At 72.1% G+C, this 56695-nt stretch carries 55 protein-coding genes, 1 rRNA gene and 1 pseudogene (1 of these 57 cut by a window edge); 38 read left to right on the forward strand and 19 right to left on the reverse strand.

From position 1 onward, the window contains the following. The 9 genes from rrf to pstB form a co-directional block, all read left to right on the forward strand. Positions 1-108: ribosomal RNA gene (gene rrf / locus KV557_RS29215) — 5S ribosomal RNA — on the forward strand; the annotation flags it as partial. A gap of 73 nt (positions 109-181) precedes the next feature. Then, the gene (gene mshD / locus KV557_RS29220; RefSeq protein ID WP_218204535.1) at positions 182-1204 is read left to right on the forward strand and encodes a mycothiol synthase; all 1023 of its coding nucleotides are present in this window, start codon (positions 182-184) and stop codon (positions 1202-1204) included. Between the two features lie 283 nt (positions 1205-1487). After that, positions 1488-3665, forward strand: a complete 2178-nt coding sequence (locus tag KV557_RS29225) for an RNA degradosome polyphosphate kinase (RefSeq protein WP_218204536.1) — start codon at positions 1488-1490, stop codon at positions 3663-3665. Positions 3666-3783: 118 nt separating this feature from the next. Beyond that, complete coding sequence (locus tag KV557_RS29230; RefSeq protein ID WP_256178114.1) at positions 3784-4869, forward strand: CHAD domain-containing protein; 1086 nt, start codon at positions 3784-3786, stop codon at positions 4867-4869. Between the two features lie 67 nt (positions 4870-4936). Further along, positions 4937-5398 carry an NUDIX hydrolase gene (locus KV557_RS29235; RefSeq protein ID WP_218204600.1) on the forward strand — a complete coding sequence of 154 codons (462 nt, stop codon included), beginning with the start codon at positions 4937-4939 and terminating at the stop codon, positions 5396-5398. Positions 5399-5624: 226 nt separating this feature from the next. Beyond that, positions 5625-6758, forward strand: a complete 1134-nt coding sequence (pstS, locus tag KV557_RS29240; RefSeq protein ID WP_308130134.1) for a phosphate ABC transporter substrate-binding protein PstS — start codon at positions 5625-5627, stop codon at positions 6756-6758. Positions 6759-6905: 147 nt separating this feature from the next. After that, on the forward strand, positions 6906-7886 hold the full coding sequence (gene pstC / locus KV557_RS29245) for a phosphate ABC transporter permease subunit PstC (RefSeq protein ID WP_218204537.1): 981 nt from the start codon (positions 6906-6908) through the stop codon (positions 7884-7886). Then, the gene (pstA, locus tag KV557_RS29250; RefSeq protein ID WP_218204538.1) at positions 7883-8959 is read left to right on the forward strand and encodes a phosphate ABC transporter permease PstA; all 1077 of its coding nucleotides are present in this window, start codon (positions 7883-7885) and stop codon (positions 8957-8959) included. Before pstC ends, pstA begins: the two co-directional genes overlap by 4 nt. Positions 8960-9001: 42 nt before the next feature. After that, positions 9002-9778 (forward strand): phosphate ABC transporter ATP-binding protein PstB, encoded by a 777-nt coding sequence (gene pstB, locus KV557_RS29255; RefSeq protein ID WP_218204539.1) that lies wholly within the window; start codon positions 9002-9004, stop codon positions 9776-9778. Positions 9779-9883: 105 nt separating this feature from the next. On the opposite strand, the gene KV557_RS29260 is transcribed toward pstB, so the two are convergent. Beyond that, positions 9884-10879: an inorganic phosphate transporter gene (locus KV557_RS29260; RefSeq protein ID WP_218204540.1), complete on the reverse strand. Its 996-nt coding sequence runs from the start codon at positions 10877-10879 to the stop codon at positions 9884-9886. A 5-nt stretch (positions 10880-10884) separates the two neighbouring features. Beyond that, entirely contained in the window at positions 10885-11505 is a 621-nt protein-coding gene (locus tag KV557_RS29265) for a DUF47 domain-containing protein (protein WP_218204541.1), read from the reverse strand. A 360-nt stretch (positions 11506-11865) separates the two neighbouring features. Between KV557_RS29265 and KV557_RS29270 the strand changes: the two genes are divergently transcribed. Then, positions 11866-12252, forward strand: a complete 387-nt coding sequence (locus tag KV557_RS29270; RefSeq protein WP_218204542.1) for a metal-sensitive transcriptional regulator — start codon at positions 11866-11868, stop codon at positions 12250-12252. 35 nt (positions 12253-12287) lie between these two features. On the opposite strand, the gene KV557_RS29275 is transcribed toward KV557_RS29270, so the two are convergent. Together KV557_RS29275 and KV557_RS29280 are read right to left on the reverse strand one after the other, a co-directional pair. Further along, positions 12288-12488 (reverse strand): hypothetical protein, encoded by a 201-nt coding sequence (locus tag KV557_RS29275; protein WP_256178134.1) that lies wholly within the window; start codon positions 12486-12488, stop codon positions 12288-12290. Between the two features lie 196 nt (positions 12489-12684). Then, a complete protein-coding gene (locus tag KV557_RS29280; protein ID WP_218204543.1) occupies positions 12685-13575 on the reverse strand; it encodes a hypothetical protein in 891 nt (296 codons plus the stop codon). A gap of 163 nt (positions 13576-13738) precedes the next feature. Between KV557_RS29280 and KV557_RS29285 the strand changes: the two genes are divergently transcribed. Then, positions 13739-13927 carry a hypothetical protein gene (locus tag KV557_RS29285; protein WP_218204601.1) on the forward strand — a complete coding sequence of 63 codons (189 nt, stop codon included), beginning with the start codon at positions 13739-13741 and terminating at the stop codon, positions 13925-13927. A 12-nt stretch (positions 13928-13939) separates the two neighbouring features. Here the strand turns inward: KV557_RS29285 and KV557_RS29290 are convergent, their stop codons facing one another. After that, the gene (locus KV557_RS29290; RefSeq protein WP_308130135.1) at positions 13940-14647 is read right to left on the reverse strand and encodes a phosphatase PAP2 family protein; all 708 of its coding nucleotides are present in this window, start codon (positions 14645-14647) and stop codon (positions 13940-13942) included. Positions 14648-15045: 398 nt separating this feature from the next. Further along, positions 15046-16047: pseudogene (locus tag KV557_RS29295) on the reverse strand (C40 family peptidase); the annotation flags it as partial. 248 nt (positions 16048-16295) lie between these two features. On the opposite strand from KV557_RS29295, the gene KV557_RS29300 reads away from it, so the two are divergent. From KV557_RS29300 to KV557_RS29325, 6 genes are all read left to right on the forward strand, one after another. Continuing rightward, entirely contained in the window at positions 16296-16646 is a 351-nt protein-coding gene (locus tag KV557_RS29300; RefSeq protein WP_256178116.1) for a hypothetical protein, read from the forward strand. A 164-nt stretch (positions 16647-16810) separates the two neighbouring features. Beyond that, on the forward strand, positions 16811-17626 hold the full coding sequence (locus KV557_RS29305) for a hypothetical protein (protein WP_308130136.1): 816 nt from the start codon (positions 16811-16813) through the stop codon (positions 17624-17626). After that, positions 17616-18899 carry a hypothetical protein gene (locus tag KV557_RS29310; RefSeq protein ID WP_256178117.1) on the forward strand — a complete coding sequence of 428 codons (1284 nt, stop codon included), beginning with the start codon at positions 17616-17618 and terminating at the stop codon, positions 18897-18899. The genes KV557_RS29305 and KV557_RS29310 overlap by 11 nt, the downstream gene beginning before the upstream one ends. A 7-nt stretch (positions 18900-18906) precedes the next feature. Beyond that, positions 18907-20493, forward strand: a complete 1587-nt coding sequence (locus tag KV557_RS29315) for an SCO6880 family protein (RefSeq protein WP_374106685.1) — start codon at positions 18907-18909, stop codon at positions 20491-20493. 48 nt (positions 20494-20541) lie between these two features. Continuing rightward, positions 20542-21891: an ATP-binding protein gene (locus KV557_RS29320; protein WP_218204545.1), complete on the forward strand. Its 1350-nt coding sequence runs from the start codon at positions 20542-20544 to the stop codon at positions 21889-21891. A gap of 212 nt (positions 21892-22103) precedes the next feature. Next, on the forward strand, positions 22104-23903 hold the full coding sequence (locus tag KV557_RS29325) for a bifunctional metallophosphatase/5'-nucleotidase (protein WP_256178118.1): 1800 nt from the start codon (positions 22104-22106) through the stop codon (positions 23901-23903). Positions 23904-23958: 55 nt separating this feature from the next. Here the strand turns inward: KV557_RS29325 and KV557_RS29330 are convergent, their stop codons facing one another. The 5 genes from KV557_RS29330 to KV557_RS29350 form a co-directional block, all read right to left on the reverse strand. Continuing rightward, a complete protein-coding gene (locus KV557_RS29330; protein WP_308130137.1) occupies positions 23959-25449 on the reverse strand; it encodes a sensor histidine kinase in 1491 nt (496 codons plus the stop codon). Beyond that, positions 25446-26216 (reverse strand): response regulator transcription factor, encoded by a 771-nt coding sequence (locus KV557_RS29335; protein WP_218204546.1) that lies wholly within the window; start codon positions 26214-26216, stop codon positions 25446-25448. The genes KV557_RS29330 and KV557_RS29335 overlap by 4 nt, the downstream gene beginning before the upstream one ends. Before the next feature lie 54 nt (positions 26217-26270). Next, positions 26271-27464 (reverse strand): S1C family serine protease, encoded by a 1194-nt coding sequence (locus KV557_RS44195; protein WP_305149027.1) that lies wholly within the window; start codon positions 27462-27464, stop codon positions 26271-26273. A 125-nt stretch (positions 27465-27589) separates the two neighbouring features. Next, positions 27590-28678: a LacI family DNA-binding transcriptional regulator gene (locus tag KV557_RS29345; RefSeq protein WP_218204547.1), complete on the reverse strand. Its 1089-nt coding sequence runs from the start codon at positions 28676-28678 to the stop codon at positions 27590-27592. Positions 28679-28804: 126 nt separating this feature from the next. Beyond that, on the reverse strand, positions 28805-29536 hold the full coding sequence (locus tag KV557_RS29350; protein ID WP_218204548.1) for a response regulator transcription factor: 732 nt from the start codon (positions 29534-29536) through the stop codon (positions 28805-28807). Positions 29537-30272: 736 nt separating this feature from the next. Between KV557_RS29350 and KV557_RS29355 the strand changes: the two genes are divergently transcribed. The 7 genes from KV557_RS29355 (at position 30273) to KV557_RS29380 (ending at position 34740) form a co-directional block, all read left to right on the forward strand. Further along, positions 30273-30566, forward strand: a complete 294-nt coding sequence (locus KV557_RS29355) for a MoaD/ThiS family protein (RefSeq protein WP_218204549.1) — start codon at positions 30273-30275, stop codon at positions 30564-30566. A 5-nt stretch (positions 30567-30571) separates the two neighbouring features. Further along, positions 30572-31828, forward strand: coding sequence for a hypothetical protein (locus KV557_RS29360; RefSeq protein WP_218204550.1), 1257 nt, complete (start codon positions 30572-30574; stop codon positions 31826-31828). Between the two features lie 136 nt (positions 31829-31964). Continuing rightward, positions 31965-32690 carry an LmeA family phospholipid-binding protein gene (locus KV557_RS29365; protein ID WP_218204551.1) on the forward strand — a complete coding sequence of 242 codons (726 nt, stop codon included), beginning with the start codon at positions 31965-31967 and terminating at the stop codon, positions 32688-32690. A gap of 214 nt (positions 32691-32904) precedes the next feature. Beyond that, on the forward strand, positions 32905-32985 hold the full coding sequence (locus KV557_RS44960) for an Ms5788A family Cys-rich leader peptide (RefSeq protein ID WP_350517234.1): 81 nt from the start codon (positions 32905-32907) through the stop codon (positions 32983-32985). Between the two features lie 232 nt (positions 32986-33217). Beyond that, complete coding sequence (locus tag KV557_RS29370; protein ID WP_218204552.1) at positions 33218-34054, forward strand: sulfurtransferase; 837 nt, start codon at positions 33218-33220, stop codon at positions 34052-34054. A gap of 38 nt (positions 34055-34092) precedes the next feature. Then, positions 34093-34383 (forward strand): DUF1416 domain-containing protein, encoded by a 291-nt coding sequence (locus KV557_RS29375; RefSeq protein ID WP_030059605.1) that lies wholly within the window; start codon positions 34093-34095, stop codon positions 34381-34383. A gap of 84 nt (positions 34384-34467) precedes the next feature. Beyond that, entirely contained in the window at positions 34468-34740 is a 273-nt protein-coding gene (locus KV557_RS29380; protein WP_218204553.1) for a DUF3099 domain-containing protein, read from the forward strand. Between the two features lie 30 nt (positions 34741-34770). Here the strand turns inward: KV557_RS29380 and KV557_RS29385 are convergent, their stop codons facing one another. Further along, the gene (locus KV557_RS29385) at positions 34771-35133 is read right to left on the reverse strand and encodes a DsrE family protein (protein WP_218204554.1); all 363 of its coding nucleotides are present in this window, start codon (positions 35131-35133) and stop codon (positions 34771-34773) included. Positions 35134-35467: 334 nt separating this feature from the next. Between KV557_RS29385 and KV557_RS29390 the strand changes: the two genes are divergently transcribed. The 3 genes from KV557_RS29390 to ygfZ all read left to right on the forward strand — a co-directional run bounded on the left by KV557_RS29390 (position 35468) and on the right by ygfZ (position 37615). Beyond that, positions 35468-36052: an FABP family protein gene (locus KV557_RS29390; protein ID WP_218204555.1), complete on the forward strand. Its 585-nt coding sequence runs from the start codon at positions 35468-35470 to the stop codon at positions 36050-36052. Between the two features lie 125 nt (positions 36053-36177). After that, entirely contained in the window at positions 36178-36642 is a 465-nt protein-coding gene (locus KV557_RS29395; protein ID WP_218204556.1) for a Fur family transcriptional regulator, read from the forward strand. Between the two features lie 10 nt (positions 36643-36652). Next, positions 36653-37615 (forward strand): CAF17-like 4Fe-4S cluster assembly/insertion protein YgfZ, encoded by a 963-nt coding sequence (ygfZ, locus tag KV557_RS29400; RefSeq protein WP_218204557.1) that lies wholly within the window; start codon positions 36653-36655, stop codon positions 37613-37615. 12 nt (positions 37616-37627) lie between these two features. Here ygfZ and dtd read toward each other — a convergent pair whose 3' ends face one another. After that, positions 37628-38068 (reverse strand): D-aminoacyl-tRNA deacylase, encoded by a 441-nt coding sequence (gene dtd, locus KV557_RS29405; RefSeq protein WP_218204558.1) that lies wholly within the window; start codon positions 38066-38068, stop codon positions 37628-37630. A 483-nt stretch (positions 38069-38551) separates the two neighbouring features. Here dtd and KV557_RS29410 point away from each other — a divergent pair, with 483 nt between their 5' ends. The 3 genes from KV557_RS29410 (at position 38552) to KV557_RS29420 (ending at position 40497) form a co-directional block, all read left to right on the forward strand. Further along, the gene (locus tag KV557_RS29410) at positions 38552-39133 is read left to right on the forward strand and encodes an RsiG family protein (protein ID WP_218204559.1); all 582 of its coding nucleotides are present in this window, start codon (positions 38552-38554) and stop codon (positions 39131-39133) included. A 73-nt stretch (positions 39134-39206) separates the two neighbouring features. Next, positions 39207-40166, forward strand: a complete 960-nt coding sequence (locus KV557_RS29415) for an asparaginase (RefSeq protein ID WP_218204560.1) — start codon at positions 39207-39209, stop codon at positions 40164-40166. 121 nt (positions 40167-40287) lie between these two features. Further along, positions 40288-40497 (forward strand): dodecin, encoded by a 210-nt coding sequence (locus KV557_RS29420; RefSeq protein WP_218204561.1) that lies wholly within the window; start codon positions 40288-40290, stop codon positions 40495-40497. Positions 40498-40503: 6 nt separating this feature from the next. On the opposite strand, the gene KV557_RS29425 is transcribed toward KV557_RS29420, so the two are convergent. From KV557_RS29425 to KV557_RS29435, 3 genes are read right to left on the reverse strand one after another with little or no spacing between them, the layout of a single operon-like run. Further along, positions 40504-41322, reverse strand: coding sequence for a heme ABC transporter ATP-binding protein (locus tag KV557_RS29425; protein WP_218204562.1), 819 nt, complete (start codon positions 41320-41322; stop codon positions 40504-40506). Beyond that, positions 41319-42356, reverse strand: a complete 1038-nt coding sequence (locus tag KV557_RS29430) for a FecCD family ABC transporter permease (RefSeq protein WP_374106687.1) — start codon at positions 42354-42356, stop codon at positions 41319-41321. Before KV557_RS29430 ends, KV557_RS29425 begins: the two co-directional genes overlap by 4 nt. 29 nt (positions 42357-42385) lie before the next feature. Continuing rightward, on the reverse strand, positions 42386-43414 hold the full coding sequence (locus KV557_RS29435; RefSeq protein WP_218204564.1) for a heme/hemin ABC transporter substrate-binding protein: 1029 nt from the start codon (positions 43412-43414) through the stop codon (positions 42386-42388). A gap of 171 nt (positions 43415-43585) precedes the next feature. On the opposite strand from KV557_RS29435, the gene KV557_RS29440 reads away from it, so the two are divergent. Both KV557_RS29440 and KV557_RS29445 read left to right on the forward strand, forming a co-directional pair. Then, entirely contained in the window at positions 43586-45070 is a 1485-nt protein-coding gene (locus KV557_RS29440; RefSeq protein ID WP_218204565.1) for an HtaA domain-containing protein, read from the forward strand. 55 nt (positions 45071-45125) lie between these two features. Further along, complete coding sequence (locus tag KV557_RS29445; RefSeq protein WP_218204566.1) at positions 45126-46745, forward strand: HtaA domain-containing protein; 1620 nt, start codon at positions 45126-45128, stop codon at positions 46743-46745. Between the two features lie 69 nt (positions 46746-46814). Here KV557_RS29445 and KV557_RS29450 read toward each other — a convergent pair whose 3' ends face one another. Beyond that, entirely contained in the window at positions 46815-47483 is a 669-nt protein-coding gene (locus KV557_RS29450; protein WP_218204567.1) for a biliverdin-producing heme oxygenase, read from the reverse strand. 210 nt (positions 47484-47693) lie between these two features. Beyond that, a complete protein-coding gene (locus KV557_RS29455) occupies positions 47694-48185 on the reverse strand; it encodes an inorganic diphosphatase (protein ID WP_030244505.1) in 492 nt (163 codons plus the stop codon). A 76-nt stretch (positions 48186-48261) separates the two neighbouring features. On the opposite strand from KV557_RS29455, the gene dacB reads away from it, so the two are divergent. The 6 genes from dacB to folE all read left to right on the forward strand — a co-directional run bounded on the left by dacB (position 48262) and on the right by folE (position 56580). Further along, positions 48262-49929 carry a D-alanyl-D-alanine carboxypeptidase/D-alanyl-D-alanine endopeptidase gene (gene dacB, locus KV557_RS44200; RefSeq protein ID WP_218204568.1) on the forward strand — a complete coding sequence of 556 codons (1668 nt, stop codon included), beginning with the start codon at positions 48262-48264 and terminating at the stop codon, positions 49927-49929. Between the two features lie 399 nt (positions 49930-50328). Continuing rightward, the gene (locus KV557_RS29465) at positions 50329-51513 is read left to right on the forward strand and encodes a zinc-dependent metalloprotease (protein WP_218204569.1); all 1185 of its coding nucleotides are present in this window, start codon (positions 50329-50331) and stop codon (positions 51511-51513) included. A gap of 309 nt (positions 51514-51822) precedes the next feature. After that, positions 51823-52950: a tRNA lysidine(34) synthetase TilS gene (tilS, locus tag KV557_RS29470; protein ID WP_218204570.1), complete on the forward strand. Its 1128-nt coding sequence runs from the start codon at positions 51823-51825 to the stop codon at positions 52948-52950. A gap of 69 nt (positions 52951-53019) precedes the next feature. Beyond that, positions 53020-53574, forward strand: coding sequence for a hypoxanthine phosphoribosyltransferase (gene hpt / locus KV557_RS29475; protein ID WP_030059589.1), 555 nt, complete (start codon positions 53020-53022; stop codon positions 53572-53574). A gap of 225 nt (positions 53575-53799) precedes the next feature. Further along, on the forward strand, positions 53800-55854 hold the full coding sequence (gene ftsH / locus KV557_RS29480; RefSeq protein WP_218204571.1) for an ATP-dependent zinc metalloprotease FtsH: 2055 nt from the start codon (positions 53800-53802) through the stop codon (positions 55852-55854). Positions 55855-55974: 120 nt separating this feature from the next. Beyond that, positions 55975-56580, forward strand: a complete 606-nt coding sequence (gene folE / locus KV557_RS29485) for a GTP cyclohydrolase I FolE (protein WP_218204572.1) — start codon at positions 55975-55977, stop codon at positions 56578-56580. Between the two features lie 26 nt (positions 56581-56606). Here folE and KV557_RS29490 read toward each other — a convergent pair whose 3' ends face one another. Continuing rightward, positions 56607-56695, reverse strand: partial view of a ferritin-like domain-containing protein gene (locus KV557_RS29490; RefSeq protein ID WP_218204573.1) — the 3' portion only. The gene runs 700 nt beyond the window's last position; only the last 89 of its 789 coding nucleotides appear in the window; its start codon lies beyond the right edge, outside the window — the gene reads right to left on this strand; it ends in the stop codon at positions 56607-56609.

The following is a 56695-nucleotide window of genomic DNA, read 5'->3' on the forward strand; positions in this document are numbered from 1 at the left end:
CATAGCGTGAGGGAAACGCCCGGTTACATTCCGAACCCGGAAGCTAAGCCTCACAGCGCCGATGGTACTGCAGGGGGGACCCTGTGGGAGAGTAGGACGCCGCCGAACAATCATTCCGAAGAACCCCTGATCCATCACGGATCAGGGGTTCTTTGCATTTCCGGTGACGTATCGTCAAGGCATGGACGATCAGACAGCGGTCATTGCGAACAGCGCGCTCCGGCCCGAGCAGCGCGACGGCGTCCTGCGCGTTCTGGCGGACGCGCAGGACGTCGACGGTCGGGCCGCCGTGTCCGAGCAGGGGCGGCTCCGGCTGCGTTCGGAAACGCCCCGCCCAGGTGTGATCCACTTCGTCGAGGTCGAGCAGGCCGGGCAGACCGCCACCTCCGTCGTCGGCTACGGCCAGCTCGAAGTCCCGCAGAGCGCGCCCACTGAGCCCACCGCCAACCCCGCCGCCGAACTCGTCGTCGCCCCTGCCGCCCGTGGCCGCGGCCTGGCCCGTCCCCTCGTTGACGCGGTGCTCGCGGAGGCCCACCGGGCAGGCCGCGACGCCGTCGACTTCTGGGTGCACGGGGGCCACCCGGCCGCCCGGCACCTGGCCGAGCAGTACGGCGCCGAGCTGGTCCGCGAGCTGCGGCAGATGCGCCGTACCGGGCCGCAGACCGAGGTGGTCCCGTTCCCCGAGGGCGTCGAGCTGCGGACCTTCCGTCCGGGCGAGGACGACGCGGAGTGGCTGCGGCTGAACGCCCTCGCCTTCGCCCACCACCCCGAGCAGGGCGCCTGGACCGAGCAGGACCTGGCCGACCGGCTGGCCGAGCCCTGGTTCGACCCGGCGGGCTTCTTCCTGGCCACGCGCGACGGCAAGGCAGTCGGCTTCCACTGGACCAAGGTGCACCCGGCCACCGCCACCGAGCCGGCGCTCGGCGAGGTGTACGTCGTCGGGGTGGATCCGGCGGAGCAGGGTAGCGGCCTCGGCCGGGCGCTGACCGCGGCGGGCCTGCGTCACCTGACCGGCTCAGGCGCCGGCGAGCGTGGACTGGAGACCGTACTTCTCTACGTCGACGCCGACAATCCGGCCGCCGTGCGGGTATATGAACGACTGGGATTCACCGTTCACGAGGTGGACCTCATGTACCGCGTTCATCACCGGTACCGCGTTCATCACCGGGTGGACCGGACGGATCAGTCGGGCCAGTCGGCCTAGCCGCAGCGGCCGGTCCGGGGCAAGGGGCGGGACGGCAGCGCCCCGGCCCCGACCGACTCAGCTTTCCTCCTGGCCATGCGGTGTTTACCGTGGATTCAATTGCTGCCGCGAAGATCACAGGATGAAGTCCGTAGTGTCTCGCTCCTGCAGCGTCGGCCGACACGCACCGGCCGGTCCTGTACGGACCGCGCCGGGTGGGTGGGCGTTGGCGTTGGGCGAGGACGACGGCCCGCAGAGTCATTCGCGTCCGGACGCCGTCCTGCTGCTGGAGGAGCTGGAGCCCATGAGCATCCCTCGCCCCGTCTCTGCCCCGCTGTCCCCGCCGGCCCGGTTGTCGAGCGCGCTCGGGATACCGCCGGAGCCCCCGGCGGTGGACGAGCAGGACTTCGAGGAGCTTCCGCAGGGCCGGTTCCTGGACCGCGAGCGCAGCTGGCTCGCCTTCAACGAGCGGGTCCTGGCGCTCTCCGAGGACCCGGAGATCCCGCTGCTGGAGCGCGCCAAGTTCCTCGCCATCTTCGCGAGCAACCTGGACGAGTTCTTCATGGTCCGGGTGGCCGGCCTCAAGCGCCGGATCGCGACCGGCGTCGCCCAGCGCAGCGCGTCCGGCCTCCAGCCGCGCGAGGTGCTGGACCTGATCTGGACCCGCTCGCGCGAGCTGATGGCCCGGCACGCCGCCGCCTTCCAGCAGGAGGTCCTGCCGGACCTCGCCGCCGAGGGCGTCGAGGTGGTCCGCTGGCCGGAGCTGGCCGAGAAGGAGCAGGCCCGGCTGCACACCCTGTTCCGGCAGAAGATCTTCCCCGTGCTGACCCCGCTGGCGGTCGACCCGGCGCACCCCTTCCCGTACATATCGGGACTCTCGCTCAACCTGGCCGTGGTGGTGCGCAACCCGGTGTCCGGGCACAAGCACTTCGCCCGTGTGAAGGTCCCGCAGTCGCTCGCCCGCTTCCTGGAGGCCTCGCCGCAGCGCTACGTCCCCCTGGAGGACGTGATGGGCGCGCACCTGGAGGAGCTCTTCCCGGGGATGGAGGTGCTGGCACACCACGCCTTCCGGGTCACCCGCAACGAGGACCTCGAAGTCGAGGAGGACGACACCGAGAACATCCTCAAGGCCCTGGAGAAGGAGCTGATGCGGCGGCGCTTCGGCCCGCCGGTCAGGCTGGAGGTCGAGGAGTCGATCGACCCCTACATCCTGGACCTGCTGGTGCGGGAGCTGAACATCACCGAGGCGGAGGTCTTCCCGCTGCCCGGGCCGCTGGACCTGACCGGCCTGTTCGGGATCGCCGAGCTGGACCGTCCGGAGCTGAAGTACCCGAAGTTCGTCGCCGGTACGGCCCGCGGGCTGACCGACGTCGAGTCGGCCTCCCAGCCGGACATCTTCGCCGCGATGCGCGAGCGGGACGTCCTGCTGCACCACCCGTACGACAGCTTCTCCACCTCGGTGCAGGCCTTCCTGGAGCAGGCCGCGGGCGACCCGGACGTGCTGGCGATCAAGCAGACGCTGTACCGCACCTCGGGCGACTCGCCGATCGTGGACGCGCTGATCGACGCGGCGGAGTCGGGCAAGCAGGTGCTGGTCCTGGTCGAGATCAAGGCGCGCTTCGACGAGCAGGCCAACATCAAGTGGGCCCGCAAGCTGGAGGAGGCCGGCTGCCACGTGGTCTACGGCCTGATCGGTCTGAAGACGCACTGCAAGCTGTCGCTGGTGGTCCGGCAGGAGGGCGACACGCTGCGCCGGTACTCGCACGTCGGCACCGGCAACTACCACCCGAAGACCGCCCGGCTCTACGAGGACCTGGGGCTGCTGACCTCGGACCCGCAGGTCGGCGCGGACCTGTCGGACCTGTTCAACCGGCTGTCCGGCTACTCGCGCCGCGAGTCCTACCGCCGCCTGCTGACCGCCCCGCGCGGCCTGCGCGACGGACTGGTCTCGCGGATCCACAACGAGATCGCCAACCACCGCGCGGGCCGCCCGGCCTACGTGAAGATCAAGGTCAACTCGATCGTCGACGAGGCCGTGATCGACGCGCTGTACCGGGCCTCGCAGGCCGGCGTGCCGGTGGACATCTGGGTCCGCGGGATCTGCGCGATCCGCCCGGGCGTGCCGGGGCTGAGCGAGAACATCCGGGTGCGCAGCATCCTCGGCCGCTTCCTGGAGCACTCCCGGGTCTTCGTGTTCGGCAACAGCGGCGATCCGGAGGTCTGGATCGGCAGCGCCGACATGATGCACCGCAACCTGGACCGCCGGATCGAGGCGCTGATGCGGATCACCGACCCGACGCACCGCGCCGAGCTGTCCGGGCTGATCGACCTCGGGGTGTCCGACGAGACCGAGTCCTGGCGCCTGGGGCAGGACGGCGCGTGGACCCGCCACGCGCAGGACGCCGAGGGCCGCCCGCTGCGGCACCTCCAGGACCTGCTCATCGACTCGCGCCAGCGCCGCCGGGCCGCCACCTCGCGCTGACGCGACCACTGATGCGAGCCGCTGGAGTGCTCGGCCCCCGAGGCTGGTGGGCGGGCGCTCCGGCGGTCGGCCACCAGCCCCGGGGGACGGCCCCGGGGGAACGGGGATCTACCACGCCATGACCGATGCGCCGATGACGGCCCAGGCGGCCTCCACCGCGACCGCCGGGGACATCCTCTCCAGCCATCTCACCGCCCAGGCCGGTGCGTTCCTGCGTGCCCTGCCGCTGGCGGTGGGCGAGGTCGGCGCCAGACCGGGGACGACCGCCGTCCCGGCGGCCGGCACCGCGGACCTGTTGCGGGCCGTCCGGCGGATCGGCGGGCTGCTGCACACCTTCGGCGCCGTCTTCGACCAGGCCTGGGCGCAGGAGTCGCGCACCGAACTGCGCTGGCTGCTCAACCTGCTGGCGCTGGAGCCCGGGTACGTCCGCCGCTCCGCCCGGCTGCTGGGCGCGCTGGACTCGCTGAGCGGCAGCGATCCGGAGGGGACGGGCATGCTGGCCGGGCACGCCGGGGCGCCGAAGGCGCGGGCGCTGCTGGACCGGCAGCTGACTCTGGCCCGGACCAGGGCGCACTCGACGGTGCTCCAGGAGCTGCGGTCGGCCCGGCTGCACGCGCTGGCGGACCGGATGACGCTGCTGGTCGGCGAGGCGCCGCTGCTGGAGTCGGCGGGCGGCCGGGCCGGGGCGGTGCTGGTGCCGCAGGCGGCCGCCGCGTTCACCGCGCTGAGCGCGAGCGCCGCCCAGCTGCCGCTCCAACGCGCCGCCACGCCGTACGGCGGGGACGGCCTGCGCCGGCTGGGCGCCGTGCCGCAGGCCCGCGGTGCGGTGGACGCGGACGCGGCGCTGGCGGCCGACGACGCGCCGTGGGCGCGGATGCGGATCCTGGTGAAGCGGGCCCGCTACGCGCTGGAGGTGTGCGGCCGGCCGTCCGGCGAGCTGGACGAGCTGGACGCGGTGCTGGGCCGGCACCAGGAGGCGGCGGACGCGGCGGTCACCGCGGCCACCGCGGCGCGCACGCCGCGGATCACCCCCGCCACCGCCTACGTGCTGGGCGTGGTGCATGCTGATCAACGACTGGAGGTGGAGGCGGCGCGGTACGCCTTCGGCCGCCGGTGGCCCGACCTCCCGCCAGGCCCGGACGGCTGGCTGGAGATCCCCCCTGCCGAGGGCTGGGGGCATTCCCCCGCACCACGGACGGCATGAGTTGCGCGATCGCCTGAGCACCGGGCAGGCAGAAGCTGGGACCACGCACCGGGCGGAGCATGCCCCGGTGATCCTGGCCGCGGGTGCGGTGCTGTGGCTGCCCGGTCGGCTGAAGAAGAGCGGCCGGCTGGGGCGGCCCAGGATCGCGGTGATCCACCGGCCCAAGTACGACGACTGGAGCCTGCCGAAGGGCAAGCTCGACCCGGGGGAGGGCCTGGCGGAGGCGGCGGTGCGCGAGGTGCGCGAGGAGACCGGCTTCACCTGCGTGCTCGGCCCGGAGCTGCCCGCGCAGCACTATCCCGTCCAGGGCCGTCCGAAGGAGGTCCGCTACTGGGCGGCGGTGCCGACCGCCGGGGCGTTCCGGCCGAACCGGGAGGTGGACCGGCTGGAGTGGCTGCCGGCCGGAAAGGCCCGCGCCCGGCTCACCCATGAGCGCGACCGCTTGCTGGTCGACGCGCTGCTGGCGATTCTGGGGGCGAAGCCGGTGCGGCCAGACGGCGTACCCGCAGTGCAGGAAGGGTGGAAGTGATCTCGCCGCGCCCGTGCCGTGACGCAACCGTTACTACCTGACGTAGTTTCCTGTCATCCGTTCGAGGTTCACTCTCCGTTCACTTACGACCGGCTGTCGTGTCACCTACCCGGCCTAACTTCGGGGGTACCGGAGGGCCGAACGGGCCCCGGACCACAGCAAAACCCGCGCTCCGCCGTGTCCGCACGGCCCGCGCGACGGGCAATGCCACAGAAAGGGACACCCAGTGAAGCTCCAGCGGAACGGCCGCTCCAAGGCCCTCGCCATCGGTGCCATGGCGCTCGTCAGCTCGCTGTCGCTCGCCGCGTGCGGCTCGGACAACAACAACACCACCAGCGCGTCCGGTGGTTCCAGTGGTTCCTCCTCCGCCGCCGCGATCAACTGTGGCAAGCCCGGTGCCCTGATTGCCGCGGGCTCGACCGCCCAGGGCAACGCGATCGACCTGTGGAAGACCACCTTCGGCGCCGCCTGCTCGGGCACCACCGTCAACTACGGTGGCGTGGGCTCCGGCGCGGGTATCCAGCAGTTCACCCAGGGCAAGGTCCAGTTCGCCGGCTCCGACTCGGCCCTGAAGCCGGCCGAGGTCGACGCCACCAAGGCGGTCTGCACCGGCGGCCAGGGCATCGACCTGCCGATGGTCGGCGGCCTGATCTCGCTGGTCTACAACATCGAAGGTGTCGACAACCTGGTCCTGGACGGCCCGACCGCCGCCAAGATCTTCGACTCGCAGATCACCAAGTGGAACGACCCGGCGATCGCCGCCCTGAACCCGGGCGCCAAGCTGCCGGACGCGGACATCCAGTCGTTCCACCGCTCGGACGACTCCGGCACCACCGACAACCTGACCCACTACTTCGCCAAGGCCAGCAGCGGCGCCTGGTCCTACCCGGCCAGCAAGACCTGGGCCGGCAAGGGCGGCCAGTCGGCCAACGGCAGCGCCGGTGTCTCGGCCCAGGTCAAGCAGGTCAAGAACTCGATCGGTTACGTCGAGCTCTCCTACGCCCAGACCAACAGCCTGAAGAGCGCCGCGATCAACACCGGCGCCTCCAAGCCGGTCGCCGCGACCACCGAGAACGCCGCCAACACCTTCGCCAAGGCGAAGATCGCCGGCACCGGCAGCGACCTGGCGCTGAGCCTCGACTACGCGACCAAGGACGAGGGCTCCTACCCGCTGGTCCTGGTCACCTACGAGATCGTCTGCGACAAGGGCAACAAGGCCGACACCCTCGACACCCTGAAGGCCTTCCTGACCTACACTGCCAGCGACTCGGGCCAGAAGGCGATCGGCGAGAAGGGCTACGTCCCGCTCCCCAAGGAGTTGACCGACAAGGTCAACGCCGTCATCCCGACCCTGGCCTGACCCAGCAGGACCACCGGTGGGGCGGCCCCGTGAGCGAGGGGGGCCGGGGCCGTCCCACCGGAACGCATTGACCCAGCAACACGTCCGGGGCACCGCCGCCATGGTGCCGCCCCCTCCGGGGCAGCGCCACCAGACCGGAGTACACCAATGACTTCATCGCCCCCTGCCGCCCCGCGAGGCAGGGTCGGCCGACAGCGTGACAGCCGCGTCGGCGACAAGATCTTCATGAACCTCGCCCGGGGTTCGGGCATCCTGCTGCTGGTCGTGATGGCCGCCATCGCAGGGTTCCTGGCCTGGCGCTCGGGTCTCGCCCTGAGCAAGAACGACGGCCACTTCCTCACCACCTTCGAGTGGGCGCCGGACGCCCCGAAGCCGGTCTTCGGCATCGCCGTCCTCGCGTTCGGCACCATCGTCAGCGCGATCATCGCGATGGCGATCGCCGTCCCGGTGGCCATCGGGATCGCCCTGTTCATCTCGCACTACGCGCCGCGGAAGATCGCCCAGCCGTTCGCCTACCTGGTGGACCTGCTCGCGGCCGTCCCCAGCATCGTCTACGGCCTCTGGGGCGCACTGTTCCTGGTGCCGCACATGGACGGGCTGACCAGCTGGCTCAACCAGTACCTGGGCTGGACGTACATCTTCGACCAGACCAAGACCGGCACCGTCCCGCGCAACCTGTTCACCGTCGGCATCCTGCTGGCGATCATGATCCTGCCGATCATCACCGCGGTCTCCCGCGAGGTGTTCCGCCAGGTGCCGCGGATGCACGAGGAGGCGGCGCTCGCGCTCGGCGCGACCCGCTGGGAGATGATCCGCACCGCGGTGCTGCCGTTCGGCCGGCCCGGCATCATCTCGGCCTCGATGCTCGGCCTCGGCCGCGCGCTCGGCGAGACCATCGCCGTCGCGGTGGTGCTGTCCTCGAACAGCGTCCTCTCGCTGCACATCCTCGACCCGGGAGGCGGCACCTTCGCGCAGAACATCGCGCTGAAGTTCGCCGAGGCCGGGAACAACGGCCGCAACGCCCTGATGGCCTCCGGTCTCGTCCTGTTCGTGATCACCCTGCTGGTGAACGGTGCCGCGCGGCTGATCGTCGCCCGCCGCAAGGAGTACTCGGGGGCTGCCGCATGAGTGCCGCGACCACTACGGTTTCGGCGGACGCCCGTCCGCTGGGCCGCGCGCTGACCGCGAACCGGCTGCCCAAGTGGGCCCCGGCGGCCGTCGCCGCCGGTTCGATCGCCCTCGGCTGCGGCATCGGCGCCGTCGGCGGCCTCGCCAGCCACCTGCAGTGGGGCCTGATCTCGGCCATCCTGTTCGTGGCGATCGGCTACGCGCTCTCGGCCAGGGTCGAGGGCCGCCGTCAGGCCAAGGACCGGCTCGCCACCTCGGTGGTCTGGGTCGCCTTCATCCTCGCCGTCGTGCCGCTGGTCGCGCTGACCTTCTACACGATCCAGCAGGGCGCCGACGTGGTGAACGGGTACTTCCTGAGCCACTCGATGAAGGGTGTCCTCGCCTCCGGCCCCGGCGGCGGTATCTACCACGCGCTGATCGGCACCCTGGAGCAGGTCGGCCTGGCCACCGCGACGGCCGCCCCGGTGGGTCTGCTGACCGCCGTCTACCTGGTCGAGTACGGCCGCGGCCGGCTCGCCAAGACCGTCACCTTCTTCGTCGACGTCATGACGGGTGTCCCGTCGATCGTCGCGGGTCTGTTCATCCTGTCGCTCTGGAACCTCGCCCTCGGCTTCAACTACTCCGGCTTCTCCGGCAGCCTCGCGCTGGCGATCCTGATGATGCCGGTCGTGGTCCGCTCCACCGAGGAGATGCTCAAGCTCGTCCCGAACGAGCTGCGCGAGGCCTCGTACGCGCTCGGCGTGCCGAAGTGGAAGACCATCCTGCGGATCGTCCTCCCCACCGCGATCGGCGGCATCACCACCGGTGTGATGCTCTCCGTCGCCCGCATCACGGGCGAGACCGCCCCGGTCATGATGCTGGTGTTCGGCGCCGACTACATCAACAGCAACCCGTTCGACGGACCGCAGCAGTCCCTGCCGATGTACATCTGGCAGCAGTACTCGGTGGTCAACAACGACTACGGCTACGCCCGCGCCTGGGGTGCCGCGCTGGTGCTGATCGCCTTCGTGATGGGGCTCAACCTCATCGCCCGGGGCATCGCACGCTGGCGCTCGCCCAAGGGCGGACACTGAGCGACCGACTGACGTACTGAGAAGACGAGAGAAGCAACGATCATGGCCAAGCGCATCGACGTCAGCGGACTGTCGGCCTACTACGGCTCCACCAAGGCCATCGAGGACATCTCGATGAGCATCGAACCCCGCTCGGTGACCGCCTTCATCGGCCCCTCCGGCTGCGGCAAGTCCACCTTCCTGCGCACCCTCAACCGGATGCACGAGGTGATCCCGGGCGCCCGCGTCGAGGGCAAGGTGCTCCTGGACGACGAGAACCTGTACGCCTCCAGCGTCGACCCGGTCGCCGTGCGCCGCTCGGTCGGCATGGTCTTCCAGCGCCCGAACCCGTTCCCGACCATGTCGATCTACGACAACGTGGTCGCCGGTCTCAAGCTGGCGGGCGTGCGCAAGAAGGTCGTCCTGGACGAGGTCGTGGAGCGCTCGCTCAAGGGCGCCAACCTCTGGAAGGAGGTCCACAACCGGCTGAACAAGCCCGGGGCCGGCCTCTCCGGCGGTCAGCAGCAGCGCCTGTGCATCGCCCGCGCCATCGCGGTCGAGCCGCAGGTCCTGCTGATGGACGAGCCCTGTTCGGCGCTCGACCCGATCTCCACCCTCGCCATCGAGGACCTGATCGGCGAGCTGAAGTCCCAGTTCACGATCGTCATCGTGACCCACAACATGCAGCAGGCGGCCCGCGTCAGCGACCGCACCGCCTTCTTCAACCTGGCCGGCGTCGGCCAGCCCGGCAGGCTGATCGAGCTGGACGACACCCAGCGGATCTTCTCCAACCCGTCGGTGCAGGCGACCGAGGACTACATCTCCGGCCGCTTCGGCTAGGCCGGCCGCCAGCTGCTCCACGGTGCTGCATGGCGGTGCCGCCGTGGAGCGTGAAAAGGGCCCGCCCCCGAGATGTGGGGGCGGGCCCTGTCACGTCCGGGGGTCTCAGCCCCGGAACAGGTGGACGAACCAGTACACCAGCGCTGCGACGATGGCGGCCGCCGGCATCGTGATGAACCAGCCGAGCACGATGTTCTTCGCGACGCCCCAGCGCACCGCGCGGATCCGCTTGGTGGCCCCCGCGCCCATGATCGCCGCGGTGATCACGTGCGTGGTGGAGATCGGCGCCTTGAAGACGAACGACGTGATGTACATGACCGTCGAGGCGGTGGCCTCGGCCGCGAAGCCCTGCGGCGGGTCCAGCTCGATGATCTTGCGGCCCAGCGTCCGCATGATCCGCCAGCCACCCGCGTAGGTGCCCAGCGAGAGCATGGTGGCGCAGGAGATCTTCACCCACACCGGGATGGCGCCGGTGGTCTGGTGACCCGAGATGGTGAGCGCCATCACGACGATGCCCATGGTCTTCTGCGCGTCCTGCAGACCGTGCGCCAGCGCCATCGCGGCGGCCGAGGCGGTCTGCGCGACCCGGAAGTTCCGCTTGGCGCGGTGCGGGTTGGCCCGGCGGAAGATCCACAGGATCGCCAGCATCACCAGGAAGCCGCCGATCAGGCCGACCACCGGCGAGACGATCATCGGAATGACGATCTTGTCGAGGACGCCGCTCCAGATCACGTCGATGCCGCCGGCCAGCGCCGCGCCCACCATGCCGCCGAACAGCGCGTGCGAGGACGAGGACGGCAGACCGAAGTACCAGGTGACCAGGTTCCACGCGATCGCGCCGATCAGGGCGGCGAACAGGATCGCCATCCCCTGGTTGCCGGTGGGGGTCTCGATGATGCCCTTGGAGACGGTGTTCGCCACGCCGCTGCCGAGGAAGGCACCGGCCAGGTTCATCACCGCGGCCATCGCCAGCGCGGCCCTGGGGGTCAGCGCCCGGGTGGAGACCGAGGTGGCGATCGCGTTCGCCGAGTCGTGGAAGCCGTTGGTGTAGGTGAAGAAGAACGCAACGCCGATGACGGCGATGAGTGCTGCCATGTCCACGAGGGTCAGGACTCCTTGACGGCGATGGTCTCCACCGTGTTGGCGACGTGCTCGAACGCGTCCGCCGCCTCCTCAAGGACGTCCACGATCTGCTTGAGCTTGAGCACCTCGATGGCGTCGTACTGGCCGGAGAACAGGTGGGCGAGCAGCTTGCGGTGGATCTGGTCGGCCTGGTTCTCCAGCCGGTTGACCTCGATCCAGTACTCGGTGAGGTTCGACATGCTGCGCAGGTTCGGCATCGCCGCGGCGGTCAGCTCGGCGGCCCGGGCCAGCACCTCGATCTGCTGCTCGATCCCCTTCGGCAGGGTCTGGATGTCATAGAGGACGACCAGGTCGACGGCCTCCTCCATGAAGTCCATGATGTCGTCCAGCGACGAGGCGAGGCTGTAGATGTCCTCGCGGTCGAAGGGCGTGATGAAGGAGGAGTTCAGCTGGTGGAACACGGCATGGGTGGTGTCGTCCCCGGCGTGCTCGGCGGCGCGCATGCGCTCGACGATCTCCGCGCGGGCCGACACGTCTGATCCCAGCAGTTCCAGCAGGAGCTTCGATCCGACGACGAGGTTCTCCGCGGCCGCGGCGAACATGTCGTAGAAGCTCGTCTCCTTCGGGGTCAGGCTAAAACGCACGGAAATCTCCGATGTGCGGGGTAGGGACTGAACGATGCTAGGTGCAACCAAGCGCAATCGCGCAAACGGGGTGGTGTAGGGGGAGGCGGAACCTCCTCTTCCATTCGGCTGCCGCACCGGCGGACCAGGACCGCACTCCCATGTGCGGACGTGAGCCCCAGTCTGACGGAACCTCGCCCGGATTGTCCCCGTCGTGCGTACACAGGAACGGGGGCGCCGCTCAGACGGGTGAACCCGCCCGGCGGGCCGCCCGGGGCGGGCCCTCGACCGCCGGTCCGGCCGTCGGAACACCACGAAAGGCCCCGGTGTTGGACACTGGTGGCCGACGCAGCCACCAGGCACTCAGACGAAGGCGGGCCGATGACCACGACGCAAGCGCGCACCGAGCCGGGCGACGCGCACGACACCGAGGCGCACGCCGGCCACACCCCCGAGGCCGGCGCAGGTCATCAGGGCGGGCACGGCCCGCACGGGTACAGCGCGCAGAAGGACGCCCACCTCAAGCGGCTGCGCCGGATCGAGGGCCAGATCCGCGGCCTCCAGCGCATGGTCGACGAGGACGTCTACTGCATCGACGTGCTCACCCAGGTGTCGGCCGGCACCAAGGCCCTGCAGTCCTTCGCGCTCTCTTTGCTGGAGGAGCACCTGCGGCACTGCGTCGCGGCGGCGGCAGAGGAGGGCGGCGCCGAGCTCGACGCCAAGGTGGCGGAGGCCACGGCCGCGATCGGCCGACTGCTGCGGAGCTGAGACCGAGGCGCAGCTGAGAGAGCGGCCCGGTGGCCTTACGGCTCCCGTTCGCCGGACCGGTCCGGGTCCGCTCTGCCGGGCTCGGGCCGGTCGAGCAGCACCTCGTCGATCCGTTCGGTCGGCAGCCGGTCGCCGGTGCTGGCCGTCGCGGCGATCATCAGTTCGCCGGCCAGCTCGATCTCGTCGAGGGCCGCGTCGTCGTGGCCGCCGCTGCGGCCGCCTGTGGACGACACCACCTGCACCACCCCTTCAGTGCCTCGCCAGCCCGGGCGGCAGCCACCCGACGTCCAGCCTAGGCACTTCGGAGCCCGTCCACATGGCACGGACGGGCCATCTCGGCGCCGCCGAAACGGGTGACCGCCGCTCCCCGGACGGCCACCCGCTCCGGCCGCGCCCCCACACGCCCCACGCCGGAGCGCTGCCCAGGCCGCCCTACTTCGGGCTCTCCGTGGGCTTCAACGCGAAGATGTCCGAGGCCGGCGGCTCGGCCGCCTCCACCGGCTTGCCGAAGTCCGTCAGCGCGGTGGTCGAGGTCACCTTCACCTGGTCCTTGGCCTCCTTCGAACCGGCCACCCCGGCGAAGGTGAAGATCTCGACCACCTTGTGCAGCCGGCCCTGGTCGTCAAGCCAGGCGTCGTACGGGACCTCCTTGACGGTGAAGGTCTGGGACCCCGTCCGCAGGCCGTCGCCGCCCCGGCCGCCAGTCGCGTCGGCGGCCTTGGCCAGGTCCAGGGTGCCGCGGTAGTGGTGCAGTGCGACGCCGTCGACCGTCTCGGTGCCGACCGCGTCCGCCTTCTGCACCCCGCGCAGCGCGCCCGCGGCGGTGGCCGGGTCGGTGGCGCCGCTGCTGACCAGGTTGCCGTCCGGCAACTGGCGCACGTCCAGCTTGACCCACTTGCCCTCGGGCACCTTGGCGCCGCTGTTCTGCAGGTAGACCGTGCCCGGCAGGACCACCTCGACGATCTTCCCGGTGGTCGCCGCGCCCGGCGGCACGGCGATCTCCAGCCGGCCGATCCGCTTCACGTAGTCGTAGCCGCCGGTGCCGGTGAAGGAGGCCTTCTTCTCGGAGGACTCGGTGACCAGCTCGGTGGCGGTGTGCGCGGAGCCGGTCCGGCCGGTGATGTCGGCGGCGTTGCGCACCGCCGTCAGCGGGTCCGCGGCGAGCTGGTCGTGGACGCTCTGGTCGGACGAGCCGGCCCCGGACCCGCCCGAGCAGCCGGCCAGCCCGGCCAGGGTGGCGGCGAGCAGGGCGGCCCCGGCCGCCGAGCGCAGGTTCGACACCGGCCGGCGTCGTGGCCGGCCGGTGCGCTGCTGGTCGGTCATCTTCATCCTCGCGACAACCCCCTCGGGCCCGACTGCCCTGCCGGACACCACCGGGTGGGCAGAGCTCTTTCCGGGCAAACGAGTTGAGGCGCGAGGGGTTACGGGTGGCGGGGCGCGCGAAGGGCGTCGCGCGCCGCGCGTCCGGCGCGTTACGGTGAACGACGTGCACAGTGAGCTGCCGGCCGCGCCCGGCACCCGGATGCCCGAGCACCGCGTCGCGATCAGCGAGCGCGGTTCCTTCGCCTACGCGACCTGCAGCTGCGGCTGGTACTCCCCGGCCCGCCGCTCGCGCGACCTGGCCCGCCGCGAGGGGGCCGACCACCTCGCCGACAGCGGCGGCGCGCCGGGGTAGGCCTACGGCGTCTTACGCCGCCAGATCGGACTCCGGCGGCTGCTCGTCCGCCCGGACGGCCCGCTCCCGGCCGCGCCGACGGCCGCGCGGCGCGCCACCGCGCTCCGGCGCCCGGATCAGCGGGGCGACGGCGGTGCGGGTCAGCGCATGGCAGAGCGGGACCAGGACGGCCATCGCGATCGGCGCCAGCAGCAGGACCACCGCGGTGGCGAGCGCGAACCCGCCGATCACGTCGGTCGGGTAGTGGACGCCCATGAACATCCGGCAGAAGCCCTGCAGCAGGGCCAGGCCTCCGGCTATCCAGCCCAGCCGCCGGTTCACCAGGAACAGCGCCACCGCGACGCCCATCGTCATGGTCGAGTGGTCGCTGACGAAGGAGTGCGTGCCGGCCTTGCCGTCCACCAGCACCAGCAGCCCGCTGTGGTCGACGAAGGGGCGCGGGCGGTCCACGATCGCGGCGATCGGCAGGTTGGCCAGCTCGGCGATGGCGACCGAGAGCGGCACCCAGAGCAGCCCGGCGATCGCCACCGGCGCGTCCGGGCGGCGCCTGGCCTGCAGCCAGCCGACCAGGCAGAGCATCGCCAGGCCGATCAGGATGCCGTACTCGCCGATCCAGGAGACCAGATGGTCCAGCCACTGCGGGGAGCGCTTGGCCAGACCGTTGACGGCGTAGAGCAGGCCGAGGTCGGGGTTGGTCGTGTCGGCAAGCGGCGTCGACACGCCGCACCTCCTTCTGGTCCGCTGCACCTGTACGTTCCGGCCGGGCCCGCCCGGCGCGAAGAGCTGACGAGGGACCAACGGACCCAACGTCATCGCCGGGGCACAGCGTTCCACGGAAACGCGCGGTTATGGAAACTTGACTCAGCGTCCACAGCGCACTCACACGCCGGGGCGCCGGGGCCTCAGGGTTTTGCGGTCGGTTGACCCGTACCCGACGGGCTCGGGCCGGTGGGTACGGGCGGCGCGGTCGCCGCCGGCCGGGAGGGCGGGGGCAGGGTCGGAGCGGCGTTCGCGGGCGACGCCGCGTGGGTGGCCGCTGTGGGGGCCGCGGTGGGCGACGCGGGCGCGTCCGGGGTGGCTCCGCTGCTGACGCCGCCCCGGCCCGTGATGCTGCCGTCCGCGTTGCGCACCGGCAGCGCCTCGGCGCCGTCCGAGGTGACCCGGGTCGCGCCGATGTACTCCTTGGTGTCGATCTTGTCGTAGCGGATCACCGCGCCGGTGTGCGGCGCGTTGATCATGTAGCCGCCGCCGACGTAGATCCCGACGTGGTGGATGCTGCGCGGATCGTTCAGGTCCGTCGCCCAGAACACCAGGTCGCCCGGCCGCAACTGGTCCCGCGAGGGGTGCGGACCGGCGTACCACTGGTCGTTCGCCACCCGGGGCAGCGTGATCCCCACACTCGCGTACGCGGCCTGGGTGAGGCCCGAGCAGTCGAACCGCCCGTTCTGCGACGGCAACCCCTCGCCGCCCCACAGGTACTGCATGCCCAGCTTCGTCTGCGCGAAGTAGATCGCGGCGGCCGACTGCTGCGACACCTCCACCGGCGCCGTGGGCGCCGTGAAGCTGCGCGCCAGCGCCTTGATGTTCTTCACGTACCCCTGTGTCTCCTTGTACGGGGGCACGCCGCTGTACTTCTCCACCGCGTACGGGCCGGAGTTGTACGCCGCCAGCAGGTTGTCCTGCCGGTCCCCCGGCACCTTGGCCACGTCCCGGGCCAGCGCGCAGTCGTACGTCGCCGCCGAGGCGATCGCGTCCGCCGGGTCCCAGATGTCCTTCTTGCCGTCACCATTGCCGTCCGTGCCGTAGATCGCCCAGGTGTCCGGCAGAAACTGGGCCATTCCCAAGGCCCCTACCGAGGACCGGGCCGACGGGTCGAAACCGCTTTCCTGGTACAGCTGCGCGGCGAGCATCGGCGGGGAGATCTCCGGGCAGAGCGCTCCCCACTTCTGGATCAGCCCCTGGTAGGCGGCCGGCACCGAACCGGCCGACAGTGCCGAGCGATTGGCCGACTGCTGCGGTGTCCCACTCGCGGCATACGTCCCGAACGTCACCAGCCCGATGAACCCGAACGCGACAACTCCCGTCGCAGCGGCGGCCGTACCGGCCTTCCGGAGTACCATCAGCACCATCCCGACGAATCGTCAGTCGAAGTGTCCCGGAAGGCGTTGCTCACCGCAATCATCAGAGATACAAAGAGTGAGCGCTATCCTTCGTACGGTGGACATCCTCGCGTACGTGTCCGATGCCTCACGACCAATCCGCGAGAAGTAGCCAAGTCGACATCAGATCTGGCCAAGAATAGGTACCGACCCTTCGCGCGGGCGGGGTCCGGGCCCTTGAATTTGCCTGATCGGGCGGTGAGATGGAAATGAACCTGAGCAGCGTGCAGAGCATCGCGATCGGCCACCTGGCCGAGGACCCACCAAAGAAGCCGAATATCGACACCATCATCGGCGGGATCGCCCCGGACTGGGGCCCGTTCGCGAGTCTCGGCTCGGAGGCCCGGGTGATGGTCGAGGTCATCATGGCCGTCGCCATCCTCCTCTGCCTCGGCATCGCCGTCTGGGGCGCGGCCAAGCAGCGGATCGGTGCGACCGCCATGCGGGACAGCTTCGGCGCCGAACAGGGCAAGGGGCTGATCATCGCCGGGCTGACCGGCGTGTTCATCATTGGATCACTCGGCACTCTGTTCACCATTGTCTACGGCATGGCGATCTGACGATCGGACAGCAGTAGTCCCGCCCACCTGAGATCAGGTCCCCGTCCGGACCGCCGGAGTCCGCCCGCCAGGAGTCCACCCCCCGTTCCCACCCTCCGTCCGCGCCCGCCCACGGCCGGAGGGCCCCCGGAGCCGCCCCGGCTCCCCGCACCAGGAGGGCCGCCGTGCCGTTGTCCGACGACCAGCCGCACACCCGTACGCGGCTACCGGTCGGCGAACAGCCCTCCTCGCAGCCGAACGGCCGTCAGGCCAGGCCGCTCCGCACCCTCCTGACCGTCCTCGTCGTCGTCACTCTGCTCGTCGTCGCGATCTCCATCGCCAACCACGGCAAACCCGACCCGGGGAACACCGCCCGCTCCTCCGACAACGCCACCCCCACCGCCCCCTCCGGCGCCGGCCCCGCCCTCAGCGGCGACCAGCCCGTCGGCACCACCACCAACGGCATCGCGAGCGGCTTCCCGCACACCGACCAGGGCGCCCAGTCCGCCGCCGCCAACTACGCGGTGGCCATCGGCTCCGCGGACATGTTCCGCACCGACACCCGCCACACCATCGTGGCCACCATCGCCGACCCGACCGCCGTCGCGATCCTCCAGAGCCGCCTGGACCAGGGCTTCGGCGGCGACACCGCCGCCCGCTACGGCCTCGACGCCCAAGGCCGCGCGCCCAAGGGCCTCACCTTCGTCAGCCGCACCGTCCCGGTCGGCACCAAGCAGGTCGGCTACAGCGACGCCGATGCCAAGGTCGAGGTCTGGTGCACCGGCCTCACCGGCCTCGCCGGCGAACGCTCCGTCCAGCCCGTGACCACCAACTGGTTCACCCTGGCGCTCTCGCTCCGCTGGACGGGCAGCGACTGGAAGCTCACCGACTACACCAGCCGGCAGGGCCCCGCGCCGATGCCCGGAGACCAGCAGGCCGCCACCGCCGACGAGATCACCGGCGCCGTCCAGCAGTTCGGGGGGTTCCGCTATGCCCGTTGACCAGACCTCACACCGCTCCACCGTGCGCCGCGCGGGCACGCTGGCGGGTGCCATGGCAGGCCTGCAGCTGGCGGCGCTGTTGGCGGCCCAGCGGGTGTTCGCAGAGCCGTCGCCGACACCCTCGGCCACACCCACCTGTCAGAAGGTCGATCTGCCGATCCCCGGCAGTGACGCGGGGTGTGCCCCGAACGGTGCGGTGGTCATTCCCGGCAGTGGCAGCGTCGGTACCGTCACCGATCCGCTCGGGTCGTTGGCCAAGGGGTGTGCGCAGGCGGCGGCTTGGGTGGTGCGGAAGTTGTCGGGGGCGATTGACGGGACGACGCAGGTGGACTTCACCAATGCGTCGTTCCTGCAGCAGTACGCGGTGGTGTTCGCGGCGTCGACGATCATCACGTTGGTGCTGTGGCTGCTGGCGGTGACGAAGCGGGCGGTGCGGGGGGCGCCGTTGACGACGGCGATCTCGGAGGCGATCGGGTTCCTGTGGCTGACGGTCGTGGCGTCCGCGTTCACGCCGTTGATCCTGTACACCGTGGTGAGTGCGACGGACGGGCTGACCAAGGCGATCGCGGTGGGGACGAAGTCGGACACCGGGACGTATCTGGGCGGGTTCGCGGACACCCTGGAGAAGGGTGACATGGGGGGCGGGCCGCTGATCCTGATCATCGTGTCGCTGGTGGCGGTGCTGGCGGCGGCGGTGCTCTGGATCGAGCTGCTGATCCGGGCGGCGATGCTGTACGTGGGCGCGCTGCTGGGTACGGCGGTGTACGCGGGGCTGGTGGACAAGCAGCTGTGGAAGCACGTGCGCCGGTGGGCGGGGGTGATGGTGGCGGTGGACCTGGCGAAGCCGATCATCGTGATCATCCTGGGCCTGGCGGGTGCGGTGGCGACCGGGGCCGGGGCCAACGACGACTTCGCCCGGGTCCTGTCCGGGCTGGCGATCCTCTTCCTGTCGATCTTCGCGAGCGCGGCCGTGTACCGCTTCGTGCCGGGCTTCGGCGACGAGATCATGAACATGCGGCATGCCCGGGCCAGCGCGGTGTCGGCCGGCTCGGCGATGATCAACGGCACTGCGAACCTGATGAAGCAGGGCATCACCACCCACGGCGACCGCGGTCAGGCGGCCGGTACGGGTGGCGGCGGGGGTGCGGGGGGCGGTTCGGTGGCCCCGGGCATCGCCGCGCACGCGGGCCGTACGCCGGCTCCGCCGCCGCAGGCCGGGCCGCCGCAGGCTCCGGTTCCGATCCGCGACAGCAATCCAGCGAAGGGGGGGTGACGGGTAAGTGAGCAGCGAACCGCTCGGTCAGTACGGTGCCCAGTACGCCCAGCCGTATGTGCACCAGCGCCGTACCTACCTGATCGGCAAGGCCCGCCCGAATGCGCCGATCGGCCGGAACCGGGAGTCCGGCGAGATCGTTCTGATCATCTTCGGGGCGTTCCTCGGGATGCTCTGGGGCCTGCTGATGCCGGTCCTGCCGCTGCGCATCGCGGGCCTGGTCGGCCTGCCCGTGCTGGCCATCGCGGCGGTCTACGTGCCGTACCGCAAGCGGACGTTCTACAAGTGGGTGGAGATCAACCGCACCTACCGGCGGACGGTCCGCAGCGGCCGGGCGTGGCGGTCGGACGTGATGGACGCCGGCACCCGGATGGACGGCCGGGAGGTGGAGGTCGGTCCGCCGCCGGGGGTGGGGCGGCTGCGTTGGCTGACGGCGCCGTTCGGGCCGGACGAGGTCGGGGTGCTGATGCACCTTGAGCGGCGGACGGTGACGGCCGCGATCGAGATCGAGGGCCCAGGCGTGGGCCTGCGCGACTCGGAGGACCAGGAGGCGCTGGTCGACCGGTTCGGCACGCTGCTGAAGCACGTTGCCAACGGGGACGGCTTCGTGACGCGGCTGCAGATCCTGGCCCGGACACTGCCGGCCGATCCGGACGCGCACGCCAAGGACGTCGAGCGGCGCGGTGACCACGACTCGCCGCGCTGGCTGCAGGACTCGTACGACCAGTTGCAGTCGATGGTGTCGACCTCCTCGGAGCAGCACCGGGCGTACCTGGTGGCCTGCATGCACTACACCCGCGACCTGGCAGCCGAGGCGCACGCGATGGGCCACAGCGCCTATGAACAGCGTGCGACCGGCGGGCGGGCCCGGGACGACGAGGGGCTGGCGGCCGTGATGGCGCGCGAGCTGACCGACATCTGTGCCCGGCTGGCGGAGGCGGACATCCGGGTGCGCCAGCCGCTCGGCCAGGCCCGGCTCTCCTCGCTGCTGCACTCGATGTACGACCCGGACCACCCGATCGACCACATCCAGGCGATGTCCCGGCGCAACGCCTGGCCGGCCGAGCTGGACGCGACCCACCCGCAGTACCTGACCGCGAAGACCCGCGAGTCGACGACCCGGGAGCCGTGGTGCCACGCCACCGCGTGGATCAAGGAGTGGCCGCTGACCCCGGTGGGCGTCAACTTCCTGGCGCCGCTGCTGGTGCACACCCCGGACGTGATCCGGACGGTCGCGGTGACGATGGACCTGGAGCCCACCGACGTCGCGATCGAGCGGATGCTGACCGAGAAGACCAACGACGAGGCGGAGGCCAGCCGCGCGGCCAAGATGAACCGCACGGTCGACCCGCGCGACCTGGCCCACACCGGCCGGGTGGACCAGCGCGGTGACGACCTGGCGTCCGGCGCGGCCGGGGTCAACCTGGTCGGCTACATCACGGTCTCCTCGCGCAACCCCGAGGCGCTGGCCCGCGACAAGCGGACCATCCGGGCCTCGGCCGGCAAGAGCTACCTCAAGCTGGAGTGGTGCGACCGCGAGCACCACCGGGCCTTCGTCAACACCCTGCCGTTCGCCACCGGCATCCGCCGCTGACCCGCTGTTTCACGTTCACCGCCCAGCTGACACACCAGGAGGCCGCTCATGGGGCTCGGCAACCTCACCGACGCGTTCACCAGCCTGATGTTCGGCAAGGTGGAGACCACCCGGCTGCCGGTGCGCACCTCGACCGGCCAGGCGCAGGCGGTCTACCTGCCCACCGCCGCACCGGGGTTGGGCGACTCCGGTGTGATCATCGGCCGCGAGGTGTACAGCGGCAAAGGGTACGTCTACGACCCCTTCCAGCTGTACGGGCAGCAGCTGCCGGCCCCGCACTGGCTGGTGCTGGGCGAGTCCGGCAACGGCAAGTCGGCTCTGGAGAAGACGTACGTCCTGCGGCAGTTGAGGTTCCGCGACCGGCAGGTGGTGGTGCTCGACGCGCAGGGCGAGGACGGCGTCGGCGAGTGGAACCTGATCGCCAACGCGCTGGGTATAAAGTCCATCCGCCTGGACCCGATGGCGGCCCGGGACGGCGGAGTGAAGCTCAACCCGCTGGACCCGGCGATCACGCAGACCGGTCAGCTGTCGCTGCTGCGCACCATCGTCGAGGTGGCGATGGGGCGCGGCCTGGAGGAGCGGGCCGGCTTCGCGCTGAAGGCCGCGCACGCGCACGTGGTGGCCTCGGTGAAGGACCGTCAGCCGGTGCTGGACGACATCATCGACACCCTGCGCAGCCCAGAGCTATCCTCGGTGGAGTCGCTGGGCGTGGCGGTGGACGAGGTGCAGTCCTGGGGCCTGGACGTGGCGCTGGTGCTGGACCGGCTGGTCGACGGCGACCTGCGCGGCATGTTCGACGGGCCGACCACCGACGGCATCGACCTGGACGCGCCGCTGATCGTCTTCGACCTCTCGCACATCGACCGCAACTCGATCGCGATGCCGATCCTGATGGCGATCGTCGGCGTGTGGCTGGAGCACACCTGGATCAGGCCGGACCGGAAGAAGCGCATCTTCCTGGTCGAGGAGGCCTGGCACATCATCAACAGCCCGTTCGTGGCCCAGCTGTTCCAGCGTCTGCTGAAGTTCGGTCGCCGGCTCGGACTCTCCTTCGTCGCGGTGGTGCACCACCTGTCGGACGTGGTGGACGGCGCGGCGGCCAAGGAGGCCTCGGCGATCCTGAAGATGGCCTCCACCCGGACGATCTACATGCAGAAGGCCGAGGAGGCGCGGGCCACCGGCCGGGTGCTGGGCCTGCCGCGGTGGGCGGTGGAGATCATCCCGACGCTGTCGCCGGGTATCGCGGTCTGGGACGTCAACGGGAACGTCCAGGTGGTCAAGCACATCATCACCGAGGCGGAACGGCCGCTGGTCTACACCGACCGCGCCATGACGGAGGACGCGGTCGCCGAACGGACGCGTGCCGAGCGGCAGTTGGCGGCCGAGCCGGGGGTGTGAGCGGGCGCTCCCGCCGGGGCGGTCCACGGGGCGGTCCCGTGAAGGCCGTGCGCTGATTCGTCCACGACGGTTCGTCAGCGGGTCACCCACTCGTTACGGTTGAGGCCCTGACAGCTACGCGCGTTGACCCTAGGCTGCACTCGCGCACACCCATATTCATCGCGCGCCTGCGCCTGTCCACGGCCGGGCGCTCCTAGGTGCAGGGGGCCCTCATGCTCACCGTCAGATCCCGACGCGCGGCGCTCGCCATGGTCGCCGCGGCCGGACTGTTCGGCACGGTGGCCGTGCCGGCGGCCGCCCAGGCCGCCGACGCCGGCGCCCGGCATCACAGGACCGTCGACCTCCAGCTGCTGGCGATCAACGACTTCCACGGCAACCTGGAGCCCCCGGCCGGCTCCTCCGGCACCGTCCGGGAGATCGACCCGGCGACCGGCCGGCCGGTCAACACCCCGGCCGGCGGCGTCGAGTACCTGGCCACCGCGCTGCGCCAGGCGCGCGAGGCCGCCGACGACTCGATCACCGTCGCGGCCGGCGACATCGTCGGGGCCAGCCCGCTCACCTCGGCCCTGTTCCACGACGAGCCGACCATCGAGGCGATGGACAAGCTCGGCCTGGACGTCACCTCGGTCGGCAACCACGAGTTCGACCACGGCGCGCAGGAGCTGCTGCGGCTGCAGAACGGCGGCTGCCACCCGGTCGACGGCTGCTACGAGAAGGGCCGCAAGTTCCGCGGCGCCAACTTCAACTACCTGTCCGCCAACGTCACCGACGAGAACACCGGCGAGCCGCTGCTGCCCCCGTACTGGGTGACCAAGTCGCAGGGCGTGAAGATCGGCTTCATCGGCGTCACCCTGGAAGGCACGCCGAACATCGTGACGGCGGAGGGCGTCAAGGGCCTGAAGTTCGCCAACGAGGTCACCACGATCAACAAGTACGCCGCAGAGCTCAAGGAGCAGGGCGTCAACTCGATCGTCGCGCTGATCCACGAGGGCGGCTACCCGGCCAGCAGCGTCTACAACTATGACTGCGGCCCGGCCGGCCAGGGCATCTCCGGCCCGATCGTCGACATCGCGAAGAAGATCGACCCGGCGGTCGGCGCCATCGTCACCGGCCACACCCACAACGCGTACGCCTGCACCATCCCCGACCCGAACGGCGTGCCGCGCTCGGTGACCAGCGCCGCCTCCTTCGGCCGGCTCTTCACCCAGATCGACCTGAAGCTCGACAAGAGCACCGGCACCATCGTGCGCCCCTCGGTCAAGGCGGAGAACCACATCGTGCGCCGCACGCTGCCGAAGGCCGAGGACATGAGCGAGCTGATCGCCCGCTACTCCAAGCTGGCCGCCCCGATCGCCAACCGCCCGGTCGGCTACATCGCCTCGGACATCAACGGTCGCGGCAGCAGCGACCTGGAGAAGCCGCTCGGCGACCTGATCGCCGACGCGCAGCTGGAGGGGCTGGCCCCGGCGGACAAGGGCGGGGCGCAGGTCGCCTTCATGAACCCCGGCGGCATCCGGTCCGACCTGGTCTACAAGGCGGCCGGCAGTGAGGGCGACGGGGTGGTGACCTACGGCAAGGCGTTCACCGTCCAGCCGTTCACCAACATGATGCAGGTCAAGACGCTGACCGGCGCCCAGCTGATCCAGCTGCTCCAGCAGCAGGTCAGCGGGGGCAACACCGGGGCGCCGAAGATCCTGCAGGTGTCCAAGAACCTGAGCTACACCCTGGACATGCGCAAGACCGGTGCCGACCGGGTCCTCGTCGACTCGGTCCGGCTCAACGGCGCGCCGATCGACCCGGCCGCCAAGTACCGGGTCGCGGCCAACGAGTTCCTGGCCACCGGCGGCGACGGCTTCCCGGCCCTCGCGGCCGGCACCGACAAGCTCGTCGGCGTCTCCGACCTGGAGGTGCTCGTCGCCTACCTGGGTGCCCACAGCTCGGCGGCCGCGCCGCTGAAGGCCCCGGCGCAGGACCGGATCAAGGTCATCGGCCCGGGCAGCGACATCGACTGACCGTGAGCCGGCACAGGACGGGCGGGGCGCTGTCGGGGCGCCCCGCCCGTCCTGCTTATTCGGGCGTGGGCCCGCCCGGCAGCCGGACGGTGGCCAGGGCGCCCGGACCGCCGTCCCCGGCCGGGCCCAGCGACACCGAGCCGCCGGCCTCCCGGACGCTCTGCGCGACGATCGACAACCCGAGGCCGGAGCCCGGCAGTTGGCGCGAGGAGGGGGAGCGCCAGAACCGGTCGAACACGTACTGCAGCTCGTCCGGCGGGATGCCGGGGCCGTGGTCGCGGACGGTCAGCACGCCCTGCCGGAGGCGGACGTCGATGGTGCCGCCGGGCGGGCTGTACTTGACCGCGTTGTCCAGCAGGTTGATCACCGCCCGTTCGAGCCCGGCGGCGTCGCCGTGGACGAACCAGGGCTCGGCGGCCGTCTCGAAGACCAGTCCCGGGCCGCGCAACTTCGCGCGCTCGACGGCGCGTTGGGCGATCTCGTGCAGGGCCACCACGGTGAGGTTGGGGCCGGCCTTCGGGGTGTCGGGGCGGGAGAGCTGGAGGAGATCGCCGATGAGGACGGTGAGTTCCTGCATCTGGGCCTTCAGGTTGCCCAGCAGCTTGGTCTTGGTGGCCGGGGGGAGCGGGCGGCCCGTGTCGTTGCTGCGGATCAGCAGGTCGACGTTGGTGCGGAGGGACGTGAGGGGCGTGCGGAGCTCGTGCCCGGCGTCGGCGATCAGACGGGTCTGCCGCTCGCGGGAGTTGGCGAGGGCGGTGCTCATGGAGTTGAAGGAGGTGGAGAGGCGGGCGATCTCGTCGTCCCCGTGGACGGGGATCGTGCTGCCGACCTCCTCGGTGCGGGCGATGTGTTCGACGGCGTCGGTGAGTTGGTCAACGGGCTTGAGGGAGGAGTGGGCGACCAGGCGGCCGGCGATGGCGGCGAGGAGGATGCCGCCGACGGAGACGGCGCCTAGGAGGATGGCGAGGCCTTGGAGGGAGTCCTCGACGGATTGTGTGGGGGTGGCCACCATCACCAGCACGGGCGGGGCCGCCGGGCCGTTCCGGACCATGGAGAGCCGGACCATCGCCGGATCACCGTTGGTGTAGCGGCCGTCACGGATGATCGCCTGGCCGCCCTTGAGCCGGAACGCCTGGGTGTCGTCCTTTTGGAGCACAATCGCCCTGGTCGCGTTCGGAGGCAGACACACCATGGCTTGATCCGCCACGATGTACTGAGTGTCCCGAGGCACGGGGCCGCCCCCGGTTGCCTCGGGGGTGGCTTGCACCTGCTGGAGAGCAGCCTCCGGGGTGGCGGGGCAAGGAACGTGAAGGGTCACTCCCCGGGGTTGCGGCGCGCTCAGCAGCTCCGTCCGCACCTGGTTGTAGAGCTGCCTCTCCACGATGAACCAGCACGCCAGCGCCGACAGCGCGATGGCCACCGCCACCGCCGCCGCGCTCAGGAAGGTGAGGCGGCTGCGCAGCGAGCGGGAGCGGAACCAGTGGGCGAGCCGCCGGGGCCGGGAGGTGCGGGGCGGAGCCAGTGGTGGGGGTGGGATGTTGCTCACGCGCTGGTGCCGGTGGCCGGGCGCAGGGCGTAGCCGACGCCGCGAACGGTCTGGATGATCCGGGGCATGCCGCCCTGCTCGGTCTTGCGGCGCAGGTACATCACGTAGACGTCCAGGGAGTTGGAGGAGGGCTCGAAGTCGAACCCCCAGACAGCCTTGAGGATCTGCTCGCGGGTGAGCACCTGGCGCGGGTGGGAGAGGAACATCTCCAGCAGCATGAACTCGGTGCGGGTCAGTTCGACGGACTTGCCGGCGCGGGTGACCTCGCGGGTGGCGGTGTTCATCCGGAGGTCGCCGAAGGCCAGCACCTCGCTCTCGTCCTCGGCGGCGGCGCGGGCGGCGGCCTCGGTGGCGAGGGCGTTGCGGCGGAGCAGGGCGCGGACCCGTGCGAGGAGTTCGTCGAGTTCGAAGGGCTTGGCGAGGTAGTCGTCGGCGCCGACGTCGAGGCCGGTGACACGGTCGCCGACGGCGTCCCGGGCGGTGAGCATGAGCACCGGGACGGTGTCGCCGCGGGAGCGCATCCGGCGGACGGCGGTGAGGCCGTCCATCCGGGGCATCATGATGTCCAGCAGGACGAGGTCGGGCTTGTCGCGTTCGACGGATTCGAGGGCCTCGTAGCCGTCGGTGGCGGTGGCGACCTCGTACCCCTCGAAGGCGAGGCTGCTCTCCAGGGCGTCCCGGAGGGCGGGTTCGTCGTCGACCACGAGAAGTCGGGCCGCGGTGTGGCCGGACTCGGCGGGGGTGCGGTCGTCGGCGGACGGGGTCATGGGCGGTTGCCCTTTCTCGTCGTGTGGGGTCCTTGCTCGGAGTAATTGTCCGTCTTACAGGTTCTGGCCGGCCTGCAGTTTCGGCAGGACCTGCTTGATGTCGTTGATCGGGATGGCGAAGCCGAGGCCGACGCTGCCGGCGTTGCTGCTGCCGCCCGCGGTGGAGCCGGCCCCGCTGGGCGAGTACATGGCCGAGTTGATGCCGATGACCTGGCCGTTGGCGTTGATCAGCGGGCCGCCGGAGTTGCCGGGGTTGAGGGCGGCGTCGGTCTGGAAGGCCTTGTAGGTCGTGGTGCCGCTGCCGTTCTGCTGCGGCTGCGAGCCCCGCAGGCCGGGCAGGTAGGGGAAGCCGTAGCCGCCGTTGCCGCCGGTGGAGCCCTCGTCGACCTGGACGGTGACCTCGCGGTTCTCGGCGCTGATGATGCCGGAGGTGACGGTGCCGGTGAGGCCGTCGGGGTTGCCGATGGCGACGACGGGGTCGCCGATGGCGACGCCGGAGGAGTCGCCGAGGGTGGCCGGGGTGACGTTCTTCGCGCCGCTCGCGGTGATCACCGCGACGTCCAGGGACTTGTCGGTGCCGGTGACGGTGGCGTGGGCGGTGGAGCCGTCCTTGAAGGTGACGGTGGTCTGGCCGCCGTTCACCGCGCCGGAGATCACGTGGTAGTTGGTGAGGATCTGCCCGCTCCTGTCGAGGATCACGCCCGTGCCGGTGGCGGTGCCGTTGCCGCTCTTCACGGTGATCTGGACGACGCTGGGAGAGACGGCGGCGGCGATGGCGGCCACGTCGGCGCTGCCGTCGGTGCGGGCGGAGACGGGGCTGGCGATGGTGGTGGTGTGGCCGCCGGAGGAGTGCTCCTGGGCGGCGACGACCCCGCCGGTCACCCCGCCGAGGACGGCGGCGACCGCGGCGACGGCGGTGACCAGGACGAGCCGCCCGCGCAGCAGGCCGCGCCGGGCCCGGTTGCCGTGCCCACCGTGCCCGTCGGGGCCGTCGGGGAAGCCGGTGGTGGGCGGGTTCGGGGGCATGGGCGGGGGAGGGGTCGGGCCGTCGAAGCCGCTGCCGGAGTGGTCCTCGCGGTAGCTGTACCCGGTCGGGTCGGGGACGGCGCCGGTGTTCGCGCTGCTGTCGAGGACGGTGCCCTCGATGACGCGGTGCTCGGACGGAGCGGACGGCTGCACGCCGTGCTGCTCGCCGTACTGTCCGGTCCACCCGTACTGCTCGCTGCGGTGCTGCTGCTCATCGCTCATGCCGACCAACGTCCGCCCGGGGGATGAGGATCGGATGAAAGTGGGCTCAGAAGGGTCCGAGAAGCCCGTTGACTTCTCATAAAGCCTGGTCAGACCGGCTGCGGCGGTAGCCGGAGCGGAGTCGGTTACTCCGCTTCGGCGGACGTCCCGGACGTGCCGGACTGGCCGGACGCACCGGGAGCAGCCCCGTTGCAGCCGCAGGAGCGGCGGACCACCAGGCGGGACGGGAACTTCCGGACCCGCTCGGTGTCCGAGCCGGGCACCATCAGCGAGTCGTCGAGGACCAGGTCCACGGCGGCCCGGGCCATTGCGTCCCGGTCGGAGGCGACGGTGGTCAGCGGCGGGTCGGCGAGCGCGGCCTCGGGCACGTCGTCGAAGCCGGCCACCGCGAGGTCCTCCGGGACCCGCAGGCCGACCTCGCGGGCGGCCCGGAGCACACCGATCGCCTGGTCGTCGGTGGAGCAGAAGATCGCCGGCGGCCGGTCCGCCGAGCGCAGCACGCCGAGCGCGACCTCGTACGCGCCGTAGCGGTGGAAGGGCGCGTCGATCAGGTGCGGCTCGGTGGGCAGGCCGTGCGCGTCCATGGCCCGCTGCCAGCCCTCGACGTGGTCGATGACCGGGTCGCCGGGCGCGGGGGAGTCGACCGGGCCGCCGAAGCAGGCCACGTACGGGTGCCCGTGCACCTCCAGCAGGTGGCGGACGACGGCCTCGGCACCGCCCACGTCGTCGGTGACCACCGCGACGTCGTCGATCGCCTCGGGACGGCGGTGCAGCAGCACCACCTTGGCGCCCTCCATCGCCGCGAACTCCTCCGCGGCGCGCTGCGAGGGGCCCTGGCTGACCAGGATCAGGCCGGAGACGCGCATGCCGAGGAAGGCGCGGACGTAGTGCACCTCGCGGTCGTCCACGTAGTCGGAGTTGCCGATCAGCACGAGCTTGCCGCGCTCGGAGGCGGCCCGTTCCACGGCGTGCGCCATCTCGGCGAAGAACGGCTGGCGGGCGTCCGGGACGACCATGCCGATCAGGTTGGTGCGGCGGGAGGCCATCGCCTGGGCGACGCTGTTCGGCCGGTAGCCGAGCTGCTCGATCGCCGCGAGGACCTTCTCCTTGGTGGCGGGCGCGACGGGGCGCGGCCCGTTGTTGATCACGTAGCTGACGACCGCGGTCGAGGTACCAGCGAGTCGGGCTACATCGTCGCGCGTCACTTTGGCCACGGGGGGAGTCTACGCGTGTGGCGTCCGCGTCGGCAGTGGGACCTGGGGCTGCCGACGGGTGGACGGCGGGTGTCGAGGGGGCGAACCGGACAAGCCGGGCGGGATCGGTCCCGCCCGGCCCGCCGGTCAGGCCTCCAACGGAGCGGAGGGGCGCTGGGCGAGCTCCGGGCGCTCGCCCTTCTCCTGCTTCTCCGGGACGACGAACCGGTAGCCGACGTTGCGTACGGTGCCGATCAGCTGCTCGTGCTCGACGCCGAGCTTGGCGCGCAGCCGCCGGACGTGCACGTCCACCGTCCGTGTGCCGCCGAAGTAGTCGTAGCCCCAGACCTCCTGCAGCAGCTGCGCCCGGGTGAAGACCCGGCCGGGATGCTGGGCGAGGTACTTGAGCAGCTCGAACTCCTTGAAGGTGAGGTCGAGCGCCCGGCCCTTGAGCTTGGCGGAGTAGGTGGCCTCGTCGACCGAGAGGTCGCCGTTGCGGATCTCCATCGGGCTGTCGTCGGTGGTGACCTGGAGCCGGCCGAGCGCGAGCCGCAGCCGGGCCTCGACCTCGGCCGGGCCCGCGGTGTCCAGCAGGACGTCGTCGATGCCCCACTCGGCGGTGACGGCGGCCAGGCCGCCCTCGGTGACCACCAGGATCAGCGGGCAGCCGATGCCGGTGGAGCGCAGCAGCTGGCAGAGGCTGCGGATCTGCGGCAGGTCACGGCGGCCGTCGACCAGGATGACGTCGGCGCTGGGGGTGTCCACCAGGGCGGATCCCTCGGCGGGGGCCACCCGGACGTTGTGCAGCAGCAGGCCGAGGGCCGGCAGTACCTCTGCGGAGGGTTGCAGCGCGTTGGTGAGGAGGAGGAGAGAACTCATACCCGGTAGTCCCCTTTCCGGGTCGTCGCGGTCGCTTTTCGGCTGCCGCCACAGCCGTATGGCGCACGTTGAGGGAGGTGCCGCGCGCAGCGCGCCCTGAGAAGGGTGGCGGTGGGCGACGGGAGGGTGAGCGTGAGGAGGAGGACGGGCGCCGGGGGCGTATCGGAGGATCGACCGGCGCGCACGGCGGAGCGGCGCACGTGCCGGGGGTCCCGCAACCCCTGGCGCACCGTTTCTGCCCTGCTCATCCCGTGAACCCTCCGGTCCTGTCCCACGCCGGGCGGCGGCCCGACGCAGGGGTGGCGACGCCCCGGCCGGCCGGGGCACGTCGTTGTGCCGCGAGAGGCGGGGCGGTTCCTGCTTTGCGTCGGGGGTGGGCCGACGAATCGCACGAACGTCCGTACTGGCGTCCTGAAAGCACAAAAGGACCCGGGGGCGACTCTGCCCGGATCCCTCTTGGAGCACGAGGATAGCCGACCTCCCCCCGCACCGGGAGGGCTCGAATCCGGCGGTTGGGGTATTCCGGACGCGCGCCGGGTGAGCCTGGACACAGCTTCGAGCAGCCCTCCGGGCCCGCCCGGCCAGGGCGATTGCCGGTCGCGGCGGCGGACACGCCATCATGGGACGCACATCGGCGGCACCGTGCGGGTCCATCTTTCGAGTGGTCGGACGGCCGCCCCGGTGGTGACCCGGACCGGGGTACCGGGCCGGGCGAGGACGACGAGAAGGGGTTGCCATGGGCGCGACCACCGAGCCCGCGAGCGGCGCCCGGGTGCGCGGGACGATCCGCTACTGGGCCGCGGCGAAGTCCGAGGCCGGGCTGGCCGAGGAGCCGTACGAGGCGGCGACCCTGGCCGAGGCGCTGGCGGCGGCCAAGGCGCGGCACGCCGACCGGCCGAAGCTCGTCCAGCTGCTGGGGCACTGCTCCTACCTGGTCGACGGCGCCCAGGTCGGCGGCCGGGACCGCGCGACCGTCGCCCTCAGCGAGGGCGGGACGGTCGAGGTGCTGCCGCCGTTCGCGGGAGGGTGAGCGGCGTGACGGACATGAACGACGCGAACAACGGCGGCTACGGCGGCTGGCAGCAGCCTCAGCAGCCTCAGCAGCCTCAGCAGCCGCAGGGGCCGCAGCAGGGGTACCCGCCGTACGGCCATCCGGGGTACGGGCAGGCTCAGCCGCCGATGGACGACGCGGCGACGACGCTGCTCCCGCCCGTCCCGGCGATGGATGACGCGGCGGCCACCACGCTGCTGCCGCCGGTGGTCGTCTCCGGCGCGATGCCGGTTGCCCCGCCCCAGCCCCAGCCCCAGCCCCAGCCCCAGGCTCGGCATGCGGCGCCGGCTCCGCCACAGCACGCTGCTCCGGCTCCCGCGCAGTACACGGCCCCGGCCCCGCCCCGGCATGCGGCGCCGCCGCAGCACGCGGCGCCGGTCGCGCCCCCGGCCCCCGCGCCCGGTTTCGACCAGCCGACCATGACGCTCAAGCGCCCGGCCGCCCCCGCGGCCCCCGGCGTTCCCGCGGCGCCGTACGCGGCCGTCCCGGCGCAGCCCGTGCCGCAGCCCGCGCCGCCCGCCGCCCCGCCCGCCCGTACCGGCTCGCCGATCATCGACCCGGGCCTCCAGCCCGCGCTGATCACCGCGGGCGTCGCGGCCCTGCTGGCCGGCGGTGCCGCGCTCGGCCAGGTCGCGCTGGCCCTGGTGGTCGCGCTGCTCCAGGTGCTGACGGCGGCCGGCTGGTTCCGGCTGAACGGCATGTGGCCGGCCCGCCAGGGCATCGCCCTCGCCGCGCTGGCCGGCTTCACGGCGGACGCGGCGGTGCTGCTGGCGGACTCCCGCGGCGGCATCGCGGCCGTGGTGGGCACCCTCGGCGGCTTCTTCCTGCTGGTCCTGGTGCTGCAGACGTTCCGTCCGTCGGACCCGAAGGAGCGGTTCTACGCCCTGACGGTGCTCGGCTCGGCCACGGTGGTGACGGCGCTCTGCACGACGCTGCTGCTGGCCGACTGGGTCCCGGCCGGGGTCGGCGCGGTCGCGCTGGCCACCGTGCTGGCCGCGGCGCCGCTGCCGGGCCCGAAGCAGCTGGGCCCGGTGCTGGGCCTGGTGGCGGCGGTGCTGCTGGGCCTGCTGGTGGGTGCGCCGCTGTGGCTGGGGGCGCTGGCGGGCGTGGGCGCGCTGGTCGGCCGCCGCGTGGCGGCGTACGACTTCCCGTCCCGGTTCGTGCACATGACGGCGGGCGTCGCCCTGCCGCTCGCGGTGGCCGCGCCGCTGATCTGGATCGCGACCGCCCTGCCGGCCTGATCGCCCGCCCCTCGACGTCCCGCCCCGGAACCATGTTCCGGGGCGGGACGTCGTACGGTCGTGCGGGAGCGGCCTCGTTGGGGGCCGCCGCCGCGAGGCGGCGAACGACGACGACCGGCGACGACGGGGGAGAGCGATGCGCGGCTGGCTGAAGGCGACGATCGGCCTGGTGGTGCTCTCCGGGCTGCTGGTGGGCGCCGACCGGATCGCGGTCGGGGTGGCCGAGGACCAGGCCGCCGACCGGATGGTGAGCAGCGGCCGGATGAGCCAGCGGCCGGAAGTGTCGATCGGGGGCTTCCCGTTCCTCACCCAGGTGCTGTCGAAGAAGCTGGACGACGTCCGGATCTCGGCCGACGGCCTGACCGTCGGGGACGGCGGCCACCAGGTGGCGCTGCACTCGTTCAAGGCCCGGCTGTCGGGCGTCAAGGTGAGCGACAGCATGAACAGCGCCACGGTGGACAGCGGCACCGGCAGTGGCCTGATCTCGTACGCGGACCTCGCCCAGCTGCTGCCGCCGGCGGCGCAGCTGATGCCGGGCGCGGGCAAGCTGCCGGTGGGCTCCAACACCCGGCTGAGCCTGTCGTACGGCGGGCCGGGGAAGATCAAGGCCTCGCTGGGCCCGTTGCCGGTGGGTGAGGGTTCGGTGCACAGCGAGGGGAACACCGTGACGGCGGACGGTTTCCAGCTCAGCGGGCTGGCCGGGATGTTGGCGGGGGTCACCAACCAGAAGATCGAGCCGGTGAGTTTCACCCTGGACTCGCTGCCGGCCGGGCTGAAGCTGGCCGACAAGGACGGGGTGACGCCGCTGGAGGAGGGCCTGCAGCTGAACTTCGACGGCAAGGGCGTCAAGCTCCTCGGCTGACTGTTCACACTCCCGGGTGAGTTCCGCTCCGCGAGACGCGCTGTCCAGCGCGGACCGCGGAGCGGTGTCGTTTCCGGCCCCGGGGCGCCGTCGGGTGGCCCCCGGCCGCCGACCGTAGGCCACGGAAAGGCCAAATCCCAGTATTCGATCGTTCTGGTCTCGCTATTCGATACGCTGATGACAGCGGGCCTCCGGTGTCCCTAGCATCGTCGGCATGAAGCGACAGACGGATCTCACGAAGCGGCGGGCGGTCGACCTGTGCCGCGTGGCCGCCTGTCTGTGTCGAATGCGCTAACTCGGCATCCTGGCTGGGCAGTTGCCGCCCGCCGCCGATTCCCCGGCGATCCCGTCCGGCCGCTGTGGCCGGCCGTCGCCGCCGGACACCGCAATCCATCGCCCGGCCGCTCCGGACACCCATCTTCGTCCCACTATTCGGACGGACTTTCGGACCGGTGTCGTCCGGGCACCGCACAGCACCCGCTTGAGCAGCACCTTCCGCCAACCGCCCTCGGATGGAGAACATCACCATGAGCCGCAGCGACGTCCTGGTCGACGCCGACTGGGTCCAGGCCCACCTGGACGACCCGAAGGTCGTCATCGTCGAGGTCGACGAGGACACCTCCGCGTACGACAAGAACCACATCCGCAACGCCGTCCGGATCGACTGGAAGAAGGACCTCCAGGACCCGGTCCGCCGCGACTTCATCGACCAGGCCGGCTTCGAGGCGCTGCTGAGCGCCAAGGGCATCGCCAACGACGACACCGTCGTCCTCTACGGCGGCAACAACAACTGGTTCGCCTCGTACGCCTACTGGTACTTCAAGCTGTACGGCCACGGTGACGTCCGCCTGCTGGACGGCGGCCGCAAGAAGTGGGAGCTGGACTCCCGCGACCTCGTCTCCGAGGTGCCGGCCCGCGCGGCCACCGCGTACAAGGCGCAGGCCGTCGACTCCTCGATCCGCGCCTTCCGCGACGACGTGATCGCGGCCATCGGCACCCTGAACCTGGTCGACGTCCGCTCGCCCGACGAGTTCTCCGGCAAGCTGCTCGCCCCGGCCCACCTCCCGCAGGAGCAGTCGCAGCGCCCCGGCCACGTGCCGAGCGCCCGCAACATCCCGTGGGCCAAGAACGCCAACGACGACGGCACCTTCAAGAGCGACGACGAGCTCAAGGCCCTGTACGAGGCCGAGGGCATCGACCTGGCGAAGGACACCATCGCCTACTGCCGCATCGGCGAGCGCTCCGCGCTCACCTGGTTCGTCCTGCACGAGCTGCTCGGCCAGGAGAACGTGAAGAACTACGACGGTTCGTGGACCGAGTACGGCAGCCTCGTCGGCGTGCCGATCGAGCTCGGCAGCAACTGAGCCACGGCTCGACCGTAAGTCAGAAGGGAAGACAGGACATGTGCGGTGCGAAGGCCGGCGGGCCGGACCTGGCAGGAGTTGACGTGGCGAACGAGACGATCATCCAGGGTTCGGTGACCCGCGACGGAGAGCCGGTCAACGGCTACGTCCGGCTGCTCGACGAGGGCGGTGAGTTCACGGCCGAGGTGCCCACCTCGGCGACCGGCCAGTTCCGGTTCTTCGCCCGCCCGGGCAAGTGGACCCTGCGCGCGCTGGTGCCGGGCCAGACCGTGGACCGTCAGGTGGTGGCCTCCCAGGGCACCGCCGTCGAGGTCGCGATCGCGGTCTGATCCACAAAGGCGCGGTCCGATCCACGAAAGACCGACACACCGAGGGCCCTGCCGCGGCAGGGCCCTCGGTCGTACCGTGGAGGCGTGCAGGCAAGGCGGCGGCGACGCTACTACTTCGCCATGATGGGTGTGTGCCTGGGCATGTTCGTCCTGGCCTGGGGCGTGGTGCGGTTCTTCTCCGTGCCCGTGGCGATCGGCATGTGCGTGGTCGCGATGGTCATCCCGCCGGCCGCGGCGGTGTTCGCCAACAAGCGCGACCCGGACGACGACTGGTGGAACGACCCGCGCTGGGACGACCCGAAGTGGGACGAGCCCGGCCACGACCGGGACCGCCCCGACCACGAGTCGCGCCCCTAGCTGGTAGTTGCGTTCCCAGTAGTCACGTTTCTAGTAGACGAGCGCCTGGACGCCGTCGCCCATGATCTCGCTGACGAAGACCTGCGCGCCCGCGATCCGGACACCATCGACGGTGTCCTTCTGCTCGATCCCGCGCCGCACCGCGCACTGGGTGCACAGCGTGACCGTGCCGCCCGCCACGATCGACTCCAGCAGGTCGGGCAGCGGCGCCGAGTGCGGCAGCTCGAACTCCGCCGCCCGTCCCGGCAGGGCGAACCAGGAGGACTCCCCGGTCAGCCAGAGCGAGACCTCGATCCCGCTGGCGACGGCCACGGCCGCCACCGTGAACGCCTGCGAGCACCGCTCCGGCGCGTCCGCCCCGGCGGTGACCTTGATGACGAGTTTCTTCGGCATGGCGCCACCTTAGAGTGCCCGGAACGTCCGAATGCGGGAATCCCCGGATCGCGGGGGCAAACCTTGGATGGCCCGTGAATATCGACGTGGTGGGGCTCACCGCGACCCGTGGGTGCCCGGCGGATAGAGTGAGCGCCAGCAAAATCCACCACACTGTCGCCGCCTGGGAGCCCCCTGTGTCCGGTCTGGAAATCTTCTTCGACGGTCTGCTGGCCCTCATGGCCGTGCTGATCACCTGGTTCGCCATCTTCTCGGTGATGAAGCTGTACCAGGGCCAGCGCTGAGCCTGCCGTACGGTTGAAGCAGCCCCACACCGACGACAGCGACCAGGAACATGATCGAGATCCCCTCTGACCTCCACAAGGACGTCGTCCCGCTCGCCTTCCTCCTCGGCACCTGGGAGGGCGCGGGTGTCTACGACTTTCCCGGCACCGAGAAGTGCAACTTCGGCCAGGAGATCGTGATCCGGCACGACGGCCGCCCCTTCCTGGAGTTCCGCTCCCGCACCTGGGTGCTGAACAACGAGGGTGAGAAGGTCCGTCCGCTGGAGAACGAGCACGCGTTCTGGCGCATCACCAGCAACCAGGGCGGCACCACCGGTGCCCGGGGGATCGAGATCTCCTCCGTCCGGGACGACGGCACCGTGGAGATCTGGTACGGCGAGCTGGCCGACGGCAAGCCGCAGATCGACGTCTCCACCGACGCGGTGGCCCGGATCGAGGGCTCGCCGGAGTACTCGGGCGGCAAGCGGCTGTACGGCTTCGTCAACGAGGAGCTGCTCTGGGTCGGCGAGAAGGCCGCCCCGAACGTGCCGCTGCGGCCGTACATGTCCGCGCAGCTGAAGAAGGTGCTCAGCCCGGCCCAGCTGATCAAGGACATCAACGACCTGCCGGACGACGGCATCGCCTTCTTCAAGTGAGCACAGCGCGAGTGAGCACAGCCTTCAAGTGAGCTGAGCACAGCCCTCGGCGCACGAGGTAGGGACCGGCCCGCGGCCGGTCCCTACACTTGCCTCAGGACCCCCGACTTGGCAGGGACAGCACCGTGGCGGACACCGGCACCACCGACTGGCAGCTCTCCGGAGACTGGAAGGCCGACCTGCGCGAACGCGGCTACCGGCTGACGCCCCAGCGTCAGCTCGTGCTGGAGGCCGTCGACGTCCTCGACCACGCCACCCCGGACGACATCCTGTGCCACGTCCGGCAGACCGCCAGCGGCATCAACATCTCCACCGTCTACCGGACCCTGGAGCTCCTGGAGGAGCTCGGCCTGGTCTCGCACGCGCACCTGGGCCACGGCGCCCCGACGTACCACCTGGCCGGCCGCCACCACCACCTGCACCTGGTCTGCCGGGACTGCGAGAAGGTCACCGAGACCGGCACCGAGATCGCCGAGCCGCTGATCCGGAGCCTGCGCGCGGAGCACGGTTTCGACACCGACCTCAAGCATTTCGCCATCTTCGGCCGCTGCGCCGACTGCACTGCCAAGCGCGCGAACAGCCGGTCGTAAGCTGGCCGGTATGAAGAGCCCGCTGCTTGCCCTGCCCGGAGCCGTCCCCGCCGAGGGAGCCGACGAGGGGGTCGCCGCCCACTACGGCGACATCTTCCGGGAGCAACGCAACCTCGCGCAGGGCACGGGCTTCGTGGACCTCTCGCACCGCGGCGTGATCACCGTCACCGGCGACGACCGGCTCTCCTGGCTGCACCTGCTGCTCACCCAGCACGTCAGCGCGCTGCCGCCGCAGCAGGCCACCGAGGCGCTGGTGCTCTCCCCGCACGGACACGTCGAGCACGCGCTCTACCTGGTCGACGACGGCACCACCACGTGGGCGCACGTCGAGCCGGGCACCCAGACGGCGCTGGTGGCCTATCTGGAGAGCATGAAGTTCTTCTACCGGGTCGAGGTGGCCGACGCGACCGCCGACTACGCCGTGGTGCACCTGCCGGCCGGCTCCACCGGCCCCGCCGACGGCGCCGCCGCGGTGCGCGAACTCCCGTACGGGCGGGACCTGTTCCTGCCGCGCGCCGAGCTGGAGAAGCTGACCGCCGGGTACGGCCCGGCGGCCGGGGTCTGGGCGTACGAGGCGCTGCGGATCGAGGGCCACCGGCCCCGGCTCGGCTTCGAGACCGACCACCGGACCATCCCGCACGAGGTGGACTGGCTGCGCACCGCAGTCCACCTGCAGAAGGGCTGCTACCGCGGGCAGGAGACCGTCGCCCGGGTGCACAACCTGGGCCGCCCGCCGCGCCGGCTGGTCTTCCTGCACCTGGACGGCACCGAGGAGTCGCTGCCCCCGCACGGCACGGAGGTGCGGCTCGCCTCGGACCCGGACGGGCGGCCGCTCGGCTTCGTCACGTCCTCGGCCCGCCACCACGAGCTCGGGCCGATCGCACTGGCGATCGTCAAGCGGAACGTGCCGGTCGACGCGGTGCTGCTGGCCGGGACGGTGCCGGGCACCCAGGACGTGATCGTCCCGCAGTGACCCCGCAGTTGCTCAGACCTCGACGAGGACGGTGAACGGGCCGTCGTTCACCAGCGCCACCTGCATGTCGGCGCCGAACCGGCCCGTCTCCACCTTGGCGCCGAGCGCGCGCAGCTGGGCGACCACCTCGTCCACCATCGGCTCGGCGACGGGGCCGGGGGCGGCGGCGTTCCAGGTGGGGCGGCGGCCCTTGCGGGCGTCGCCGTAGAGGGTGAACTGGCTGATCACCAGCAGCGGGGCGGCGAGGTCGGAGCAGGACTGCTCGACGCCGTTCTCGTCCGCGGGCAGCAGGCGCAGCGTCCACAGCTTGCGGGCCAGCTGGGCGGCCTTGGCGGGGGTGTCGTCGTGGGTGACGCCGACCAGGACGCAGAGCCCGGGCCCCTCGATCGCGCCGACGGTCTCGCCGGCCACCGTCACCCTGGCCTCGGTCACTCGCTGCACCACTGCTCGCATGCGGCCATTGTGCCGGAGCCGTCCGGGCCGTCCGGCGGCGGATCCACGCGCACGTCGGGTAGGCGCATCGATGGGCGGCGCGCGCCGGGTAGTGCGCGCCTGCGAGGGTTCGGGCGCCGCTCTCCCAGCGGAAAGGCTTGGTCATATCAGCCACCCCCGTTCGCCAGGGGGCCGTTCGGGTGCACGGCCGGTGCGCCCGCGCCGGGCGGGGTGGCACGCTGGGGGACCGTACAGACGGCCCGGGGCGCCATGAGGTCCGCCGCAACGGGTCCAGGGTTCGGACGGGCGGTCGAGCCGGTAGGTCAGGTGTTCTGGTGGTGTCGCCCCGACGGGTGGTATCCGCCGGGAACCGGAACTTTCGGGGGTGCCCCGGGCGTGCCATCGGACGGGACGTACGCGGCCCGTCGGGGGACGGGTCGGACCGGCGGCAGGGACGGGGTGCCGCGAGCGGGCGGGATCGTGACGACGGCAGGTGGTTGGTTGATGGACGCGAGCAGCGCGGCGCAGGACCGGTCCGGGCGGGTGGCCGACGAGGGCGGGCCCGATCTGGGGCGGCTGGGCCTCGACCAGCTGCGGATCCTGCGCCGGGAGACCCTGGAGCAGGAGGCCGACCTCTCCTACCTGCGGCGGCTGCTGCACGGGCGGATGGACATCCTGCGCGCCGAACTCGACCGCCGTCCCGGCGGCCCGGTCCGGCCCGCCGGGACGGGCGTCGCCGACGGACCGCCCGGGGACCTGCTGGACCGGCTGCCGGCCATCCTCACCGACGCGCCCTCCAGCGTCCGGCGCTCGGCCCGGCACGTCACCCTCGGGCCGCCGCGCGGCCACGAGTCGCAGCTGGAGGCGGAGGCGCTGATGGGCGACGTCCAGCTCGCCGACCTGGCCGCGCACCCCGCCGAGGAGCTGCTCGACGCGCTGGAGCGGCTGCGGGCGCACGAGCGGGAGGTGTCCGGGCGGCGGCAGGGGCTGCTGCGCACGGCGGACGGTTGCAATGCCGAGATCACGCGCAGGTACCGTGATGGGGAAGCACGGGTCGACGACCTGCTCGCGGGCGGCCCGCTCTGACCAAGGTGAGGCACCATGGGCGGGTGGGGCCCGGCTCGCCCCCGGTCCACCCTCGCCCCGGAAGGCCTTCGCCATGTCCCAGTCCGCCACCCCGCACGTGCTCGCCGAGGTCATACGCTCGGGCTTCACCGAGGGCCGCCACCACGGCTCCCTGGTGCTGCTCGCCGCCGACGGCTCGGTCGAGTTCGCGCTCGGTGACCCCGACGCGCCGGTCTTCCCCCGGTCCACCGCCAAGCCGTTCCAGGCGGTGGCCACTCTGCGGGCCGGGCTGGAGCTCCAGGGCGAGCTGCTGGCGCTGGCGGCCTCCAGCCACTCCGCAGAATCGTTTCACCGCGAGGGTGTGCGGGCGATCCTGGCCTCCGCGGGGCTGGACGAGTCCGCCCTGCGCACCCCGGCCGAGCTGCCGCTCGACGAGACCGAGGCCGAGCTGCTGTTCCGCTCCGGCGGCGAGCGCGCCCCGATCCTGATGGACTGCTCCGGCAAGCACGCCGGCTGGCTGGCCGCCTGCGTCGCCAACGGCTGGGACACCGAGGGCTACCTCGACCCGGCCCACCCCGTCCAGGTGCTGGCCCGGGAGGCCCTGGAGGAGGGCACCGGCGAGACCTCCGCGCACGCCGGGGTGGACGGCTGCGGCGCGCCGCTGCTGGCCGTCAGCCTGACCGGCCTGGCCCGCGCCTACCGGGGGCTGGTGCTGGCCGCCGAGGGCACCCCGCAGCGGCGGGTGGCCGACGCGATGCGCGCCCACCCCGAGTACGTCGCCGGCACCCGCCGCGCCGACACCTGGCTGATGCGGGCCGTCCCGGGCGCACTCTCCAAGATGGGCGCCGAGGCCGTCCAGGTGGTGGCGCTGCCGGACGGGCGGGCGCTCGCCTTCAAGATCGACGACGGCGCGGAGCGGGCCCGCGGACCGGTCCTGGCGGCGGCGCTGCGCCGGCTCGGGGTGAGCGGCGCGGACGACACCGTCGAGCGGATCGGCGCGTCCCTGCTGCTCGGCGGCGGCGCCCCGGTCGGGCACGTCCGGGCGGCGTTCTAGCGCCCGTCTTTGAAGTTGGGCCCAGCAGCGCTGTCGACGATGGTCGCGGGCGTCGGCGTGCGGGCGGACCCGGGGCGGTGCACGGTGGATTTGGGGCCGTCGCACAGCTGAGGAGTTCGCCATGACCGAGCACGTGTACCGGGTGACCGAGATCGTCGGGTCCTCGACCGAGAGCGTCGACGCCGCCATCCGCAACGGCGTGGAACGGGCTTCCCGGACGCTGCGCAACCTCGACTGGTTCGAGGTGACGCAGGTCCGGGGCCACCTGGAGGACGGCCAGATCAAGCACTACCAGGTCGGGCTCAAGATCGGCTTCCGGCTGGAGGACTGAGCGCCGTCAGTCCCGTTCGGGCAGGACCAGCGGCACTCCGGTGCGCGGGTGCGGCAGCACCTCGACCGGGTGCCCGTACACCTCGCTGAGCAGCGGCGCGCGCAGCACCTCGGCGACCGGCCCGTCCGCGACCGTGGCCCCGCCGGCCAGCAGCACCACCCGGTCCGCGTAGGCCGCCGCCAGCGAGAGGTCGTGCAGGACGACGACCACGCCGTCCCCGGCGGCGGCCCGCGCCCGGGCCACCCGCAGCACCAGCTCCTGGTGGCGCAGGTCGAGGGCGGCGGTCGGCTCGTCCAGGAGCAGCAGCGGGGTGCGCTGGGCCAGCACCCGGGCCAGCGCGACCCGGGCCCGTTCGCCGCCGGAGAGGGCGGTGAACGGGCGCTCGGCGAAGGCGGCGGACTCGGTGGCCGCCATCGCCTCGGCGACCACCGTCTCGTCCTCGGCGGCGGCCGCCGTCCCCGTCCAGGGGGCGCGGCCCATCCGGACCACCTCGCCGGCCGGGAACGGGAAGGACAGCGCCGCGGCCTGCGGCAGCAGCGCGCGGTGCCTGGCGAGCTCGGCGGGGCCGTAGCCGTCCAGCGGACGGCCGTGCAGCCGGACCTCGCCGGCGGCCGGCACGGCGTCCCCGGCCAGGACGGACAGCAGGGTGGACTTGCCGGCGCCGTTCGGGCCGAGCAGCGCGACCACCTCGCCCGCGGCGACCCGGACCGACGCGCCGGCCAGCAGGTCGCGCCCGCCGACGGTCAGGCGGACGGCCTCGGCCGACAGCAACTCGGCGCCGGGGAGCGGCCGTTCGGGGATCTCCTGGTGGCGGCGCAGTCTCATGCCCAGCCTCCCTGCCTGGTCCTGGTCCGGCGCAGCAGCCAGAAGAAGAACGGGCTGCCGATCAGCGCGGTGAGCACGCCGAGCGGCAGTTCGGCCGGTTCGGCCACGGTCCGTGCCGCGAGATCCCCGGCGACGAGGACCAGCGCCCCGCCGAGCGCGGAGGCGGGCAGCAGGAACCGGTGGCCCGGCCCGGCCACCATCCGCAGCAGGTGCGGGACGACCAGCCCGACGAAGCCGATGATGCCGCTGACCGCGACGGCCGCGGCGGTGAGCAGCGCGACCACGGTGATCAGCACCAGCCGCATCCGCTCGACGTCCACCCCGAGGTGGCGGGCCGGGCGCTCGCCGAGCGCGAGCAGATCCAGCCGGCGGGCGTACAGCGGCGCGACGGCCAGGCCGGCCGCCGCGAACGGCAGGACGGCGAGCACCTTGCCCCAGGTGGCCTGGGCGAGCGAGCCGAGCTGCCAGAAGGTGACCTGGCTGATCGCGGCGGAGTCGGCGGTGAAGAGGAAGATGCCGATCAGCGCGCCGCAGAAGGCGTTCACCGCGACCCCGGTGAGGATCAGCGTGACCACCTCGGTGCGCCCGCCGGAGCGGGACATCGCGTACACCGCGAAGACCGTCAGCAGGCCGGCGGCGAAGGCGAAGGCGGTGACCGTCCAGCTGCCGAGGGCGTCGAGGCCGAGCACGATGCAGGCCACCGCGCCGACCGCGCCGCCGGACGAGACGCCGATCACGGCGGGCTCGGCGAGCGGGTTGCCGAACACGCCTTGCATCAGCGCCCCGGCGCAGCCCAGCGAGCCGCCGACCAGCAGGGCGAGGACGACCCGGGGCAGCCGGACGTTCCACAGCACCGACTCGGGCACCCGGTCCAGGGCGTGCCCGCCGAGGCCGGCCCGGTGGGCGGCGGAGGCGAGCAGGTCGCCGAGCGGGATGCGGTAGGCGCCGATACCGGCCGCGAGCAGCGCGCAGAGCACGAGGGCGGCCGTGAGCCCGGCGGTGATCAGCGTGGTGCGGTTGCGCACCTTGGGCAGCCGTACGGCCTTCTCCCGTACGGCGGTGCTCACTTGGCGTCCGCCGGGTAGAGCTGCTCGGCGATCTCGCGCAGCACCTGCGGGGTGCGCGGGCCGTAGCTGAGCAGCTGGCCGTCCTCGACGGAGACGATCCGGCGGTCGAGCCCGGCCGGGGTCTGCGCGACGCCGGGCAGCTTGAGCAGGCCGTCGACGCCGCCGACCGAGTCCAGGCCCTTGCTCATCACCAGGATCGCGTCGGGGGCGGCCTTGACCAGGGCCTCGCTGGTGAGCGGGGTGAAGTCGCCGGTGAGCCCGGCGGCCTTGCCGGCGTCCTCGCCGCCGACCGCCTCGATCAGCGAGGTGGCGCCGGAGGCCGGGCCGCCGAGGAGGTAGACGGAGGCGCTGCCGCGCAGGTAGAGGAAGGCGACCTTGGGGTGGCGGCCGGTGGCCGGCAGGGCGGCCCTGGCCGCGCCGATCCGCTGCTCGGTGCGCTCCTTCAACTGCCGTCCGGCGTCCGGGACTCCGAGGGCGGCGGCGACGGCGTCGATGCGCGGGCCGACGTCGGCGAGCTGCTTGGCGTCGTCCAGGACGAGCAGCGGGACGCCGGCCGCGCGGATCTGCGCGACGGCCTCGGCCGGGCCGGTCGAGCGGTCGGCGAGGACGACGGTGGGGTGCAGCGAGAGCACGCCCTCGGCGGAGACGTCGTGGGCCTGGGTGATCACCGGCAGCGCGGCGGCCTGCCGGAAGGTGGTGGAGACGTCCCGGGCGACGACCCTGGGGCCGAGGCCGAGGCTGAAGACGAGCTCGGCGAGGCTGCCGTTGAGCGGGATGATCCGGTCGGCGCTGGTGACGGTGATCTGGCGGCCGTCGGCGGAGACGGCGGTGGCCGGGAGTTGCGGGGTCGGCTCGGTGGGCAGCGGTTCGACCGCGTCGGGGGCGCGGGAGGGGCCCGCCGCGGCTGCTCCGTCGGACCCGGTGGCCGGGCCGCAGGCGGTCAGGGCGAGCAGCAGGCCGAGGGCGAGCAGCAGGAGGGCGGGCCCGCGGGCCGCTCGGGATCGGATCGTACTGCTGCTCAACATGCTTCCCTTCGCTGGGAGTTGTCGCCGCCTCGGCCCGGGTGGGGAAGGCGGCCGACGGGGACTCTTGACTCATATATTAGGTTAGCCTTACCTGAGTTTCGCAAGAGGGTCGGTGCTCCGCCGCGCCCTCCCCTTGCCGTGTCCCGATGTCGTGCCGAGGAGTGATCCGCCGTGCCCCTGCCCCACCGGCTCCGCCGCCTGGCCGCCGCCCTGGTGGCCGCCCTCGCCGCCCTGCTGGCGGTGGGCCTGTCGCCCGGCCCGGCGGCGGCTGCGGAGGGCAGGGTGTCCGGCGGGCGGCTCGACTGGGGCGTCAAACAGTCCTTCCTGACGTACGTCACCGGGCCGATCGCCAAGGGGAGTTGGGCGCTGACCGGGGGTGCGGCCACGGTCGGCGGCAGTACCTTCCGGTTCCACTCCGCGAACGGCACGTACGACCCGGCGACCGGCGCGCTGACCGCTGCCTTCTCAGGCGGGGTCCGCTTCACCGGGCACCAGGAGAACGGCGCCGACGCGCTCGACCTGAGCCTCGGCCGGGTCACCTTCCGGGCCGTCCAGGGCGGCGCGGCCGGGCTCTACGCGGACGTCAGCAGCAAGTCCAGGGAGACCGGCCAGGTCAGCAGCGCGAGCCAGGCCAAGCTGGCCGACCTCTCGCTGGCCGGCGTCGACCTGCGCGGCGCGGCCGGCACCCTGACGCTGAGCAGTGTGCCGGCCACCCTGACCGACGCCGGGGCGAAGGCCTTCGGCGGCTTCTACGCCGCCGGGACGGCCCTCGACCCGCTCGCACTCTCGGTCAACCTGCCTGCCGCGCAGCCGACTTCGGCCACACCAACGTCCAGCGCGGCGCCCTCTGTCGAGCCGGCCCCGACCGCCGCGCTGGCGGCCCCGGCCCCCGCGCGGACCGAGTTCGGCAACGGCGCCCTCGACTGGGGCGTGCGCCGCACCTTCCGCGACTACGTCACCGGCGCCATCGCCCAGGGCCGTTGGGAGCTCGGCGCCGGGGCCGCGGACGGCGGTGCGTTCTTCCGCTGGACCCCGGCCAAGGGCACGTACGACCCGGCGAGCGGCGACCTCACCGCCGCCTTCACCGGCACCGTACGCTTCACCGGCCTGCGCACCGGCGGGAGTTACGGCCTGGACCTCACCCTTGCCAACCCCGGCGTCACCGTGGCCGGCGGGCGGGGCCGGCTGGTCGCGGACGTCTCCGGCCGGACCCCGGACGGCGCCGGCCGGCAGCTCACCGGCGCCGAGCTGGCCGTCTTCGACCCGGTCGGCCTCAAGCCCGAGGGCGGTCTGCTGAAGGCCGTCGAGCTGCCGTTGAAGCTCACCGAGACGGGCGCCAGGGCGTTCGGCGGCCTCTACCCGGCCGGCACCGAGATGGACCCGCTGAGCTTCGCCGTCACCCTCGACCCGGCCGCCGCGCTGCCCCCGCTGCCGGACATCGGCAGCGCCCCGGCCGCCGCGTCGAGCCCGAGCGGGACCCCGTCCGCCGAGCCGGTCGCCGCGTCCTCGCCGGATTCCTCTGAGTCCTCGGACTCGTCGGGCGTCCCGGTGTCGGCCGTGGCAGGCGGCGCGGTGCTGGTGGCCGCGCTGGCCGCGACGGGCGGGCTGCTCGTCCGGCGCCGCCGCGCTGCCCCCGCTGCCGGGTCCGACGCCTGACGTCGGCGGCCGTCCCCCTCACCCTTTCCCGCCTCCCCCGAATGGAGTAACCACCATGTCCCGCAACCGCATCCGGCTGGCCGCCCTGCCCGCCCTGGCCGCCGCCACCGCCGGCGTCGGCCTGACCGCCCTCGGCGCCCCCGCGCTGGCCTTCGGCGCGGGCGGCCCGGGCAGCGTCACGTACGACACCGGCGCGCTGGACTGGGGCGTGAAGAGCAGCTTCCGCAGCTACGTCACCGGACCGGCCTCCCAGGGCGGTGCCGTCGAACTGACCGGCGGCGCGACGACCAACGCCGACGGCACGTTCCACTTCGGCCTGGCGAGCGCGAAGTACGACCTGACGACGCACGCGCTGAGCTCGTCCTTCGCCGGCGGGGTCCGCTTCACCGCCCACCACGGCGCGTTGGACATCGCGCTCAGCGACCTGAGGATCACCACTTCGGGGACCACCGGCACGCTCACCGCCGACACCGCGTCCAAGGAGTCGATGGGCGCCACCGAGATCACCCGACGGGACGACGTGCCGCTGGTGACGTTCACCGTCGGGCGGGACACCACCAACGGGTCGGCCACGGCCGCCAGGCTGACCGAGCAGGGGGCCAAGGCGTTCGCCGGCTTCTACCAGGCCAGGACGGAGATGGACCCGCTGTCGCTGCTGCTGAAGCAGAGCGCTTCGACGCCGTCCCCGACCGCCTCGCCCTCGGCCGCCTCCTCGGCGTCGGCCACGTCCACGGTCACGCCCACCGTCACGGCCTCGGCGAGCGCGACGACAACCCCCACCGGCTCGCCGTCCGCCACGCAGTCCCCGTCCGCGAGTGCCACCGCCACCGCAACCGCAACCGCAACCGCGACGCCCACCGCCTCCCCGACCGGGACGGCCACCCCCACGCCCACCGGTACCGGCCGGCTCGCCGTCGTGAACGGCACCCTCGACTGGACCGTCAAGGAGAGCTTCCGCACGTACCTCGCCGGCCCGATGGCCGCCGGCAAGGTCGAGTTCGGCGGTGGCGCGGCCGACTACCGCTTCGGTGGCGCCACCGGCAGCTACAACACCGCCGACCACTCGGTCGCGGCCGGCTTCAACGGCTCGGTCCGCTTCCTCGGCCACCCCGGCAAGGACGGCTACGCGCTCGACACCACGCTCTCCGAGCTGGGCCTGACGATCGACCGCGGCGGCGCCTTCCTGACCGCCGACGTGAACGGCAAGTCCCCCGACGGCAAGGCGACTTCGCTGAGCGGCGCACGGATCGCCAAGCTCGACCTGCCCAAGTCCGGTCTGGCGCCGGTCAACGGCGTGGTGACGCTCTCCGCCGTCCCGGCCACGCTCACCGCCGAGGGCGTGCCGGTGTTCTCCAACTACCCGGAGGGCACGGCCCTCGACCCGGTCAGCATCACGCTGGCCTTCGACAGGAACGCCCAGCTGCCGACCGCCCCGCCGGTCGGCGGGACGACCACCGGCGGCTCCAACGCGGCCGTGGGCGGCCAGGGTTCGGGTGCCGGCCCGGTCGGCGGCGCCTCGCTGACGACCTCCGGCCCGGGCGGCACCAGCGGTGTGCTGGCCGCGACCGGCTTCGGGGCCCCGGTGGTCCCGCTGCTGGCCACCGCCGCCGGTCTGCTGCTGGTCGGCGGCAGCGCCACCGCGCTGGTCCGCAACCGGCGCGGCGCGCAGTCCTGAAGCACCCCCGGGACGCGCGGCGGCCCCGGCGAGCACCCTGCTCGCCGGGGCCGTTCCATCGGGAACCGGCTACGCGCTCAGCGGGTAGCGCGCGTCCAGGTCGCGGAAGACCGCCCCGTTGAGGACGAAGGCGCGCTTGCACTCCTCGACCACCCGGCGGCGCTCCATCTCGTCCATCGCCAGCCCGGCCGCGTCCAGCTTCTCCCGGTACGCGCGCTTGAAGGCGGCCGGGTTCCCGACCTCCTCGAAGACGTAGAACCGCACGCCGTCGCCCTTGCGCTCGAAGCCCCAGGTCCTCTCGGCCACACCGCGGATGATCTGCCCGCCGGACAGGTCGCCCAGGTAGCGGGTGTAGTGGTGTGCGAGGTACCCGCCCGGCCACTCGGCGGCCAGCGCCTCCACCCGCGCGACGTACGCGGCAGTGGCCGGCAGCGGCGCCAGCCCGTCCCGCCAGTCCGGCCCGCGCAGGTGCGCCAGGTCGGCCTCGATGGCGGCGGTGCGCAGCAGCGCCCGGTCGATGAACGGCCCGGCCAGCGGGTGCTCCGCCAGCTGCTCCGCCCGGGCCTCCAGCGCCCGGTAGACGTACCAGAGTTGGCCGGTGAGGTCGGCGTAGGCCTCGATCCCGAGCCGCCCGTCGAGCAGGTGGCTCATGAACGAGGAGTGTTCCGCGGCCGCGTGCTCCTCGCTGCTCGCGGTGCGGAGCACGGTGGAGAACGGGACGGGCTCGGGCGTGGGCATGCGGCCTCCAGGGATCGGATTCGGCGCCGACGATTTTGGTTAGCCTAACCTAATCTCACGTCTTGCCGGCAGCCTGTCGGCAAAACCCACTCTCCGCCCGAACCCCGGAAACGGCAAAGGCCGGGGCCGCGGACGAATCCGCGAACCCCGGCCTCCGGCTGCCCCGACCTACCTCGAACTGTCCTGATCGAACGAGATCGGAACGACGGCTCAGTGACCGCCCTGCTCCGCCAGACGCTTGATCGAAGCGGTGACCTCGGCCTCGGCCTCGGCGCGGCCGACCCAGTTGGCGCCCTCGACGGACTTGCCCGGCTCCAGGTCCTTGTAGACCTCGAAGAAGTGCTGGATCTCCAGGCGGTCGAACTCCGACACGTGGTGGATGTCCCGCAGGTGCTCCCAGCGCGGGTCGGTCGCCGGGACGCACAGCAGCTTGTCGTCGCCGCCGGCCTCGTCGGTCATCTGGAACATGCCGATCGCGCGGCACTTGATCAGGCAGCCGGGGAAGGTCGGCTCGTCCAGGATCACCAGCGCGTCCAGCGGGTCGCCGTCCTCGCCGAGCGTGCCCTCGACGTAGCCGTAGTCGGCCGGGTAACGGGTCGAGGTGAAGAGCATCCGGTCGAGCCGCAGACGGCCGGTCTCGTGGTCGACCTCGTACTTGTTACGAGAGCCCTTCGGGATTTCGATAAGGACGTCGAATTCCAACGGTTCCTCCAAGGTAGGGACTGACAGAATCCAAGTGTCTCCTACGGGAGTGAGTGCTCGGGAAAGGGGCCGGTCGGTGGGAGCTGGGGTGGGGGCGGGGCGCCGCCGCAGGGGGACGGCCGCCGGGCTGTTCGGCGCGGCACTGCTGATGGCCGGAACGGTGCTGACCTCGGGCGGAGCGTATGCGCAGCCGTCCCCGCCCCCGGGCGGACACAGCGCCGGGCCCGGGGAGGACGACGGCCGGGAGGGCGACAAGAAGGGCGACCACGGCAAGGGGGGCCAAGACGCCGGGGACCGCGGGAAGGGGGACCACGGGAACGGCAAGCGCTCCGGCGACGACGGGAGCCGGCACCCGGCCGACCCGGGCGCCTCCTCCGGGCCCACGGGTGCCGGTGGTGCTGCTGGGGCCGCTGGTGGCGCGTCCGCGCCGAGCGGCAGTGGGTCTCCCGTCGCCCGGCCGGCCCCCGCGGCCGCCACCGTCCTGGCCTCCGTCGACGCCGGCCCCGCCGCCGGACTGCCCACCACCCAGGGGCTCCAGCAGGCGCTCGCCGCGGCGCTCGCCGACAAGAACCTCGGCACCGTCACGTTCGCCGTCGCGGACGCCGCCGGCGACCAACTCCTGTACGGCTCGGGGGAGAACACCCCGGCCACCCCCGCCTCCACCACCAAACTCGCCACCTCCATCGCGGCCCTCTCGCTGATCCCCGGCGACACCCGGCTGACCACCCGGGTGGTCAAGGGCGCGAATCCCGGCGAGATCACCCTCGTGGGTGGCGGCGACCCGACGCTCACCGCGCTGCCCGCCGACCAGGTGCAGATCGGCGGCCTCCCCGCCGACGCCGACACCACCCCCGCCTCGCTCGACGCGCTCGCCCGGCAGACCGCCGCCGCCCTGAAGGCCGCCGGCACCACGACGGTCAAGCTCGACTACGACCTGTCCCTGTACGCGGGCAACCCTCAGCACAAGAACTACGACGCGGCGAACATCCCGCTGGTCGTCCCGCTGATGATCGACGAGGGCAAGATCGACCCGAAGAGCCGCGAGGATGCGCCGGCCCGTGTCGCCGACCCGGCCGGCGCGGCCGCCGACGGCTTCGCCGCCCTGCTCAAGGCCCAGGGCATCACCGTCGACGGCAAGGCCAAGCTCGCCGCCGCGCCGGCCGCCGCAACCGCGCCGGTCCTCGGCCGGGTCGACTCGCCGACCATCGCCCGGCTGGTCGAGCGGCTGCTCACCACCTCCGACAACACCCTCGCCGAGGCGATCGCGCGTCAGGCAGCCCTCGCCGCCCACCAGCCCGCCGGCTTCGAGGGCGCCGCCACCGCGGTGAAGCAGGAACTCACCCGGCTCGGCGTGCCGATGGCCGGCGTGGTCCTCAACGACGGCAGCGGCCTGCACCCCGACAACGCGATCCCGCCGGCCGTCCTGGTCCAACTCCTCGCCCTGGCCGCCTCCGACCAGCACCCCACCCTGCGCCCGGTCCTCACCGGCCTCCCCATCGCGGGCTTCACCGGCACCCTCGGCAAACGCTTCGGCACCGGCTCGGGCGCGGCCGACGCGGCGGGCCTGGTCCGCGCCAAGACCGGCACCCGCCGCGGCGTCAACACCCTCGCCGGCACCGTCGTCGACGCCGACGGCCGCCTCCTCACCTTCGCCGTGATGACCCGCACCGACGCCGACGCCGACGCCGCTCGCGCCGCCATGGACCGTATCGTCGCCCGCCTGACCACCTGCGGCTGCCACTGACCCGCAGCCCTCCGGCTCCCCCCTCCCTGCCTCAACTTTCGCTGCGCGCGGGAAACCGCGCGCAGCGAAAAACCCCCACCCGCAAGCAGCGGTCCAAGCCGCCCGTGGCGCCCCCCGGAGCAGTGTTCGCCCAGGCTGCCAGCGATGCTGCTCGTGCCGCTCCGGGGCGTACTGCTGCCCGGCCCGGATCCTGCGGCTGTCGCCGACTCCACGGCAACGGGGGTTGAGAGCAGGGGAGTTGGCAAGGTTGGCGGCGGGCTGTGGGGCTGGGCGGGGGGTGCCGGCCGTCGGCTCATGGTTGTCGGGCCGGGGTCGGTGGGCAGGGGCAGGGGGCGGGCCGGGTGGGTTGGTCGGGGTGGGTGGCTCCCTCAGGTGGTCGGGAGCACGTACGGTGAGGGCATGACGAGCGCGAGTGGCGGTGCGGACATGGTCGACTGGAATCTCGCGGTCGCAACCGCGACCAGGCTGGTGCGGCCGGGGCCGGAGGTCAGTCGGGCGGAGGCGGCGGCTGTGGTGGCCGAGCTGCGCCGGCATGCGCTGGAGGCGGAGGAGCACGTCCGGGCGTTCACCGGGATGCGGTCGACGAGTCTGGTCGCGGCCGCCGCGACGCCCGTGCTGGTGGTGGACCGGCCCGGGTGGGTGCGGGCCAATGTGGCGGGGTTCCGCACGATCGTCCAGCCGCTGGTGGAGAAGCTGCAGGCCCGCCGGGCGAACAGTCCGACGGCGGGTGTGTTCGGCTCGGTGGGGGAGAAGGCCACCGGCATCGAGGTGGGTGCGCTGCTGGCGTTCCTGGCGTCGAAGGTGCTCGGCCAGTACGAGACCTTCGCCCCCGCGGAGCCCTCGCTGGAGGCGCCGGACAGCCCGGCCGCCCTGTTCGACAAGCCGCGTCTCGGTCCGGACGGGCCGGGCCCGGGCCGGTTGCTGCTGGTGGCGCCGAACATCGTGCACGTCGAGCGGGAGCTGGACGTCGACCCGTCCGACTTCCGGCTCTGGGTCTGCCTGCACGAGGAGACCCACCGCACGCAGTTCACGGCGGTGCCGTGGCTGCGTGACCACATCCAGTCCGAGGTGCAGTCCTTCCTGGCCGAGACGGACGTCGACCCGGGCGCCCTGCTGGACCGGCTGCGGGACGCGGCGGGCGCGCTGGGCGGCGGACTGCCGGGGGTCGGCGGCCGGGAGCCGGCCGGCGGCACGGCGTCGACCGGGCTGCTGGAGATCGTCCAGTCGCCCGCGCAGCGCGAGATCCTGAGCCGGCTGACGGCGGTGATGTCGCTGCTGGAGGGCCACGCGGACGTGGTGATGGACGGCGTCGGCCCGGCCGTGGTGCCGACCGTGGCGGAGATCCGGGAGAAGTTCCAGCAGCGCCGGGACCGCGGCGCGAACCGGCTGGACCTGGTGCTGCGCCGGCTGCTGGGGATGGACGCCAAGCTCCGCCAGTACCAGGACGGCGCGGTGTTCGTCCGGGGCGTGGTGGAGCAGGTCGGCATGGCGGGTTTCAACCGGGTCTGGACGTCCCCGAACACCCTGCCGACCAAGGAGGAGATCCACGACCCGGCCGCCTGGGTCGCCCGCGTCGCCCGCTGACCCGGGCCCGGGCCCGGGCCCGGACCGGGACCAAGGACGTGGACCCGGGCCCCGACCTGGACCGCCGCCGGTCGGCGGCGGTCAAACCCGTTCGTACGAGTGGTCCAATCGGGCGGACCGACGGTGAAGATACGTTTCTCCATTCACCCGAACGTGGGACGGTGGTCGTACCGGTGGCGCGGGTGGCGTAGCGGGTCGCTCCTTTCTGCCACCATCTGTGAGCGCCCGGTAACACGGTGCTCACAGAGTGCGCGGTCCCTGCCGCGTCCACAGTCGTCCTGTCCCCCCTCCGCCGAGGAGTCGTCCGCCGTGGGCCCACACCCCGCCGTCGCCGCGATACGCCTGGCCGTTCGCCGCACGCTCACCGACCTCGCCACCGAGGCCGGTACCACCTTCACCGCGCCCGAGCGCGAGCCCCGCGAGCGCCCGGCCGGGGCGCCGCTGGTCGGTGCCGCCGTCGGCACCACCCTGATCGGCAACGCCGCGCGCCACCCGTCCGGTCTGCCCCGCACCCCGGCCGCGCCCGGCTCGCCGCTGGTCCTGGTCGCCGTCAGCGGCGGCGCGGACTCCATGGCGCTGGCCATCGCCGCCGCCTTCGAGGCGCCCAAGATCGGCCTGCGCGTCGGCGCCGTCACCGTCGACCACGGCCTCCAGCCAGGATCCGCCGACCGTGCCGCCCAGGTGGCCGAACGGCTGCGCTCGCTGGGCCTCGACCCCGTCGAGGCGATCCCGGTCCGGGTCGGCCGCGACGGTGGTCCGGAGGCCGCCGCCCGGGACGCCCGCTACGCCGCCCTGGACGAGGCCGCCGAGCGCCACGGCGCGATCGCGGTGCTGCTCGGCCACACCCGGGACGACCAGGCCGAGACGGTGCTGCTGGGCCTGGCCCGAGGCTCGGGTGCCCGTTCGCTGGCCGGCATGCCCGCCCAGAAGGGCCGCTACCGCCGCCCGCTGCTGGAGCTGGACCGGGCCGCGACCCGGCAGGCCTGCTCCGCGCAGGCGATCCCGGTCTGGGACGACCCGCACAACTGTGACCCCGCCTACACCCGCTCCCGGGTGCGCCACGAGGTGCTGCCGGTGCTGGAGAAGCACCTGGGCGGCGGCGTGGTCGAGGCGCTGGCCCGTACCGCCCGGCTCTTCCGGGACGACGCCGACGCGCTCGACCAGTGGGCCTCGCTGGCCGAACGCGACCTCCGGACGGGCGAAGGCGCCCTGGACGCCGTGAAGCTGGCCGAGCTGCCACCCGCGGTCCGCCGCCGGGTGCTGCGCCGGGCCGCGCTGCGGGCGGGCTGCCCGGCCGGCGACCTGTTCGCGCGGCACCTGGAAACCATCGACCTGCTGATCACCGGATGGCGTGGCCAGGGGCCCCTGCACCTACCCGGGGGCGTCGAGGCCACCCGCAGGTGTGGCACGCTGGTCTTTCGGCGGCAGGGCGACTGACGGGCAGGCATGCCCGGGGAGCCGGACCGCCGGCCACACAGACCCCGAACGTTTGAGGACGTATCCCCGGTGGACCAGAACGACATGGGCGCTGACCTCGCGAAGGTGCTCATCAGCAAGGACGAGATCGACGCCAAGCTCCTGGAGCTGGCCGAGCGCATCGACCGGGACTACGCAGGCAAGGACCTGCTGATCGTCGGCGTCCTCAAGGGGGCCGTGATGGTCATGGCCGACCTCGCCCGGGCCCTGCACTCGCAGGTCACCATGGACTGGATGGCCGTGTCGTCCTACGGCATGGGCACCAAGTCCTCCGGTGTGGTGCGGATCCTCAAGGACCTCGACACCGACATCGCCGGCCGGGACGTGCTGATCGTCGAGGACATCATCGACTCCGGTCTGACGCTGTCCTGGCTGCTGGGCAACCTGGGCTCGCGCGGCCCGGCCTCGCTGGAGGTCTGTACCCTGCTGCGCAAGCCCGACGCGGCCAAGGTCGAGATCGACGTGAAGTACGTCGGCTTCGACATTCCGAACGAGTTCGTGGTGGGCTACGGCCTCGACTACGCGGAGAAGCTGCGCAACCTGCCGTTCATCGGCACCCTCGCTCCGCACGTCTACGGCGGCTGAGAGCCCGTTCGGGCTACGGGCGGGAACAGTAGGTTGTTCTCGCCCGTTGGACGGGGGGACAAAGAACAAAGCTGTGTCGCTGTGCTCCCGCCATGGGTGGGTCCGACTGCGGTACGGTCCAATAAACCGCTCTTCACATGAGCACCGATTCGGATTGCGCCGCGGCCCACAGCCCTACGGCGCCGTTGAGTGGCAGGAGGGACGGGGCGGCAACGCCCCGCATGGATGGACGTCAAGCGATACTTCCGTGCGCCGATCATGTGGATCGTGCTGGCCGTCCTCGCCGTCATCGTCTTGATGCAGGTCGTTTCGGATTCGAACGGCTACAAGACGGTGGACACCGGTCAGGTGGTCGCGGCGATCGACGCCAAGCAGGTCAAGTCCGCGCAGATCACCACTGGTGACTCGAACACGATCAAGATTCAGCTCAAGGACGGCGCCACGCTGTCCAACGCCGGTACGGGCAAGACCCCGTCCGGCAGCAAGTTCCAGGCCTCGTACATCGGCGACCAGGGTGTCGCGATCGCCGACAAGCTGCAGGCGCAGATCAACGACAAGGACCCGAACACGCTGTCCGAGGGCTACACCATCAGCCCGGAGAAGCAGAGCACCTTCGTCAGCCTGCTGCTGTCGATGCTGCCCATCGTGATCATCGTCCTGGTCTTCCTGTTCCTGATGAACCAGATGCAGGGCGGCGGCTCGCGGGTCATGCAGTTCGGCAAGTCCAAGGCCAAGCTGCTCACCAAGGACACCCCCAAGACCACCTTCGCGGACGTCGCGGGTGCGGACGAGGCGGTCGAGGAGCTCCACGAGATCAAGGAGTTCCTGCAGGAGCCGGCCAAGTTCCAGGCCGTCGGCGCCAAGATCCCCAAGGGCGTGCTGCTCTACGGCCCGCCCGGTACCGGCAAGACCCTGCTGGCGCGTGCCGTCGCGGGCGAGGCCGGGGTGCCGTTCTACTCGATCTCCGGCTCGGACTTCGTCGAGATGTTCGTCGGTGTCGGTGCCAGCCGGGTCCGCGACCTGTTCGAGCAGGCCAAGGCGAACGCCCCGGCGATCGTCTTCGTCGACGAGATCGACGCCGTCGGCCGGCACCGCGGTGCGGGTCTCGGTGGCGGCCACGACGAGCGCGAGCAGACCCTCAACCAGCTGCTGGTCGAGATGGACGGCTTCGACGTCAAGGGCGGCGTGATCCTGATCGCGGCGACCAACCGCCCCGACATCCTGGACCCGGCGCTGCTGCGCCCGGGCCGCTTCGACCGCCAGATCGCGGTGGAGCGCCCCGACCTCCAGGGCCGGCTGGACATCCTCAAGGTGCACCAGAAGGGCAAGCCGATCGCGCCCGACGTCGACCTGTCGGCCGTCGCCAAGCGCACCCCCGGCTTCACCGGCGCGGACCTGTCGAACGTCCTCAACGAGGCCGCGCTGCTGACCGCCCGCTCGGACAAGAAGCTGATCGACAACGGCATCCTGGACGAGGCGATCGACCGCGTCGTGGCCGGTCCGCAGAAGCGCACGCGGATCATGTCCGACAAGGAGAAGAAGATCACCGCGTACCACGAGGGCGGTCACGCCCTGGTTGCGGCGGCCTGCCAGTACAGCGACCCGGTGCACAAGATCACCATCCTGTCCCGCGGCCGGGCCCTCGGCTACACGATGGTGCTGCCGGACGAGGACAAGTACTCCACCACCCGCAACGAGATGCTCGACCAGCTGGCCTACATGCTGGGCGGGCGCGCGGCGGAGGAGCTGGTCTTCCACGACCCGACCACCGGTGCCTCGAACGACATCGAGAAGGCCACCGCGACGGCCCGGGCCATGGTCACCCAGTACGGCATGACCGAGCGCCTCGGCGCGATCAAGTTCGGCAGCGACAACTCGGAGCCGTTCCTGGGCCGTGAGATGGGCCACCAGCGCGACTACTCGGAAGAGGTCGCCGGGCTGGTCGACGAAGAGGTCAAGAAGCTCATCGAGGCCGCGCACAACGAGGCCTGGGAGATCCTGGTCGAGAACCGTGACGTGCTCGACAACCTGGTTCTGGAGCTCCTGGAGAAGGAGACCCTGAACAAGGAGCAGATCGCCGAGATCTTCGCCCCGATCGTCAAGCGTCCGACCCGGCCGGCCTGGACGGGCTCGTCCCGCCGTACGCCGTCCACCCGGCCGCCGGTGCAGTCGCCGAAGGAGCTGGCGCTCACCAACGGCTCCGCCGTCGGCGACACCGTTCCGGTCGACGTCGTGAAGCTCCCGCCGCTGCCGGCCGTGGAGCCGCCGACCGAGGGCTGATCCCGGGCCTCAGGACGGGCCTCAGGACGGAATGGATGCCGCGTCACCAGGGTTTGTACCCTGGAGGCGCGGCATCCGTGCTGTTCGCAACGTCGTTCCCCCTGAGTAAGCGAGGCCCGCATGATCGACCCGGTGACGCTCGACGGTCCGCCCGCCGTCGGGATCTTCGACCAGAAGCGGGCCGAGAACGCCATCCGCGAGCTGCTGCTCGCCGTGGGTGAGGACCCGGACCGCGAGGGCCTGCTGGAGACCCCGGCCCGGGTCGCGCGTGCGTACAAGGAGATATTCGCGGGCCTCTGGCAGGAGCCGGAGGACGTCCTGACGACCACATTCGACCTCGGGCACGACGAGATGGTGCTCGTGAAGGACATCGAGCTGACGTCCGTCTGCGAGCACCACCTGGTGCCGTTCCGCGGCGTGGCGCACGTCGGGTACATCCCGTCCACCAGCGGCAAGATCACCGGCCTGTCCAAGCTGGCCCGGCTGGTCGACGTCTACGCCCGCCGGCCGCAGGTGCAGGAGCGGCTGACCAGCCAGGTCGCCGACGCGCTGATGCGGATCCTGGAGCCGCGCGGCGCGATCGTGGTCGTCGAGTGCGAGCACATGTGCATGTCGATGCGCGGGATCCGCAAGCCGGGCGCCAAGACCATCACGTCCTGCGTGCGCGGGCAGCTGCGCGACCCGGCCACCCGGGCCGAGGCGATGAGCCTCATCATCGGGCGATAGGGGCATCGGCCGCCGAGGGGGCCGCTTCAGAGCACCTTGTGCTCGACGTGCGGCGGGGCCGGGGTGCCCAGCGCGTTGCGGCGCTCGGGCATCCGCAGCGTCACCATCCGCCGCC

The sequence above is a fragment of the Kitasatospora aureofaciens genome (genome assembly GCF_019192735.1).
GTDB classification, from domain to species: Bacteria; Actinomycetota; Actinomycetes; order Streptomycetales; family Streptomycetaceae; genus Kitasatospora; species Kitasatospora aureofaciens_A.

Bases quoted from the DNA above. Each gene is read 5' to 3' on its own strand.
- mshD (WP_218204535.1), top strand. From the start codon at position 182: ATGGACGATCAGACAGCGGTCATTGCGAACAGCGCGCTCCGGCCCGAG.
- KV557_RS29225 (WP_218204536.1), top strand. From the start codon at position 1,488: ATGAGCATCCCTCGCCCCGTCTCTGCCCCGCTGTCCCCGCCGGCCCGG.
- KV557_RS29230 (WP_256178114.1), top strand. From the start codon at position 3,784: ATGACCGATGCGCCGATGACGGCCCAGGCGGCCTCCACCGCGACCGCC.
- pstC (WP_218204537.1), top strand. From the start codon at position 6,906: ATGACTTCATCGCCCCCTGCCGCCCCGCGAGGCAGGGTCGGCCGACAG.
- pstA (WP_218204538.1), top strand. From the start codon at position 7,883: ATGAGTGCCGCGACCACTACGGTTTCGGCGGACGCCCGTCCGCTGGGC.
- pstB (WP_218204539.1), top strand. From the start codon at position 9,002: ATGGCCAAGCGCATCGACGTCAGCGGACTGTCGGCCTACTACGGCTCC.
- KV557_RS29270 (WP_218204542.1), top strand. From the start codon at position 11,866: ATGACCACGACGCAAGCGCGCACCGAGCCGGGCGACGCGCACGACACC.
- KV557_RS29280 (WP_218204543.1), bottom strand. From the start codon at position 13,575: ATGACCGACCAGCAGCGCACCGGCCGGCCACGACGCCGGCCGGTGTCG.
- KV557_RS29300 (WP_256178116.1), top strand. From the start codon at position 16,296: ATGAACCTGAGCAGCGTGCAGAGCATCGCGATCGGCCACCTGGCCGAG.
- KV557_RS29310 (WP_256178117.1), top strand. From the start codon at position 17,616: ATGCCCGTTGACCAGACCTCACACCGCTCCACCGTGCGCCGCGCGGGC.
- KV557_RS29320 (WP_218204545.1), top strand. From the start codon at position 20,542: ATGGGGCTCGGCAACCTCACCGACGCGTTCACCAGCCTGATGTTCGGC.
- KV557_RS29325 (WP_256178118.1), top strand. From the start codon at position 22,104: ATGCTCACCGTCAGATCCCGACGCGCGGCGCTCGCCATGGTCGCCGCG.
- KV557_RS29335 (WP_218204546.1), bottom strand. From the start codon at position 26,216: ATGACCCCGTCCGCCGACGACCGCACCCCCGCCGAGTCCGGCCACACC.
- KV557_RS44195 (WP_305149027.1), bottom strand. From the start codon at position 27,464: ATGAGCGATGAGCAGCAGCACCGCAGCGAGCAGTACGGGTGGACCGGA.
- KV557_RS29350 (WP_218204548.1), bottom strand. From the start codon at position 29,536: ATGAGTTCTCTCCTCCTCCTCACCAACGCGCTGCAACCCTCCGCAGAG.
- KV557_RS29355 (WP_218204549.1), top strand. From the start codon at position 30,273: ATGGGCGCGACCACCGAGCCCGCGAGCGGCGCCCGGGTGCGCGGGACG.
- KV557_RS29365 (WP_218204551.1), top strand. From the start codon at position 31,965: ATGCGCGGCTGGCTGAAGGCGACGATCGGCCTGGTGGTGCTCTCCGGG.
- KV557_RS44960 (WP_350517234.1), top strand. From the start codon at position 32,905: ATGAAGCGACAGACGGATCTCACGAAGCGGCGGGCGGTCGACCTGTGC.
- KV557_RS29370 (WP_218204552.1), top strand. From the start codon at position 33,218: ATGAGCCGCAGCGACGTCCTGGTCGACGCCGACTGGGTCCAGGCCCAC.
- KV557_RS29375 (WP_030059605.1), top strand. From the start codon at position 34,093: ATGTGCGGTGCGAAGGCCGGCGGGCCGGACCTGGCAGGAGTTGACGTG.
- KV557_RS29385 (WP_218204554.1), bottom strand. From the start codon at position 35,133: ATGCCGAAGAAACTCGTCATCAAGGTCACCGCCGGGGCGGACGCGCCG.
- KV557_RS29390 (WP_218204555.1), top strand. From the start codon at position 35,468: ATGATCGAGATCCCCTCTGACCTCCACAAGGACGTCGTCCCGCTCGCC.
- ygfZ (WP_218204557.1), top strand. From the start codon at position 36,653: ATGAAGAGCCCGCTGCTTGCCCTGCCCGGAGCCGTCCCCGCCGAGGGA.
- dtd (WP_218204558.1), bottom strand. From the start codon at position 38,068: ATGCGAGCAGTGGTGCAGCGAGTGACCGAGGCCAGGGTGACGGTGGCC.
- KV557_RS29410 (WP_218204559.1), top strand. From the start codon at position 38,552: ATGGACGCGAGCAGCGCGGCGCAGGACCGGTCCGGGCGGGTGGCCGAC.
- KV557_RS29415 (WP_218204560.1), top strand. From the start codon at position 39,207: ATGTCCCAGTCCGCCACCCCGCACGTGCTCGCCGAGGTCATACGCTCG.
- KV557_RS29420 (WP_218204561.1), top strand. From the start codon at position 40,288: ATGACCGAGCACGTGTACCGGGTGACCGAGATCGTCGGGTCCTCGACC.
- KV557_RS29425 (WP_218204562.1), bottom strand. From the start codon at position 41,322: ATGAGACTGCGCCGCCACCAGGAGATCCCCGAACGGCCGCTCCCCGGC.
- KV557_RS29435 (WP_218204564.1), bottom strand. From the start codon at position 43,414: ATGTTGAGCAGCAGTACGATCCGATCCCGAGCGGCCCGCGGGCCCGCC.
- KV557_RS29445 (WP_218204566.1), top strand. From the start codon at position 45,126: ATGTCCCGCAACCGCATCCGGCTGGCCGCCCTGCCCGCCCTGGCCGCC.
- KV557_RS29450 (WP_218204567.1), bottom strand. From the start codon at position 47,483: ATGCCCACGCCCGAGCCCGTCCCGTTCTCCACCGTGCTCCGCACCGCG.
- KV557_RS29465 (WP_218204569.1), top strand. From the start codon at position 50,329: ATGACGAGCGCGAGTGGCGGTGCGGACATGGTCGACTGGAATCTCGCG.
- ftsH (WP_218204571.1), top strand. From the start codon at position 53,800: ATGGACGTCAAGCGATACTTCCGTGCGCCGATCATGTGGATCGTGCTG.
- folE (WP_218204572.1), top strand. From the start codon at position 55,975: ATGATCGACCCGGTGACGCTCGACGGTCCGCCCGCCGTCGGGATCTTC.